The organism is Vibrio sp. ABH4_348 (assembly GCF_056159765.1).
On record NZ_JBSWVW010000001.1, the window covers coordinates 575,973 to 633,027 of the forward strand.

56 protein-coding genes and 3 tRNA genes (2 of these 59 only partly in view) are annotated in these 57,055 nt (G+C 44.6%); 20 read left to right on the forward strand and 39 right to left on the reverse strand.

Translation table 11 applies throughout. The annotated features are described in order from the left end of the window. Positions 1–458 carry the 5' end (the start) of a tetratricopeptide repeat protein gene (locus ACXAFJ_RS02660; protein WP_475321228.1) on the reverse strand. The gene continues 1,831 nt to the left of window position 1, outside the view, so only the first 458 of its 2,289 coding nucleotides appear in the window; the start codon lies at positions 456–458; its stop codon lies off the left edge, out of view. Positions 459–465: 7 nt separating this feature from the next. Further along, positions 466–1,314, reverse strand: coding sequence for an NADPH-dependent 7-cyano-7-deazaguanine reductase QueF (queF, locus tag ACXAFJ_RS02665; protein ID WP_475321229.1), 849 nt, complete (start codon positions 1,312–1,314; stop codon positions 466–468). Positions 1,315–1,452: 138 nt separating this feature from the next. On the opposite strand from queF, the gene syd reads away from it, so the two are divergent. Together syd and ACXAFJ_RS02675 are read left to right on the forward strand one after the other, a co-directional pair. After that, positions 1,453–1,998, forward strand: a complete 546-nt coding sequence (gene syd / locus ACXAFJ_RS02670) for a SecY-interacting protein (protein ID WP_475321231.1) — start codon at positions 1,453–1,455, stop codon at positions 1,996–1,998. Positions 1,999–2,000: 2 nt separating this feature from the next. Beyond that, a complete protein-coding gene (locus tag ACXAFJ_RS02675) occupies positions 2,001–2,777 on the forward strand; it encodes a Zn-ribbon-containing protein (protein ID WP_475321232.1) in 777 nt (258 codons plus the stop codon). A 74-nt stretch (positions 2,778–2,851) separates the two neighbouring features. On the opposite strand, the gene ACXAFJ_RS02680 is transcribed toward ACXAFJ_RS02675, so the two are convergent. The 3 genes from ACXAFJ_RS02680 to metN all read right to left on the reverse strand — a co-directional run bounded on the left by ACXAFJ_RS02680 (position 2,852) and on the right by metN (position 5,448). Then, the gene (locus ACXAFJ_RS02680) at positions 2,852–3,655 is read right to left on the reverse strand and encodes a MetQ/NlpA family lipoprotein (protein ID WP_475321233.1); all 804 of its coding nucleotides are present in this window, start codon (positions 3,653–3,655) and stop codon (positions 2,852–2,854) included. A 91-nt stretch (positions 3,656–3,746) separates the two neighbouring features. Continuing rightward, complete coding sequence (locus ACXAFJ_RS02685) at positions 3,747–4,424, reverse strand: methionine ABC transporter permease (RefSeq protein ID WP_475321235.1); 678 nt, start codon at positions 4,422–4,424, stop codon at positions 3,747–3,749. Beyond that, complete coding sequence (gene metN, locus ACXAFJ_RS02690) at positions 4,414–5,448, reverse strand: methionine ABC transporter ATP-binding protein MetN (RefSeq protein WP_475321236.1); 1,035 nt, start codon at positions 5,446–5,448, stop codon at positions 4,414–4,416. Before metN ends, ACXAFJ_RS02685 begins: the two co-directional genes overlap by 11 nt. A gap of 227 nt (positions 5,449–5,675) precedes the next feature. Between metN and gmhB the strand changes: the two genes are divergently transcribed. Then, positions 5,676–6,227, forward strand: a complete 552-nt coding sequence (gene gmhB, locus ACXAFJ_RS02695; protein ID WP_475321237.1) for a D-glycero-beta-D-manno-heptose 1,7-bisphosphate 7-phosphatase — start codon at positions 5,676–5,678, stop codon at positions 6,225–6,227. Between the two features lie 129 nt (positions 6,228–6,356). Here gmhB and ACXAFJ_RS02700 read toward each other — a convergent pair. The 3 genes from ACXAFJ_RS02700 to ACXAFJ_RS02710 form a co-directional block, all read right to left on the reverse strand. Continuing rightward, positions 6,357–6,441, reverse strand: a tRNA-Tyr gene (locus tag ACXAFJ_RS02700). Positions 6,442–6,518: 77 nt separating this feature from the next. After that, a tRNA-Tyr gene (locus ACXAFJ_RS02705) sits at positions 6,519–6,603 on the reverse strand. 75 nt (positions 6,604–6,678) lie between these two features. Next, positions 6,679–6,763: transfer RNA gene (locus ACXAFJ_RS02710), tRNA-Tyr, on the reverse strand. Positions 6,764–7,027: 264 nt separating this feature from the next. On the opposite strand from ACXAFJ_RS02710, the gene ACXAFJ_RS02715 reads away from it, so the two are divergent. Together ACXAFJ_RS02715 and ACXAFJ_RS02720 are read left to right on the forward strand one after the other, a co-directional pair. Then, a complete protein-coding gene (locus tag ACXAFJ_RS02715; RefSeq protein ID WP_475321239.1) occupies positions 7,028–8,107 on the forward strand; it encodes an efflux RND transporter periplasmic adaptor subunit in 1,080 nt (359 codons plus the stop codon). A 25-nt stretch (positions 8,108–8,132) separates the two neighbouring features. After that, a complete protein-coding gene (locus ACXAFJ_RS02720; protein WP_475321240.1) occupies positions 8,133–11,243 on the forward strand; it encodes a multidrug efflux RND transporter permease subunit in 3,111 nt (1,036 codons plus the stop codon). 29 nt (positions 11,244–11,272) lie between these two features. On the opposite strand, the gene ACXAFJ_RS02725 is transcribed toward ACXAFJ_RS02720, so the two are convergent. After that, positions 11,273–11,872 (reverse strand): YitT family protein, encoded by a 600-nt coding sequence (locus ACXAFJ_RS02725; RefSeq protein ID WP_475321241.1) that lies wholly within the window; start codon positions 11,870–11,872, stop codon positions 11,273–11,275. A gap of 332 nt (positions 11,873–12,204) precedes the next feature. Here ACXAFJ_RS02725 and glyA point away from each other — a divergent pair, with 332 nt between their 5' ends. Further along, a complete protein-coding gene (glyA, locus tag ACXAFJ_RS02730) occupies positions 12,205–13,455 on the forward strand; it encodes a serine hydroxymethyltransferase (protein WP_475321243.1) in 1,251 nt (416 codons plus the stop codon). 383 nt (positions 13,456–13,838) lie between these two features. Here the strand turns inward: glyA and ACXAFJ_RS02735 are convergent, their stop codons facing one another. The 13 genes from ACXAFJ_RS02735 to leuS all read right to left on the reverse strand — a co-directional run bounded on the left by ACXAFJ_RS02735 (position 13,839) and on the right by leuS (position 26,833). Next, complete coding sequence (locus ACXAFJ_RS02735) at positions 13,839–14,171, reverse strand: hypothetical protein (protein WP_475321244.1); 333 nt, start codon at positions 14,169–14,171, stop codon at positions 13,839–13,841. A gap of 167 nt (positions 14,172–14,338) precedes the next feature. Then, on the reverse strand, positions 14,339–15,304 hold the full coding sequence (gene lipA, locus ACXAFJ_RS02740; protein WP_475321245.1) for a lipoyl synthase: 966 nt from the start codon (positions 15,302–15,304) through the stop codon (positions 14,339–14,341). A gap of 3 nt (positions 15,305–15,307) precedes the next feature. Continuing rightward, positions 15,308–15,949, reverse strand: coding sequence for a lipoyl(octanoyl) transferase LipB (lipB, locus tag ACXAFJ_RS02745; protein ID WP_475321247.1), 642 nt, complete (start codon positions 15,947–15,949; stop codon positions 15,308–15,310). Positions 15,950–16,120: 171 nt separating this feature from the next. Continuing rightward, the gene (ybeD, locus tag ACXAFJ_RS02750; protein ID WP_475321248.1) at positions 16,121–16,399 is read right to left on the reverse strand and encodes a DUF493 family protein YbeD; all 279 of its coding nucleotides are present in this window, start codon (positions 16,397–16,399) and stop codon (positions 16,121–16,123) included. A 136-nt stretch (positions 16,400–16,535) separates the two neighbouring features. After that, positions 16,536–17,714, reverse strand: coding sequence for a serine hydrolase (locus tag ACXAFJ_RS02755; RefSeq protein ID WP_475321250.1), 1,179 nt, complete (start codon positions 17,712–17,714; stop codon positions 16,536–16,538). A gap of 43 nt (positions 17,715–17,757) precedes the next feature. Then, positions 17,758–18,570, reverse strand: coding sequence for a septal ring lytic transglycosylase RlpA family protein (locus tag ACXAFJ_RS02760; RefSeq protein ID WP_475321251.1), 813 nt, complete (start codon positions 18,568–18,570; stop codon positions 17,758–17,760). 1 nt (position 18,571) lies between these two features. Then, on the reverse strand, positions 18,572–19,693 hold the full coding sequence (gene rodA / locus ACXAFJ_RS02765) for a rod shape-determining protein RodA (RefSeq protein WP_475321253.1): 1,122 nt from the start codon (positions 19,691–19,693) through the stop codon (positions 18,572–18,574). Next, the gene (gene mrdA, locus ACXAFJ_RS02770) at positions 19,693–21,585 is read right to left on the reverse strand and encodes a penicillin-binding protein 2 (protein WP_475321254.1); all 1,893 of its coding nucleotides are present in this window, start codon (positions 21,583–21,585) and stop codon (positions 19,693–19,695) included. Before mrdA ends, rodA begins: the two co-directional genes overlap by 1 nt. Positions 21,586–21,587: 2 nt before the next feature. After that, positions 21,588–22,058, reverse strand: a complete 471-nt coding sequence (gene rlmH, locus ACXAFJ_RS02775) for a 23S rRNA (pseudouridine(1915)-N(3))-methyltransferase RlmH (RefSeq protein ID WP_475321256.1) — start codon at positions 22,056–22,058, stop codon at positions 21,588–21,590. A gap of 3 nt (positions 22,059–22,061) precedes the next feature. Next, positions 22,062–22,379: a ribosome silencing factor gene (gene rsfS / locus ACXAFJ_RS02780; RefSeq protein WP_475321258.1), complete on the reverse strand. Its 318-nt coding sequence runs from the start codon at positions 22,377–22,379 to the stop codon at positions 22,062–22,064. A 120-nt stretch (positions 22,380–22,499) separates the two neighbouring features. Beyond that, positions 22,500–23,519 (reverse strand): DNA polymerase III subunit delta, encoded by a 1,020-nt coding sequence (gene holA / locus ACXAFJ_RS02785; protein WP_475321260.1) that lies wholly within the window; start codon positions 23,517–23,519, stop codon positions 22,500–22,502. A gap of 12 nt (positions 23,520–23,531) precedes the next feature. Next, the gene (locus ACXAFJ_RS02790; protein ID WP_475321262.1) at positions 23,532–24,116 is read right to left on the reverse strand and encodes an LPS-assembly lipoprotein LptE; all 585 of its coding nucleotides are present in this window, start codon (positions 24,114–24,116) and stop codon (positions 23,532–23,534) included. 128 nt (positions 24,117–24,244) lie between these two features. Further along, entirely contained in the window at positions 24,245–26,833 is a 2,589-nt protein-coding gene (gene leuS, locus ACXAFJ_RS02795) for a leucine--tRNA ligase (RefSeq protein WP_475321263.1), read from the reverse strand. A 112-nt stretch (positions 26,834–26,945) separates the two neighbouring features. Here leuS and ACXAFJ_RS02800 point away from each other — a divergent pair, with 112 nt between their 5' ends. After that, positions 26,946–27,416: a zinc ribbon-containing protein gene (locus ACXAFJ_RS02800; RefSeq protein ID WP_475321264.1), complete on the forward strand. Its 471-nt coding sequence runs from the start codon at positions 26,946–26,948 to the stop codon at positions 27,414–27,416. On the opposite strand, the gene lnt is transcribed toward ACXAFJ_RS02800, so the two are convergent. From lnt to miaB, 5 genes are all read right to left on the reverse strand, one after another. Beyond that, positions 27,391–28,935: an apolipoprotein N-acyltransferase gene (gene lnt, locus ACXAFJ_RS02805; RefSeq protein WP_475321265.1), complete on the reverse strand. Its 1,545-nt coding sequence runs from the start codon at positions 28,933–28,935 to the stop codon at positions 27,391–27,393. The two genes, ACXAFJ_RS02800 and lnt, sit on opposite strands and share 26 nt — an antisense overlap. A gap of 5 nt (positions 28,936–28,940) precedes the next feature. Next, entirely contained in the window at positions 28,941–29,840 is a 900-nt protein-coding gene (corC, locus tag ACXAFJ_RS02810) for a CNNM family magnesium/cobalt transport protein CorC (protein ID WP_475321267.1), read from the reverse strand. 104 nt (positions 29,841–29,944) lie between these two features. Beyond that, positions 29,945–30,412 carry an rRNA maturation RNase YbeY gene (ybeY, locus tag ACXAFJ_RS02815; protein ID WP_475321268.1) on the reverse strand — a complete coding sequence of 156 codons (468 nt, stop codon included), beginning with the start codon at positions 30,410–30,412 and terminating at the stop codon, positions 29,945–29,947. Then, entirely contained in the window at positions 30,409–31,485 is a 1,077-nt protein-coding gene (locus ACXAFJ_RS02820) for a PhoH family protein (RefSeq protein ID WP_475321270.1), read from the reverse strand. Before ACXAFJ_RS02820 ends, ybeY begins: the two co-directional genes overlap by 4 nt. Positions 31,486–31,564: 79 nt before the next feature. Beyond that, positions 31,565–32,989: a tRNA (N6-isopentenyl adenosine(37)-C2)-methylthiotransferase MiaB gene (gene miaB, locus ACXAFJ_RS02825; RefSeq protein ID WP_475321271.1), complete on the reverse strand. Its 1,425-nt coding sequence runs from the start codon at positions 32,987–32,989 to the stop codon at positions 31,565–31,567. 299 nt (positions 32,990–33,288) lie between these two features. Here miaB and ACXAFJ_RS02830 point away from each other — a divergent pair, with 299 nt between their 5' ends. Continuing rightward, a complete protein-coding gene (locus ACXAFJ_RS02830; RefSeq protein ID WP_475321272.1) occupies positions 33,289–34,437 on the forward strand; it encodes a 2-octaprenyl-3-methyl-6-methoxy-1,4-benzoquinol hydroxylase in 1,149 nt (382 codons plus the stop codon). A gap of 87 nt (positions 34,438–34,524) precedes the next feature. On the opposite strand, the gene crr is transcribed toward ACXAFJ_RS02830, so the two are convergent. The 5 genes from crr to cysZ all read right to left on the reverse strand — a co-directional run bounded on the left by crr (position 34,525) and on the right by cysZ (position 39,439). Beyond that, complete coding sequence (crr, locus tag ACXAFJ_RS02835; protein WP_475321274.1) at positions 34,525–35,034, reverse strand: PTS glucose transporter subunit IIA; 510 nt, start codon at positions 35,032–35,034, stop codon at positions 34,525–34,527. Between the two features lie 105 nt (positions 35,035–35,139). Continuing rightward, complete coding sequence (gene ptsI / locus ACXAFJ_RS02840) at positions 35,140–36,864, reverse strand: phosphoenolpyruvate-protein phosphotransferase PtsI (RefSeq protein WP_475321275.1); 1,725 nt, start codon at positions 36,862–36,864, stop codon at positions 35,140–35,142. A 129-nt stretch (positions 36,865–36,993) separates the two neighbouring features. After that, the gene (locus tag ACXAFJ_RS02845; RefSeq protein WP_475321276.1) at positions 36,994–37,251 is read right to left on the reverse strand and encodes an HPr family phosphocarrier protein; all 258 of its coding nucleotides are present in this window, start codon (positions 37,249–37,251) and stop codon (positions 36,994–36,996) included. Positions 37,252–37,548: 297 nt separating this feature from the next. Beyond that, positions 37,549–38,517: a cysteine synthase A gene (gene cysK / locus ACXAFJ_RS02850; RefSeq protein WP_475321278.1), complete on the reverse strand. Its 969-nt coding sequence runs from the start codon at positions 38,515–38,517 to the stop codon at positions 37,549–37,551. Between the two features lie 142 nt (positions 38,518–38,659). Continuing rightward, positions 38,660–39,439 (reverse strand): sulfate transporter CysZ, encoded by a 780-nt coding sequence (cysZ, locus tag ACXAFJ_RS02855; protein WP_475321280.1) that lies wholly within the window; start codon positions 39,437–39,439, stop codon positions 38,660–38,662. 236 nt (positions 39,440–39,675) lie between these two features. Here cysZ and zipA point away from each other — a divergent pair, with 236 nt between their 5' ends. From zipA to ACXAFJ_RS02875, 4 genes are all read left to right on the forward strand, one after another. Continuing rightward, positions 39,676–40,590 carry a cell division protein ZipA gene (gene zipA / locus ACXAFJ_RS02860; protein WP_475321282.1) on the forward strand — a complete coding sequence of 305 codons (915 nt, stop codon included), beginning with the start codon at positions 39,676–39,678 and terminating at the stop codon, positions 40,588–40,590. Between the two features lie 127 nt (positions 40,591–40,717). Further along, positions 40,718–42,733: an NAD-dependent DNA ligase LigA gene (ligA, locus tag ACXAFJ_RS02865; RefSeq protein ID WP_475321283.1), complete on the forward strand. Its 2,016-nt coding sequence runs from the start codon at positions 40,718–40,720 to the stop codon at positions 42,731–42,733. Positions 42,734–43,189: 456 nt separating this feature from the next. Beyond that, positions 43,190–44,275 (forward strand): porin, encoded by a 1,086-nt coding sequence (locus ACXAFJ_RS02870; protein ID WP_475321285.1) that lies wholly within the window; start codon positions 43,190–43,192, stop codon positions 44,273–44,275. A gap of 78 nt (positions 44,276–44,353) precedes the next feature. Continuing rightward, positions 44,354–45,151 carry a YccT family protein gene (locus ACXAFJ_RS02875; RefSeq protein ID WP_475321286.1) on the forward strand — a complete coding sequence of 266 codons (798 nt, stop codon included), beginning with the start codon at positions 44,354–44,356 and terminating at the stop codon, positions 45,149–45,151. 67 nt (positions 45,152–45,218) lie between these two features. Here the strand turns inward: ACXAFJ_RS02875 and ACXAFJ_RS02880 are convergent, their stop codons facing one another. The 3 genes from ACXAFJ_RS02880 to ACXAFJ_RS02890 form a co-directional block, all read right to left on the reverse strand. Continuing rightward, the gene (locus ACXAFJ_RS02880) at positions 45,219–46,073 is read right to left on the reverse strand and encodes a co-chaperone YbbN (protein ID WP_475321287.1); all 855 of its coding nucleotides are present in this window, start codon (positions 46,071–46,073) and stop codon (positions 45,219–45,221) included. A gap of 258 nt (positions 46,074–46,331) precedes the next feature. Further along, entirely contained in the window at positions 46,332–47,159 is an 828-nt protein-coding gene (locus ACXAFJ_RS02885) for an SDR family oxidoreductase (protein WP_475321289.1), read from the reverse strand. A 46-nt stretch (positions 47,160–47,205) separates the two neighbouring features. Continuing rightward, positions 47,206–48,111, reverse strand: a complete 906-nt coding sequence (locus tag ACXAFJ_RS02890; RefSeq protein WP_475321290.1) for a TIGR01777 family oxidoreductase — start codon at positions 48,109–48,111, stop codon at positions 47,206–47,208. Between the two features lie 295 nt (positions 48,112–48,406). Between ACXAFJ_RS02890 and ACXAFJ_RS02895 the strand changes: the two genes are divergently transcribed. Genes ACXAFJ_RS02895 through yfcE form a run of 5 tightly spaced genes read left to right on the forward strand, consistent with a single transcriptional unit; the run spans position 48,407 to position 51,253 of the window. Further along, positions 48,407–49,141: a DUF1538 family protein gene (locus ACXAFJ_RS02895; RefSeq protein WP_475321291.1), complete on the forward strand. Its 735-nt coding sequence runs from the start codon at positions 48,407–48,409 to the stop codon at positions 49,139–49,141. Further along, positions 49,138–49,926 (forward strand): DUF1538 domain-containing protein, encoded by a 789-nt coding sequence (locus tag ACXAFJ_RS02900; RefSeq protein ID WP_475321293.1) that lies wholly within the window; start codon positions 49,138–49,140, stop codon positions 49,924–49,926. The genes ACXAFJ_RS02895 and ACXAFJ_RS02900 overlap by 4 nt, the downstream gene beginning before the upstream one ends. Continuing rightward, positions 49,916–50,266 (forward strand): P-II family nitrogen regulator, encoded by a 351-nt coding sequence (locus tag ACXAFJ_RS02905; protein ID WP_475321294.1) that lies wholly within the window; start codon positions 49,916–49,918, stop codon positions 50,264–50,266. Before ACXAFJ_RS02900 ends, ACXAFJ_RS02905 begins: the two co-directional genes overlap by 11 nt. Next, positions 50,263–50,658, forward strand: coding sequence for a CBS domain-containing protein (locus ACXAFJ_RS02910; RefSeq protein ID WP_475321295.1), 396 nt, complete (start codon positions 50,263–50,265; stop codon positions 50,656–50,658). Before ACXAFJ_RS02905 ends, ACXAFJ_RS02910 begins: the two co-directional genes overlap by 4 nt. 49 nt (positions 50,659–50,707) lie before the next feature. Continuing rightward, the gene (gene yfcE / locus ACXAFJ_RS02915; protein ID WP_475321297.1) at positions 50,708–51,253 is read left to right on the forward strand and encodes a phosphodiesterase; all 546 of its coding nucleotides are present in this window, start codon (positions 50,708–50,710) and stop codon (positions 51,251–51,253) included. A gap of 12 nt (positions 51,254–51,265) precedes the next feature. Here yfcE and ACXAFJ_RS02920 read toward each other — a convergent pair whose 3' ends face one another. From ACXAFJ_RS02920 to ACXAFJ_RS02935, 4 genes are read right to left on the reverse strand one after another with little or no spacing between them, the layout of a single operon-like run. Next, positions 51,266–51,544, reverse strand: a complete 279-nt coding sequence (locus tag ACXAFJ_RS02920; protein ID WP_475321299.1) for an Rdx family protein — start codon at positions 51,542–51,544, stop codon at positions 51,266–51,268. Positions 51,545–51,554: 10 nt separating this feature from the next. Beyond that, on the reverse strand, positions 51,555–52,310 hold the full coding sequence (locus ACXAFJ_RS02925; RefSeq protein WP_475321301.1) for a sulfite exporter TauE/SafE family protein: 756 nt from the start codon (positions 52,308–52,310) through the stop codon (positions 51,555–51,557). A gap of 22 nt (positions 52,311–52,332) precedes the next feature. Continuing rightward, positions 52,333–52,848 carry a regulatory protein ToxS gene (locus tag ACXAFJ_RS02930; RefSeq protein WP_475321302.1) on the reverse strand — a complete coding sequence of 172 codons (516 nt, stop codon included), beginning with the start codon at positions 52,846–52,848 and terminating at the stop codon, positions 52,333–52,335. After that, positions 52,848–53,693 carry a winged helix-turn-helix domain-containing protein gene (locus tag ACXAFJ_RS02935; protein ID WP_475321304.1) on the reverse strand — a complete coding sequence of 282 codons (846 nt, stop codon included), beginning with the start codon at positions 53,691–53,693 and terminating at the stop codon, positions 52,848–52,850. The genes ACXAFJ_RS02930 and ACXAFJ_RS02935 overlap by 1 nt, the downstream gene beginning before the upstream one ends. 253 nt (positions 53,694–53,946) lie before the next feature. Here ACXAFJ_RS02935 and htpG point away from each other — a divergent pair, with 253 nt between their 5' ends. The 3 genes from htpG to hemH form a co-directional block, all read left to right on the forward strand. Beyond that, on the forward strand, positions 53,947–55,851 hold the full coding sequence (gene htpG / locus ACXAFJ_RS02940) for a molecular chaperone HtpG (RefSeq protein ID WP_475321305.1): 1,905 nt from the start codon (positions 53,947–53,949) through the stop codon (positions 55,849–55,851). A 333-nt stretch (positions 55,852–56,184) separates the two neighbouring features. After that, on the forward strand, positions 56,185–56,829 hold the full coding sequence (gene adk, locus ACXAFJ_RS02945; protein ID WP_475321307.1) for an adenylate kinase: 645 nt from the start codon (positions 56,185–56,187) through the stop codon (positions 56,827–56,829). A 128-nt stretch (positions 56,830–56,957) separates the two neighbouring features. After that, positions 56,958–57,055: the 5' portion of a ferrochelatase gene (gene hemH, locus ACXAFJ_RS02950; protein ID WP_475321308.1), read on the forward strand. 871 nt of this gene lie beyond the right edge of the window; the window shows 98 of its 969 coding nt (coding positions 1–98); its start codon is at positions 56,958–56,960; the stop codon falls past the right edge of the window.

Consider the following 57,055-nt stretch of genomic DNA (forward strand, 5'->3'; position numbering starts at 1 on the left):
GCACTGTCGCGGTCGCGATCATTATTCCACCGCAGTTGAACGGTGAGTATTTCAGTATACAACTGAGAAAAGTGCAGCTTGTGGCGTTCGGCAAGGGCATTCGCTTCAAGCAAGGCCGCTAACGCACCGCGAAAGTTACCGAGTTCGCTTTCAGCACTGGCAATAATGTGCAATGCATTGATTGTTCCAGATGGAGTTCGAATACGACTGTCGGTATCTTCTCGTGAAATCGTCGATGGGCTTTTTTCTGTTTCTTCGGCCAGCACTCTTTGCTTTAAATAGCTCGATGCCAAGCGTTTGGCTTGTTCTGGTACCACTCCTACTAAGTTTTTGGCCTCGTTGAGTAATACCGAGCTGTGCACCTTGTCAGCGTTAGCGCTAGATACAAATAAGCTCAACGGCAGCATAACCACGATTAAAACAAAGCGCTGCCAGCGCGAAAAGCAAGGTGCACTCATAATTAACCTACTGTCTTGCCATACGGTGATTGTGTGATGGCATGGTCTCTGAAGTGGAGCGATAAGGGTTGATGTCTAACCCGCCTCGTCGAGTATATCGAGCATAGACCGAAAGTTCAGAAGGAGAGCAGTATTTCATGATGTCAGTAAAGATTCGCTCGACACATTGTTCGTGGAATTCATTGTGTTCACGAAATGAAATCAAGTAGCGCAGCAAGGCTTCTCTATCGATTTTTGCCCCACGATAGCGTATTTCAACACTACCCCAATCAGGCTGATTAGTGATCAAGCAATTGGATTTCAATAGGTGGCTGTGAAGAGCTTCTGAAACTATATCGTTGTTGTCAGACGCGTTGACGAGTAGTGCTTCGTCAAACTGATAGCTCTCGATGCGAATGTCTTGTTCATCGATACACTCGCCAGCCATAGGAACAATCGTCTGTCCTTCAAACTCGGTGACTTTTTGCAAATTAACCAAGACGGCTTCACCTGCACAAGCTGACAAATCCTTGGTCAGTACATTCACTACCTCATCGAAGGAGGCAAACTGCGTTTGATTCAAACTGTTGAGGTACAACTTAAATGATTTGGACTCAATCAGATTGGGGGAGGTTGCCGGCAGTCTTACTTCGCCGATCGCGACTTGCGGCACACCCGATTGGTTTAACCAAGACAGCTCATACAAGGTCCAGATATCACAGCCGTAGAAGGGAAGTTCATCACCTAAATTTAGGTCATTGCGGTTTAGGCTTCTTGGTACGGCTTGCAATAGTGACGCATCGTATTGGTTAGCGTAATCGGTTTTTTGGCCAAGTGTTAAGCCTTCCAGTTCCTTGGCTTTCGAATATTTAGTCATACTTTGATCGGGATATCGATTAGAATATTCCAAATTTTACGCAATCCCTGACACAGTGTCATTAGCTCTTGAAAAAGCAAACGGTTGCGAGTGGCAAGTTTGCCATTGTAGTTCACTGATAAAGAATTGGAGTGATTGATGGATTCATCCGTGGCAGAAGCCTTGTTCGAGTTTTCGAATCGTTATGTCGAGTTCTACCGTTCTCAGAAAGACTCTTTACCAAGAAATGAAGAGTTGGTGGAGTTGGTTTCCCCTTGCGTCGAAAACAAAACTCAAGACTACGTAGAGTGGCTCCCTTATCAGTTGCCATCTGCTTTGGATTTTACCAATGTAGAAACGGGGATTGAGCTAATACTTCACTCCGACATCAAAGACTTTTACGGCAGCCAAATGGCAGCAGACATGAACGCTACTTGGCAAGGTAACGAATTGACTTTGCTGCAAGTATGGAGCGATGACGACTTCACTCGTTTGCAAGAAAATGTTCTGGGGCATCTCGTTACTCAACGCCGATTAAAACTGAAACCCACCGTTTTTATTGCCGCAACCGATGCTGAACTGGATGTCATTTCAATATGTAATCTATCTGGAGAAGTAATTTTAGAGCGCTTAGGTACAGACAAACGAGACGTGTTGGCAAGCAGTGTTGCAGAGTTTCTTAAAGACTTGGAGCCAGCGATTTAACTATGTTTGTTGTTGAACTTCAGTTTGAGTGTTTTGATGATACAACCGTGACCGCGGTTGAGCGTTCTATTAACGGTTTGATGGACGCACTGCGCTATAATGGCCAAGTATTAGGGCGTGAGTTTCCGATTGTTATCGGCGATGGAACCTTTACAGTACGCGCCGTTTGTCCTGAACAAGATAGCTTACACCCCAACTACCATTCTGATTTTGTGAAAGTGTGTTTGCATCGCCTTTCAGAAGCAAAAGTACTGTCACCAAAAATTCGGGTTCTTGGCCAAGATTTAAATTCTGAAGCGTCATCACCTGACGAAACGCCTGATTGGCAAATTTTTTACACAACTTATGTGCATACCTGCTCGCCACTTCGCGATGGCGATAGCATGTTGCCGATTCCGCTATACAGAAACCCAGCGACTCTAAATGGAGATCATAAAGCGGTAATCAAATGGCAAACGGAATGGCAAGCTTGTGATGAACTTCAGATGGCGGGAGGCTGTCGCGCTGAACATGCTGCCCTACACGAGATTTGCGACGTTGATAGTGTGCTGTTTAAACGAGGCTGGGGGCTGAGAGGTCGAATTGAATACATTACTAAGATTCCAACCTATTACTATCAATATAGAGTGGGTGGTGAAAGCCTAGAATCTGAGCGTGCAAGAAAGTGCCCTAAGTGTGGTGGTGATTGGTTACTGGAAGAACCAATCCACGATATGTTTCATTTCAAATGTGATGATTGCAGGCTGTTATCCAATATCTCTTGGGATCACTTAAAGTAGTAGAGTTGATACGTAAATAGCAAAAAGCCCGCAATCGCGGGCTTTTTTGTGTTTATAGTGATAAATATTGGTGATTACCAACCTTTCACTACACCACCTTTGAAGATTTCCAAAGCAAACTGGTGAACTTCTTCTGTTTGGTATGCTTTAACAAAGTTCTGTACGTTTTCTTGGTTGATGTTGTCTTCACGAGCAACCACAAGGTTAACGTATGGAGAGTCTTTGTCTTCAACAAATACACCGTCTTTAGTTGGCGTTAGGTCGATAGAGCTCGCGTAAGTCGTGTTGATGATAGCTAGTGCTACATCGTCAAGTGCACGTGGAAGCTGAGCTGCATCAAGTTCAACAATCGTGATGTTCTTTGGGTTTTCAACGATATCGCGAACTGTTGCTAGTAGACCAACACCTTCTTTTAGCTTAAGCAGACCTTGTTGCTCAAGTAGAAGAAGAGAACGGCCTAGGTTAGTTGGATCGTTTGGTACAGCAATACGAGCATCGCTTTGAATTTCGTCTACAGACTTAACTTCTTTAGAGTAACCAGCAATTGGGTATACAAAAGTATTACCAGCGATAGTTAGCTTGTAGCCGCGGTCAGCAACTTGCTTATCTAGGTATGGCTTGTGCTGGAATGCGTTGATGTCGATAGAACCGTCATCTAGCGCTGCGTTTGGCGTTACGTAGTCAGTGAACGTCACTAGCTCTACTTCTAGACCGTATTTTTCTTTTGCAACTTTAGCAGCAACTTCAGCAACTTGAGCTTCAGCACCTGCCATTACACCAACTTTGATTTTGCTGTTGTCGACTTCGTCTTCGCCACAGCCAGTCAAAACTAGCGCTGAAGCGGCAACAGCCAATAGACTTTTAAGACCAAATTTCATGACTATCTCCTTATTGAATTGGGCTTGTCGGCAAATAAATTGCCAAAATGTTCGTTTTATAAAGCAGGATGAGATCCGGCTTGATTTAAATTTATCGATGGTCCACTCGTCGAACGATGGCATCACCAATAGTTTGAATAATTTGTACCAGAACAATCAGCATTACGACTGTGACCATCATGATCACGCTGTCATAACGGTGGAATCCGTAGCGAATCGCAACATCACCTAAGCCCCCGCCGCCTACGGTTCCGGCCATTGCAGAGTAGCTGACTAGGGTAACCATAGTAATGGTGACCGAGTTAACTATGGTTGGCAGTGCTTCTGGAATCAGTACCTTAGTAATGATCTGTACTGGCGTTGCTCCCATAGATTGAGCAGCTTCTACCAGTCCGGTTGGTACTTCTAATAGTGCGCCTTCTATCAAACGCGCAATGAATGGGATTGCACCAATAGTAAGTGGAACAATCGCAGCTGACGTACCAATAAAGCTTCCCACGAGTAGTTTAGTTACTGGGATTATCGCAACCATCAATACCAAGAAAGGTACTGAACGGCCAACGTTAACAATCGCACCTAATACAGAATTCAATTGAACGTTTTCAAGTAGCCCACCTTTTTTGGTGACATGTAGGATGACGCCTAGCGGGATACCAAACGCAAAGCCTACAACACCTGCCACCACACACATGTAAATGGTTTCCCATGTTGCACCCAGCAACAGGTCGATGTTTTGGTTAAACCAGCCTACTAGTGAATCAAAGGACATAACCTAGCACCTCTACTTTTACATTGTGATCTCGTAGATATTGAATCGCCGCTTCATCGTCTTCAGCACTACCGAATAGCTCTGCCACCATCATTCCGAACTTCACGCCACCTGCGTAATCGAGATCAGAACTCAGGATTGCAATATCGATATTAAACTTACGTGAAATTTGTGACATTAAAGGTGTGTCTACCGTCGCGCCAGTAAATTCTAATCTTACAAGCGGATAACTACCTTCAACTCGCTCTTTCTGGAGGCGAACTTGATAGTCCTCTGGAATAGAAAGATCTAATGTTGAACGGATAAAGTTGTGGGCAAGCTCTGTCTTTGGGTGTGCAAAAATTTCGCCTACTGTGCCTTGTTCAACCAACTCACCATCACCAATAATGGCAACCTTGTGACAGATACTTTTGACTACATCCATCTCGTGAGTGATCAGCAAGATAGTGATTTTAAGTTTGCGGTTAATTTCTCGCAGTAGGTCCAATATAGACTGTGTCGTAGCCGGATCCAGAGCACTCGTTGCTTCATCACACAGCAAAACCTTTGGATCAGAAGACAATGCACGGGCAATAGCCACACGTTGCTTTTGACCGCCACTTAGGTTTGCTGGATAGGTCTCGCGCTTGTCGGATAATCCAACCAGGGCTAAAAGCTCTGTAACTTTAGATTCAATGGCCGCTTTATTTACGCCTGCTAACTCTAGTGGCAGTGCAACATTATCAAATACGGTTCGCGATGAGAGCAGGTTAAAGTGCTGGAATATCATTCCAATATTACGTCGCTGCTCGCTAAGCTGCTTTTTGTTTAGTGCAGTTAGCTCGATACCATCGACGAAGACCTTGCCTGATGTTGGGCTTTCCAACATATTCACACAGCGAATTAGCGTACTCTTCCCTGCACCAGAGGAACCGATCACGCCAAAGATAGTTCCCTGATCAACCGTTAAGTTGATGTCTTTCAAGGCGTTAATTTCCTTGTCGCCTTGATAAAAAGTTTTGTTAACTTCTTTAATTTCAATCATGTATATGCCTATACCGTACTGTTGCAGGAAAGCAGCACAAAATGTTGATGTAAGTCTCAATTAGTAGCTGATGCTATTGGTTTAGCTGATTTGTGTCAATAGATATTTTTACGTCTAGACGTCTAAATGAGTTTTTAAGCCCAATCGATTCGGAATTAGATAGTGATGATTGACATAAAGCGTGCGATAATTTTTCCATTAATGCAGACAAATCGCAGAGTAATATTTTGGCTAAACCCGCAGTTTTTTTAGATAGAGATGGTGTTATCAATGTCGATCATGGCTATGTCCATGACGAACACGACTTTGAATTTATAGAAGGTGTATTTGAAGCCACTCGAAAGCTAAAGGAAATGGGTTACCTTTTGGTACTGGTGACGAATCAATCTGGTATTGCGCGCGGCATGTTTAGCGAAGACAGATTCTTATCTCTTACTCAGTGGATGGACTGGAATTTTGTTGATCATGGAGTGGAGTTTGATGGATTTTATTATTCGCCGTATCACCCAGAAAAAGGAGTGGGCAAATACAAAAAAGACTCAGATTGTCGAAAACCTAAACCGGGGATGCTCAATAGCGCCAAAGACTTCTTGAAGATTGATATGGCGAAATCCGTCATGGTTGGCGACAAAGCAGAAGACATGATGGCTGCTGAAGCGGCGGGAGTGGCAACTCGTTTGTTAGTGCGTACTGGTAAACCGATCACTGATAAGGGTGAAGCGCTTGCAACCGCTGTATTAGACAGTATTGCCGATGTCCCAGCATTTTTAGCCAAATAATGAAAAGAATTTTTGTATCAAAGGGATCGTTAAGATCCCTTTTTTGTTCCTGATTTTTGTTATTTATTCGTGAGTTAGATATTTTTGAGAGCCAAAAACGAAAAAACCAGCCGTTAGGCTGGTTAAATATGGTGGAGGGGGACGGATTCGAACCATCGAAGGCAGTGCCGGCAGATTTACAGTCTGCTCCCTTTGGCCACTCGGGAACCCCTCCAGGGTTTTTATACTTGTTCCGTGTTTTCCCAACACATGGATTCAAGTTTTGACCAAGCTTAGCTCGGTCAGAAAATATGGTGGAGGGGGACGGATTCGAACCATCGAAGGCAGTGCCGGCAGATTTACAGTCTGCTCCCTTTGGCCACTCGGGAACCCCTCCAGGGTTTTATACTTGTTTCACGTTTTCCCAACACATGATTTCAAGTTTGACTGAGCTTAGCTCAGTCAGAAAATATGGTGGAGGGGGACGGATTCGAACCATCGAAGGCAGTGCCGGCAGATTTACAGTCTGCTCCCTTTGGCCACTCGGGAACCCCTCCAGGATTTTTATACTTAATCCGATGTTTTCCCAACACATCGCTCAAGTGCGGAGCGCATCATAGCAAACTGTTTTACCCTGTAAAGCGTTTTGTGACTAATTTAAGTTGAATGCTGCCTTTTTCAACAAAGCTTGCCAAAACTTAGAATAAAAACTGCGCCAAACCTATCTGGTACTCGTATCTATCACTATGGTTAAACATTAATAACAGTAACTTGCGCCGTCATTTGTACCCGAGTTCACTACCAAATACAGAGCTTGAACCATGAATAACGACATCACAAAGAAAATACGGCTATTGGCTTTTTTAGCCTTTACGCTGCTCATTCAGTTTGATGCTATCGCACAGCGCGGGCCCAGAGCCGTTACGGTAACTACAGCCGTGGTAGAAGAGAAAGCGGAAAATCGTTCTTTATTCTTGATTGGCAATGTGAAGGCAAGAAACAGCGTTGACATCGCATCCGAAGTTGCAGGAAAAATCGAAACAGTGCATGTTGTGTCTAGCCAACAGGTTCAACAGGGCGACCTTGTTGTGACGCTTGAACATCAGCAAACCTTAGCCGAGTGGCGTGAAAAGCAAGCTGAACTCAAAAACGAGCAACGAATTTTGACGGAGTTACAGGCGCTAAATAGCCGCAATGCAGTAAGCAAAACTGAACTCGACCGCCAATCATCAAAAGTAGAAATTGCGCAAGCTAGAGCAGAAGTTGCGCAGGTTCGCCATCAGCAACGTTTTATTCGAGCGCCTTTTACTGGTCGCATCGGTTTGGTCGACTTGTCGAAAGGCCAACTGGTCTCGAGCGGACAAGTATTGCTGTCGCTGGATAACGTGGAACAGGTGTATGTCGATGTTTCGGTTCCAGAAAAACAGCTGAACCTGCTTTCCGAAAAAATGTTGGTTAACGCTGAAGTGGATGCAAGCCCTGATGTTGAGTTTTCAGGCAGCATTGCTTATCTGGATTCTCGGCTTGATAAACAAAGCTTAACCGCTATTGCTCGGCTCAAATTCGAAAACACAAACCTTCAACTTAAACCGGGAATGCTCGCTCGCGTCACCGTTCCTCTTTCAGAGGCGAAAGTGACCACCGTACCAGTTCAGTCAATCCAATATTCAGGTACCAAGCGCTTTGTATATCGGGTCGATGGAGATAAGGCAAATCAAATTGAAGTGACGCTAGGGGAGCGGTTTGATCAGCGCATTGCAATCACATCGGGATTACAACCGGGAGATGAAGTAGTGGTTGAGGGCTTAGTTAATATGCGTCCTGGGGTCACGATAAAGCGTTCAGGTGCTCGAGCTGCTGATTCAAAATCGACACCTAAATCGTCAGCAACAACCGATTAACGCATCGCGCACTAAGGGTTAGATTATGATTTTGTCTGATGTGTCAGTAAAAAGACCGGTTGCTGCAGTGGTATTGAGCTTGCTGTTGTGTGTTTTTGGTATTGTCTCCTTTTATCAATTGTCGGTAAGGGAAATGCCGGACATCGAAAATCCGGTTGTGTCGATCAGCACCCGCTATGATGGGGCGTCCGCCACGATTATCGAGAGCAAAATAACCTCAGTGCTAGAAGATCAGCTTTCCGGAATCGATGGTATCGACGAAATTACGTCAACGACTCGGACTAGCTCTTCTCGCATTACCATTACCTTTAAAGCCGGGCATGATCTCAGCACTGGGATCAGCGACGTTCGCGATGCGGTTGCGCGAGCAGCGCGTGCCTTACCCTCTGAAGCAAGTACACCTCTGATTTTCCGAAACAATGGTGAGGGTCGGCCCTCGATTTATATCAATCTGCAATCCGACAATTTGGATAGAGTTCAGCTTACTGACTATGTTGAGCGAGTGTTATTAGACAGGTTTAGTTTGATTCCCGGGGTCAGCACGGTCAATGTGTCAGGTGGACTTAAAAAAGTCATGTACGTTGAGCTAGACCCGGTATTGATGGCTGGACGCAATGTTACTACTCAAGATGTGATTAGCGCACTGCGAAGTGCAAATCTTGAAGCGCCAGCGGGTGAGATTCGCAATCAAACCACAACAATGTCTGTCAGAATCGACAAAGCTTATACCGATGCCGAAGACTTCGAAAATTTAGTGGTGCGTCAATCTCAATCAGATGTTACGGTTTTTCTGCGCGATATCGCTACTGTCCAAGTGGGCGCGCAGAATGAGACCTCCACATTTAAAAGTAATGGCGTCGTTAATGTCAGTTTGGGAATCATTACTCAATCAAACTCGAATCCTTTGGATGTTGCCGAACTGGTTCGAAACCAAGTTACGCAGCTACAAGAGTTTTTGCCTGAGGGCACCCGCTTAACTATTGACTACGATGCCACAATCTTTATTGAACGTTCTATTCAAGAGGTATACACCACGCTGTTTATCAGTGGCGCTGCGGTGGTCTTGGTGTTATTGCTGTTTCTAGGGCGGTTTCGAGCGGCACTGATTCCCGCGATAACCGTGCCCGTTTCACTTCTAGCCGCTTTTATCGCTGCCAATGCGTTTGGTTTTAGTATCAACTTAGTCACCTTGATGGCTTTAATTTTGTCCGTCGGCTTGATTGTGGATGATGCGATTGTCGTGGTCGAGAACATGTATCGCCATATTGAAAAAGGTGAATCACCACTTGCTGCTGCTTACCTTGGAACCAGAGAAGTGGGATTTGCAGTGGTTTCTACCACACTAGTGCTAGTGATGGTGTTTTTACCGCTATCACTGATTGATGGCACGATAGGTCTGCTGTTTACCGAGTTTGCCGTATTACTGTCGATGGCGGTTATCATTTCATCTTTGATTGCTTTGACCCTAACGCCTGTGCTGGGGAGCAAATTTTTAACTGCTAACCAACAACGCAACTGGGCTCAAAGAGTTATTGATTCCGGCTTTACACTGTTCGAGTCAGCTTATAGCAAGCTGTTAAGTTATGTAATGAAGCTACGCTGGCTGGCCCCGCTTTTTATTCTGGGGTGTATTGGCGGTACGATTCATTTGTTCCAGCAAACTCCAGTCCAGCTAACCCCAAGCGAAGACCGAGGTGTGTTGTTTGCGTTTGTTAGAGGCGCCGATGCCACCAGTTACGATCGCATGGTTGGCAATATGGAGATCATCGAATCTCGGTTGCTGCCGTTGGTAGAAGATGGCACTTTGCGGTCCTTTAGTATTCAAACACCGGCGTTTGGTGGCAATGCTGGAGACCAAACCGGTTTTGTCATCATGATTTTGAAAGATTGGCAGCAAAGGCAAGAAACAGCCAATCAAATTGTTGGTAAAGTTCGCCGCGCCATATCTGGTATTCCGGATGTAAGAGCATTTCCATTTGTGCCGGGTTTTAGAGGGCGATCCAACGAACCTGTGCAATTTGTACTCGCCGGAGCCGACTATCAATCTCTCAAAATCTGGGCAGAAAAACTCAAACAAGCTGCTGAAGATTCCGATTTAATGAATGGTGCCAGCATCAACTTTTCGGAAAACAGCCCCGAGTTAGTAGTCAATGTCGACCCAGAACGCGCATCACGATTAGGACTCACGGTGGAAGACATCTCGCAAACACTTGAAGTCTTGTTAGGTGGCACTGCACAAACCACCTTTGTTCAAAGAGGGCAAGAGTACGATGTATATTTGAGAGGTGACGAGCAGCAGTTTAACAGTGCTGATGATCTTGCCAAAGTGTATCTGCGCTCTCGCACTGGGGAAGCGGTCAGTTTAGCCAATGTTGTTACCACAGAAGAGCGGGGTTCTTCAATTCGGTTGTCACACTACGATAAGAAAAAAGCGATTACCTTGAGTGCCAACTTAAATGAAGGCGTGACATTAGGAGAAGCGCTGGCGTTTTTAGATCAACAAGCTCAACAACAGCTGCCGATTGATATCTCGGTCGATTATTCCGGCGAATCCAAACAGTTCAAAGAAAACCAAGCTGGAATAGGCTTAGTGTTCGCGTTAGCTTTGCTGGTTGCATACTTGGTGTTAGCCGCCCAATTTGAGAGTTTTGTTAACCCGTTTGTTGTTATGTTGACGGTCCCACTTGGGTTACTGGGAGGACTGCTAGGTATTCTGCTCTTTGAGCAGAGTATAAGTATCTACAGTCAAATTGGTATGTTAATGCTGATTGGGATGGTAACCAAAAATGGCATTCTAATTGTCGAATTTGCGAACCAACTTAGAGATAAAGGTTTTGAATTCGAGCAAGCCATTATTGAAGCTTCGAAGCGTCGTCTTCGTCCTATTGTCATGACGGCGGTCACCACAATTGTTGGTACTTTGCCACTTGTCTTATCAACCGGTGCGGGCTACGAAAGCCGAATTGCGGTCGGTACGGTCATTTTTGCGGGTATGAGTTTTGCCAGTTTGATCACTTTGCTGGTGATTCCCGCCATGTATCGAATTTTGGCCGCTAAAACGCAATCACCGGGCCACACAGCATCCAGACTTAAAGATGAACTGAATAAGCACAGTAAATCTCGGTTATCTCATTGAGGGGCAATTTAACTCACTGAGAAGTCAATTTAAGAAAAAGAAACCCCGTAGCGGTTGGGTTTGTGGTTCATTGCGAGCACCATGTTTAGCGCCGCTACACCGAGGATTGACCACAAAATGATGGATGAATCAAACAAGATCCAAGAACTCAATAAAATGGTAGCGTCGATGGCAAGCTGAGTTTTACCAACAGAAATTCCCCAGCGCTCTTGGATGTATAGACATAATACGTTGAATCCACCGAGACTTGAGTGATGACGAAACAAAATCAGCATGCCTAATCCCATTAACAGCCCACCGGCAATCGCGCAGTAGGCAGGATGAATGGTTGAGACGGCAATGAGATGGGATAGGTGGTCGGCGAATAGAGAGACCAATGCACCGGAAATGGCTGAACTCAAGGCAAAAGATTTGCCAAACCGTTTCCAGCCTAATATGTAAAACGGTAGGTTTATTGAAAAATACACCACGCCGAAGGTGAAAGGAAAAAATTGACTCAGCAATAAGGCTAGTCCTGCCGTTCCGCCAGTAAGTAGAGAGCCGACCTGTAGAAAATAGACACCTTGGGCGACCAAAAAAGTCCCGGTCAGAATAGCTATCCAGTTTTCTTTACGGCTGTGGGAGGTCATTACTCGAATTCTCTTTACTGGTGATGATCTTTTTGGGCGGGTGAATTTTAGAAAAAACCGTGTATCAGAGGTAGTCGCTAAGACAAAATTAAGGTACATCTATGTTCTAAATAATGTACGTACTGTAAATACAGAATTTTCTAGTAAATCTAGACACGGTGATTGACCAAGGAACATGAAAAAACTGCATGTTAAAAAGTGGATTTTTTACTTTATGACCAAGATCAAATTATGTAGACTACGCCACATAAATCAGTGACGAAAACGTTTGCTTTTGGTCGTTGTGCAGTTTTTCTAGCATTTTAACTACAAATTTCAAGCAGGAGATAGAGATGCTTAAGCGTGATATGAATATCGCAGATTACGATCCAGAATTGTTCAATGCGATTCAGGAAGAAACTCTACGCCAAGAAGAGCACATCGAGTTGATCGCTTCTGAAAACTACACAAGCCCACGTGTAATGGAAGCGCAAGGCTCTCAACTTACTAACAAATACGCTGAAGGTTACCCAGGTAAGCGTTACTACGGTGGTTGTGAGTACGTGGACAAAGCAGAAGCTTTGGCAATTGAGCGTGCTTGTAAGCTTTACGGCGCTGAGTATGCGAACGTTCAGCCTCACTCAGGCTCTCAAGCCAACAGCGCAGTGTACATGGCGCTACTTAACCCAGGTGACACTGTATTAGGTATGAGCTTGGCACACGGTGGTCACTTGACTCACGGTTCACCAGTTAACTTCTCTGGTAAACACTACAATGTGATTCCATACGGCATCGATGAGAGTGGTCAGATCAACTACGACGAAATGGAAGCACTAGCACTAGAGCACAAGCCAAAAATGATCATTGGTGGTTTCTCTGCTTACTCGCAAATCGTTGACTGGGCTCGCATGCGTGAAATCGCAGACAAAGTCGACGCTTACTTCTTTGTCGATATGGCGCACGTAGCTGGCTTGATTGCTGCTGGTGAGTACCCAACACCAGTTCCACATGCTCATGTTGTAACTACCACAACTCACAAAACATTAGGTGGCCCACGCGGTGGTCTTATCATCTCTAATGGCGGTGAAGAGCTTTACAAGAAACTAAATTCAGCAGTTTTCCCTGGCGGTCAAGGTGGTCCTTTGATGCACGTGATTGCAGCGAAAGCGGTAGCATTTAAAGAAGCGATGGAGCCTGAATTCAAAGCTTACCAAGCTCGCGTGGTGAAAAACGCCAAAGCTATGGTTGCTCAATTCCAAGAGCGTGGTTACAAGATCGTTTCTAACAGTACTGAAAACCACTTGTTCCTCGTTGACTTGATTGACAAAGGAATCACAGGTAAAGAAGCGGATGCGGCTTTAGGTTCTGCTAACATCACAGTTAACAAAAACTCAGTACCAAACGATCCACGCAGCCCGTTTGTGACATCTGGTATTCGTGTTGGTACACCGGCGATCACTCGTCGTGGCTTTACTGAAGAAGATGCTAAGAATCTAGCGGATTGGATGTGTGATGTATTGGATAACGTTGAAAGTGAAGACGTTATCAATGCAACTAAAGCAAAAGTTCTAGAGATTTGTAAGCGTCTACCAGTTTACGCCTAATTACGGCACCTCTATTAATAAAAAACCGTTGCTATTGGCAACGGTTTTTTGTTTTTAGTGACTAGGGCGTGTTGACCTTTCGAGCTGATTTTTGCAGCAGTTTGTGGGTTCTTTATACAAGGCAGAGGCTTTGATGTGTAGTTATTCTACTCGATAAGCCGATAACGCCGTAGAAAGGAGCCACAAACGCTGCCCGTAGGGTTCGGCTGCGCGCCCCGGGCTAAAAGCGTTTTACTCTTTGTTGAGAGGTGTTTTGCTTAGAATGACTAGGCTACAAACCTCTCGCCGCGATTAAAACGCTTTTTTCTGGGGACGCCTAGTCCGAACAAAATTTAACCTCGAAAGGTCAACACGCCCTAAGCTTACTGTAATACAAGGCTTGTTTACTCTTCTTTATTGATGCTGATGGTTTCGCCTGACTTACAACGGAACTGGTAGTAACGTGAGCTTTCGTTGAACTTGGATAGCCCCTCACCACTGCAGTAGTTGGCGTTAATTTCACGCATGACATCGAGAGTTTCTTCACTGCGTAGCGCAAACTTCGAACTGTCGGCACATACAATACGCACGCGGCCATCGTCACTGACCGAGTAGGTCTTTACTTCGGTGTTACAGAGTTCGAACGATGCATCCATATAGTTATCTTGTTGAGTAGTGCTTGAGCAACCCGCCAATAAAGCAACAGCTGCTGCGGCGGAAATAACTGACAATTTCATGGTTTCCGTTCCTTATGATTTTAAGTTGGAATGCTTCAAAGCCTATATAAAGGCCAACGCAGTTTCAAGAATCTAATTTTTTAGCTTGTGACCATTGGACAATAAAAAAGGGCCAGTGTTCTACCGGCCCTGTCAATTTGTCACACAAAGTCTACGCAATGATACAACTAGGCGACTTCGATGCCCTGCGCTTGTAGATCAGCGTGGTAAGAAGAACGCACGAAAGGACCACAAGCTGCGTGGGTAAATCCAAGCTCAAGTGCGATTTCTTTCAACTCGTCGAACTCGGCTGGTGGCACATAACGTTCAACCGGCAAGTGGTGACGACTTGGCGCCAAATATTGTCCCAGCGTTAGCATAGTCACACCGTGAGCGCGCAAATCTTTAAGCACTTCAACGATCTCTTCTTTAGTTTCGCCCAAGCCCATCATCAAGCCAGACTTAGTCGGCACATCTGGGTGCTGTTCTTTAAACTTGCGAAGCAGTTCAAGTGACCACTTGTAGTTGGCACCCGGACGAGCTTTACGATACAGACGAGGCGCCGTTTCCAAGTTGTGGTTAAACACATCTGGTGGATTATCTTTTAGTAGCTCTAGCGCCACATCCATGCGACCACGGAAGTCCGGAACCAAGGTTTCGATCTTGATATGCGGGTTCAGCTCGCGGATTTCACGGTTACAATCAGCAAAGTGCTGAGCGCCGCCATCGCGCAAATCATCGCGATCCACCGAGGTAATCACTACGTACTTGAGCTTCATATCTTTGATTGTTTGGGCGAGCTTTTTCGGCTCTTGTGGATCGACGGCTAAAGGTCGGCCGTGCGCAACATCGCAGAATGGGCAACGACGCGTACAAATTGCACCCAAGATCATAAAGGTTGCCGTTCCGTGGTTGAAACATTCCGCCAAGTTTGGACAAGAGGCTTCTTCACAAACCGAGTGTAGATTGTTCTTGCGCATCGCCGATTTGATTTCTTTAATACGATGGCTGTCTGAAGGAAGCTTGATTTTCATCCATTCAGGCTTGCGCAGGATTTCTTTCTGCTCAACTGGCATGTTCTTTACAGGAATCAGTGCCATCTTGTCGGCGTCGCGGTACTTAACGCCTCGTTCCATTTGAATCGGTTTGCTCATGAACTATGCTTCTGTGATGTATTCAATATCTGGGTATTGTAGTAATTCTGACAACTCAAGGATCAGTTGTTGTTCAATTTCTGATTGTTGAACGGTGCTATTAAAGTCAGAAACTTGCACCATTTCCATGCCAGCATAACCACACGGGTTAATTCTTAAAAAGGGCGACAAATCCATGTTGATATTCAATGCCAAACCATGAAAAGAACACCCCTTACGAATTCTAAGACCTAGTGAACAAATCTTTTTGTCATTCACATAAACGCCCGGTGCATCCGCTTTGGCGGCAGATTCAATATCAAACTTAGCCAATGTGTTTACAATCGCAGTTTCTAGGTAGGTGACTAAATCGCGCACCCCTAGCTTTTTGTTGCGTAAGTTTAACAGGCAATAAGCCACCAATTGGCCTGGCCCGTGGTAGGTCACTTGACCACCGCGGTCACTTTTTACCACAGGAATATCACCTGGGTTCAATAAGTGCTCAACTTTGCCCGCTTGCCCTTGAGTAAACACGGGATTGTGCTCGACCAACCAAATTTCATCGGTGGTGGACTCGTCACGGGTATCGGTAAACTCATGCATGGCCTGCCAGATAGGTTGATAATCCTGCCTTCCTAGCTGTTTGACAATGAGTTTATTTTGCATACGACTACCTTTAAAGCACAAGCAGGGCAGATTATAAACTGATTCGGAGTTTTGGACTACATTCCAGTAACAGTTTTTTAACCAGCTAAAATCTGCGGATTTTTATCTATTTGATAAATATAAAGAAAGCAGCAATTGCTGCTTTCAAAAATATTTTAATAATTAAATTAATTATAGAACCATGCGAACAATATCAATGTCGCCCAGCTCTTTATAAAGGGTTTCCACTTGTTCAATTGATGTCGCCGTAATGGTAACGGATACAGAGTGGTAATTGCCTTTCGCGCTTGGTTTTACTTTGGGGCTGTAATCGCCGGGCGCGTGCTTTTGAATCACCGCAAGAACTTTCTCTGGTAGCTCAGGCTTGGCATATCCCATGACCTTATAAGTAAACGAGCAAGGAAACTCAAGTAGGTCTTTTAATTTCGCATCAGAGTTAATGTTCAGCATGGTATGTATTCCAATGGTGTTGCTAATCTGACGGGAATGTTACTTTCTAAAAGCGTGGATCTCAAGTGAAACGGCAAAGCACAACAAAAACAAAAGCCGCTCAGTCGAGCGGCTTTTTGTCGGTACATTTGTGAGCTTAGAACAAGCCTTTGAACAATAGAACGATGTAATCCCAAAGACGGCTGAACAAGCTACCTTCTTCCACATCTTCGAGGGCAAGTAATGGGTATTCGGCAACATCTTCGTCTTCTAGTTGATAGAATAATTTACCGACTACGTCACCTTTGCGAATAGGTGCCTGCAGTTCTTTTTCCAGGACAAATGAAGCTTTAAGTTTCTTAGCTTGACCGCGCGGTAGGGTGACATAAGTGTCGGTATCAACACCTAAAGAAACCATGTCTTTATCTCCCATCCAGATTTTTTCTTCAACGAAGGTTTCACCAGCTTTATGCGGTGCTACGGTTTCAAAGAAACGGAAGCCGTAGCTCAATAGCTTTTTACTTTCTGCTTTACGAGCGTTCGCACTTTGTGCGCCCATGACTACAGCGACTAGGCGCATCTTACCTTCGGTAGCCGAGCTCACTAAACTGTAACCAGCTTTACTCGTGTGGCCCGTTTTGATGCCGTCCACATTCATACTCTTATCCCAAAGTAGTCCATTTCGGTTGTATTGGGTAATGTCGTTGTAAGTGAATTTTTTCTCCGAGTAGATGCGATATTCATCAGGTACGTCACGAATTAGCGCAGCACCCAATTTAGCCATGTCATAAGGAGTGGAATACGGTTTCTCTTTGCCATCATCCAAACCGTGAGAGTTAGCAAAGTGGGTATTTTCCATGCCCAGGCTATCGGCCCATGCATTCATTAAGTCAACAAACGCGTCTTCAGAGCCAGCAATGTGTTCTGCCATAGCAACACATGCATCGTTACCCGATTGGACGATAATACCGCGGTTCAAGTCCTCCACAGTGACTTTGGTGCCGACTTCGATGAACATTTTTGAAGAATCAGGAAAGTTCTTAGCCCACGCGTTTTTGCTAATGGTCACTTCGTCTTCAAGAGAGATTTTCCCTTGCTCAAGCTCCTGACCAATCACATAGCTGGTCATCATTTTGGTCAAACTAGCAGGGAACAACTGGGTGTCTTTTTCTTTTTCCGCCAAGATTTTTCCAGAGTGGAAATCCATCAGAATGTAGCCTTTGGCGGAAATTTGCGGTGGATCTGGTACAACAATTGGAGAGGCAAAAGCGGAGAAAGAAGTAGCAACTGCGACGCCAGACAATAAAGCCTTAGAAAGTAGTGGTATTTTTTTCATCATCAATTCTGATTGAGTTAATTAGTTATAGCAGCGACATGAGTTATTTAACTCGCTGCTCTTTGATAAATGCGGTTTCGTAACCAAGCTGTTTAATTTGCTCCAACACCGATTGTGTCAGTGTCTGGTCATCAAACGGACCGACTAGCGCTCGATAAAATGACGCTTCTTCAGTGACAAAGCCTTGTGTCGATAGCTTTTGTGTCAGTTGAGCGAGTAGTTCTGAGATTCGTTCTTGGTTTTTAGAAGAGGCTACCTGAATAACGAGCTGAGTTGAACCCTTGATAGGTAAAGTGTCTGCCGTTTTGTTGACTGATATCACTTCTATCTCAACATTGGCAGTGCCAGTACGGACCACATCCAGCTTGGTAGCCGCAGCATAACTTAGGTCAATAATGCGCCCTTGGTGAAATGGGCCACGGTCATTGACTCGGACTATGGTGGTTTTTCCGTTATCGAGATTCTTGACTTTCACATAGCTTGGTAAGGGTAGCGTTTTATGCGCTGCGGTCATCGAGTACATGTCATAGGTTTCGCCATTGGAGGTTTTGTGGCCATGAAACTTCTTGCCGTACCAGGAGGCGATGCCTTTTTCAGTAAAACCGACTGGGTCTTCGACTATTTCATAGCGCACCCCAAATAGCGTGTAATCTTTATTGCCACCACGACTATAAGGTTCGTACTTTGGGATAGCATCTTCAATATGTCCAAGATCGACGGGTTCTTCTGGACCTTTGTCGTGTTTCATCGAATAGCGACTTTGTGAGCTAGGCGCACTGCTACATCCAGCCAAAATCATAGACGCAGTAAGGGCTAGGCCAATCGTGAACTTGTTGTTTGAGATAAGACCGAACATATTAAGTTGCCTTAGAAAATGCTTTTCTGTGGGTATGGATAGACATCAAAATTCCAAAACCCGCCATCAAGGTGACCATGGAGGTGCCACCGTAACTGATCAGCGGTAACGGTACACCAACCACGGGCAGCAAACCACTGACCATACCGATATTTACAAACACATAAACAAAAAATGACAAAACAATGCTTCCGGCCATCATTCGTCCAAACGCTGTTTGCGCTCGAGAAGCCAAAATAAGCCCGCGACCAATAATAAACAGGTAGATACCGAAAAGCAGCAGGATGCCGAAAAAGCCCCATTCCTCCGCGACCACCGCAAAAATAAAATCGGTGTGGCGCTCGGGTAAAAACTCGAGTTGAGATTGAGTGCCTTGCAGCCAACCTTTGCCAGACAGACCTCCCGACCCAATAGCAATTTTGCTTTGTATAATGTGATAACCAGCGCCGAGTGGGTCAGATTCAGGATCAAACAGCGTGCGAACGCGAACCTTTTGATACTCCCGCATCAAGAAGAACCACATCAATGGAATAAAGGCACCTAAACCAACCAAAGCAGCACCAATAATTTTCCAACTGATTCCGGCAAGGAAAATCACAAAAATACCCGAGGCGGCGATAAGGATCGAGGTGCCTAGGTCGGGTTGCTTTGCAATCAGAATTGTTGGCAAGAAAACCATAGTTAACGTAACTATAAGTGTTTGAAAGCTCGGTGGTAGTGAGCGTTGGCCTATATATCGGGCCACCATCAATGGAACGGCTAGCTTCAATAATTCAGATGGTTGAAAGCGAATAAACCCCAAATTGAGCCAGCGCTGTGCTCCTTTAGATGCATCTCCAAATAACAAAACCGCAATCAACAATCCAATACCTGTGACAAACAGTACTGGAGCGAAGGTCTGGTACGTCCGCGGAGGAATTTGAGCCAGAAACAACATGACGACTACGGAAAAGATCATTCGCTTTATTTGACCTTCCATCATGGCCTCACTCTGGCCACTGGCGCTATACATAATAAGTAGCCCAAAACCCATCAGCGCGAAAACTGCAAGTAGAAGTGGCAAGTCCAGATGGATTTTTTCAAACCGAGAGCGGTTTTGACCAGTTGCCGGATCAAAGTCCATTACTCATTCACCTCATCTTGTTTTGGTTTTGGGCCTAATATGGCATGGTCAAAGATTTTCCGCACAATTGGGGCCGCTTGAGAGGAACCGCCACCCGCGTTTTCTAAGACAACGGTAACGACGACTTCTGGATTTTCATAAGGGGCAAATCCGGTGTAGAGCGCGTCATCGTGTAAGCGCTCATCAAGCTCATCGGCGTTGTACTCTTGATCGTCAGCCAAACCAAATACCTGCGCCGTTCCTGATTTTCCAGCGGTTTTGTAATCCATACCCCGAAAAGCGCGTCTTGAGGTCCCTTTTTTACCATGGTTAACCAGATACATACCACGAGCAGAGAGATCCCAATATCGCTTCTGCACATCGTTGATTGGTGGGAAGGTTTCGTATTCGCTTAAGGTGTGAGTATCAAAGCGTTCGCCATTTTCAATGGTGGCACGCAGTAAGTGCGGTGCCATTACTTCCCCTTGAGTGACCATTACGGAGGTTGCTTTAGCAATTTGCATTGGGGTCGAGGTCCAATACCCTTGACCGATGCCAACTGGAATGGTGTCACCCTTGTACCAAGGTGTGCGATATCGAGCCATCTTCCACTCACGAGTCGGCATATTGGCGGGGTTTTCTTCGTGGATATCTATACCAGTGTGTGAGCCGAATCCAAATCTCATCATCCATGTTGATAAGCGATCGATACCTAGGTCATAAGCGACCTGATAAAAGAAGGTGTTGACCGATTCTTCAATTGATTTGACTACGTCGACTCGTCCGTGTCCCCAACGGGTCCAGTCGCGGAATGCTCGTGATTCTGAGTTGGGAATCCGCCAGAAACCAGGATTATTTCGTGTGGTGTTTGGCGTAATTACCCCTTCTTGAAGCGCGGCGACGGCTAGCATAGGTTTGATGGTTGAACCGGGAGGGTAGATACCCATAGTAATACGGTTGACCAGAGGACGATTGCGATCTTCGAGCAGTGCCCGATAATCCTTTGTTGAAATGCCGTGTACAAACGAGTTCGGGTCATAGCTCGGGCTCGATACCATAGCTAAAACGCCGTTATCGTTCGGATCGAGTACCACGACACCGCCACGGCGACCTTCAAGCTGCTTGTGAATGTATTGCTGTAGCTCGATATCTAAATTGAGAACAATGTCTTTACCCGGAACAGGTGGAACGTGTTTTAGTGTGCGAATTACTCGGCCTCGACTATTGACCTCGACCTCTTGATACCCAGCAGTGCCGTGCAATAGGTCTTCGTAATAACGCTCAATACCGAGCTTACCGATATCTCGCGTGGCTTGGTAATTGGCCAATTTATCTTCGCGTTCAAGGCGAGCCACGTCTCGGTCATTAATGCGAGACACGTACCCAATAACATGCGTGAGCACGTCGCTGTAGGGGTAATAGCGTTTTAAACTGGCGTTGACGGATACCCCAGGAAACTCGTGTTGTCTTACTGAAAACCTGGCAACCTCTTGCTCGGTCATTTGAGTAATGAGCGGAATAGACTTAAAACGTCTATTTTGACGTTTTTCTTTTTCAAATCGCGCGACTTGATCATCGGTAATATCGAGGACATTGCGCAACCTCAGCAGTAAATCGTCAATGTCTTTTACTTTTTCAGGAATCACTTCCAGCGTAAAAACGGGGCGGTTTTCTGCGAGTAAGTTGCCATTTCGATCGTAGATTAGACCGCGATTGGGAGCTATCGGAACGACTTTAATTCGATTGTCATTACTTCGAGTTTGGTAATCTTGGAATTGATTAACTTGAATGTTGTAGAGGTTGAAAAGCAAGACGCTCATCAAGACTAGAATGCCCAAAAACGCAACCACGGCTCTTCGAGCAAAGAGCGATGACTCTTTCTGGTAATCGCGGATTTGAGTTCGCATTCTCATCGCTATTCTCGATGGTAAGGGTGATTAGTTGTCACGCTCCAAGCGCGGTACAAGCTTTCCGCCATGATCACTCTAACTAAGGGGTGTGGCAAAGTGAGAGGAGACAGTGACCAGCTTTGATCTGCTGCCGCTTTACACGCTGGTGCAAGCCCCTCTGGACCGCCAATGAGTATCGCGACATCACGGCCATCTAACTTCCAAGCGTCAAGCTGAGTGGCTAATTGATGGGTGTCCCAAGGTTTCCCCGGAATATCTAAGGTGACAATACGGCTACCTTTGTTGATGGCAGCCAACATGGCTTCACCTTCTTTTTGAAGGATTCTGGCAATATCGGCGTTTTTGCCGCGTTTTCCAGCTGGAATCTCGATCAATTCAAGCGGCATGTCTTTTGGAAATCGGCGACGGTATTCTTCAAAACCTTGTTCAACCCATTTTGGCATTTTACTGCCTACGGCAATTAGCTGTATTTTCAACGACTAGCCCCAAAGTTTTTCCAGTTGATAAAGTTCTCTTTGGGCTTCTTGCATCACGTGCAACATAGCGTCACCCATATCAACCACTACCCATTCACCTTCGGCTTCACCGTCTACCCCTAATGGGTTTAAGCCTTCGTTTTTGGCTTCTTTGGTTACGTGGTCGGCAATCGAAGCGACATGACGTTTAGAAGTTCCGGTACAAATGATCATGTAATCAGTGACACTGGACTTGCCTTTGACATCGAGTGTAATGATATCAACGGCTTTCATGTCGTCGGCTTTGTCAGCCAAGAATTCTTGAAGATTAAGGTGTTGCAATGTTAAATCCTAAAATTGTATTCGAATTGTATTCCAGTAGTTACGACACAAAGCATCGAAACCTATAGTACTGGAATTTGAATTGGACCAAGCGCCCAGATAAAAAGGGCGCGCAGTATATCACGCTTTTATCGCTACTTTACTTGCCTGACAAAGGTTAAGGCTAATCTGTTGCAGGATTGGCCAACAATTGTCTTCATATTGGGTTTTTGCCAAACGTTCTGCATTGGCAAGTAGTTTGACGATTTGTAACAAGTCCGCAATCGAGTTTCTTTGCAAAGCGGATTGGTACAGAGGTTTTTTGGATGCCCATACCCTTAGCTTGCTGTATACACTGGCTTGTTGATTAATTGGTGTCGAGGCCAACTCGATGAGAATGTTGATTTCTTTTTGTAAGGTTCGCAGCAAAATAATGGCTTCGATACCTTCAGATTCAAGTTGGCGAACAATACGTTGTGCTCGATTCGACTTGCCTGCCAACCACGCATCGACCCAGTTGAAAACAGTGAAGTGATTATGTCGAGACAATGCTTCCTCGACTCTAGGCAGAGTCAGTTCACCATCTGGGTATAGAAGTGCAAGCTTTTCTAGACTTTGGCTGAGAGCCAGCAAGTTCCCTTCATGCCATTGCGCCATTACTTGCAAGACATCAGGTTCAGGCTTCAAAGAAAGTTTATGGCAGCGCTGCTGAATGAATCTCGGCAGATGAGCTAGTTCTGGCGTTTGACAGTTCACCCAACACGCGTTTTCCGCAATGGTTTTAAACCACTTAGTGTTTTCCTGTGCTTTGGTCACTTTGGAACCAATGACGACCAACACGGTATCTTGGTTAAACAAGGGAATCAGTTCAGCCAGCGATTTACCCAAAGTCGCATTGAACCCAGATTCGGGTACTTCAATCTCGATCAATTGTTGAGCAGAGAACAGGCTTAGTGCTTGAAAGCAATCTTGAACTTGATACCAATCGAGGCTGGAATCGGCAACAAAGCGATGGACTTCATCGAAGCCAGCTTGCTGTAGCGTTTTAGCGATTAACTGTTTAGATTCATCCAGCAATAAGGGCTCGTTCCCCAACAATAAATACATTGGGTGCTTGGAACGAGATAATTGTTGCTCTAGTTTGTCGGCAAAGATACGCATCGGCGAGTCCGATTAGTTTGCGGTTTCTGGTGCGTCAACCGTTTCTGTGTGTACCAAGTAGTCTTGCTGAGAAGAGGGCTCTACAGGCTTACCACCAAAATTAACTTTGAGACGAGCCATTTGGCGCAGGATTTGCGATGCCGCGAGCTTGCGCATTTCATCTTCAATCAAATCTCTCTCCACAGATTTAGCTAGCGCAGTGAGCGGGTTATCTAGGTAGCTTCGAGTCACACTTGTCGAGAATGTGCGTTCGCCAACATCGGGAACGGTAACGCGATACGAGGAACGAAAGGTGATCTCTTTTTCAGCTGCACGTGTGTTTTGATAAAGGGATAGGGTGCGCTCACTGATGCTTTCGCTTATTAAATGCAGATTAGGTGTCGTAGAACTTGGCGATACAAGATCAATTTCATTAAGTCTAAGTTGTCCTTCAACAATTCGAGTAAACATAGAATATTTGTCGTAGCTGGTTATCGACATGGTTTCTAGTTCGTCTGGAATGGAATAATCGCCTCTTAAATGGAAGCCACAGCCTGCCAAGGTTAAAGAGATGACAAAAACGAAAAATCGAGAAATGAAGGAAAAGCGATGCATCATTAGGAAAAGGCTCTCTAAACAAGTTGGCTTACTTTAACTAAACCCATTCTAGAGTATCTGAATATAGGTTTAGTTAAAGTAAGCGGGCGGACCCGCTTACTGGGTTGTTAACAAACTAATCGTTTAGACTAGTTGGCAACAATATTGAGCAATTTACCGGGAACATAAATAACTTTGCGTACCGTTTTGCCCTCTGTGAATTTAACGACGTTTTCATCGTTAAGGCCAAGTGCTTCAACGTCTTCTTTTGACGCATCAGCAGCAACAGTGAGTTTTGCACGAAGTTTACCGTTTACCTGAACCACAATCAGTTTTTCGTCTTCAACCAGAGCTTTTTCATCAAATGTCGGCCACGCTGCGTTGTCGATGTCTGTTTGACCAAGTGCTTTCCACAATTCAAAACAGATGTGTGGAGTGATTGGGTACAGCATCACAACTACGGCTTTTAGCGCTTCGTCTAAGATGGCGCGATCTTGCTCGCTTTCTTGTGGTGCTTTAGCGAGTTTGTTCATCAACTCCATAGTTGCAGCAATGGCAGTGTTGAAGGTCTGGCGGCGGTCGATATCGTCGGTGATCTTGGCGATAGCTTTGTGTACATCTCGGCGTAGCGCTTTTTGATCGCTGTTGAAAGCAGATGTATCGATAGCACCAGCTTCACCTTTTGAAGTGTGCTCGTTCACCAGTTTCCACACGCGTTTTAGGAAACGGTTGGCACCTTCAACACCTGAATCAGACCATTCAAGGGTTTGTTCTGGTGGCGCAGTAAACATCATGAACAATCGAACCGTATCCGCACCGTATTGCTGAATCACAGTTTGTGGATCAATACCGTTGTTCTTCGATTTTGACATCTTGCTCATACCAGCAGACAGAACAGGTTGACCGTCTTCTTTGTGCCATGCTTTTGTCACTCGGCCTTTATCGTCGGTTTCCGTTGCAATATCGGTAGGTGAGAACCAGACGTCACCACCTTTTTCGTCTTTGCGGTAATAGGTATCAGCCAACACCATGCCTTGACACAACAAGCGCTCAAATGGTTCGTCAGAGTCAACCAAACCAAAGTCGCGTAGCAGTTTGTGGAAGAAGCGTGAGTACAATAGGTGCAAGATAGCGTGCTCAATACCACCAATGTATTGGTTAACTGGCAACCAGTAATTTGCAGCGCCTGGCTCTAGCATCCCTTCATCGTAGCGTGGGCTGCAGTAACGAGCATAGTACCAAGACGACTCCATAAAGGTATCAAAGGTGTCGGTTTCGTGGAAAACCGGCTCGCCATTAACTGAAGCTTTTGCCCATTCTGGATCCGCTTTGATTGGTGAAGTAACACCGTCCATCACCACGTCTTCTGGAAGGCGGACAGGCAGCATATCTTCAGGAGCGGCAAGTTCTGAGCCATCTTCCTTATTTAGCATTGGGATTGGTGAACCCCAGTAGCGCTGACGACTTACACCCCAGTCGCGTAGACGGAAGTTGACTTTGCGTTTTGCTACGCCTTGCGCTTCAAGTTTGTCGGCAATTGCATTGAAGGCATCTTTGAAGTTAAGGCCGTCAAACTCACCGGAGTTAACGAGCAGACCTTTTTCAGTGAAAGCTTCTTTCGAAAGATCGGCGGTTAGCTCACTGCCTTCTTCCGGCTGGATAACTTGCTTGATTTCTAGACCGTAAGCGCTGGCAAATTCGTAGTCACGCTGATCATGACCCGGAACGGCCATAACTGCACCAGAACCGTAATCCATTAGGACAAAGTTGGCGATCCAGATTGGTACTTCTTGACCGGTAATTGGATGTACCGCGGTAAAGCCAGTAGCGATACCTTTTTTCTCCATCGTTGCCATATCGGCTTCGGCAACTTTGGTGTTTTTGCACTCTTCGACAAATTCAGCAACAGCGGCTGAGTTTTTAGCTGCTTCCGCCGCAATTGGGTGGCCAGCTGCAACGGCAACATAAGTAACACCCATAAAGGTATCTGGTCGAGTTGTGTAAACGGTAAACACATCTCTGTTATCGGCGCGTTTGAAGTCAATCTCTAGACCTTCAGAGCGACCGATCCAGTTGCGCTGCATGGTTTTTACTTGCTCAGGCCAGTGTTCCAGTTTGTCTAGATCATCCAGAAGCTCTTGAGCGTAGTCGGTGATTTTAATAAACCACTGCGGAATCTCTTTTTGCTCGACAACCGCACCTGAACGCCAGCCGCGACCGTCGATAACCTGCTCATTTGCCAGAACCGTTTGGTCTACGGGATCCCAGTTAACCGTAGACATTTTTTTGTAAACTAAGCCTTTTTCATAAAGCTTAGTGAAGAACCACTGTTCCCATTTGTAGTATTCAGGATGGCAGGTAGCAATCTCGCGATCCCAGTCATAACCAAAACCAAGTAACTTTAGCTGATTACGCATGTAATCAATGTTTTCGTATGTCCACTTTGCAGGCGCAGTATTGTTCTTAATTGCCGCATTTTCTGCTGGCAGGCCAAACGCATCCCAGCCCATTGGCTGCATAACGTTTTTGCCTTTGAGGCGCTGAAAGCGTGAAACAACGTCACCGATCGTGTAGTTACGCACGTGACCCATGTGCAGTCGGCCACTTGGGTAGGGGAACATAGACAAGCAGTAAAACTTTTCTTTGTTTTCGTCTTCTTTCACTGAGAATGTTTTGTTGTCATCCCAGTGCTTTTGAACCTGCTGTTCAATCTCTTGCGGGTTGTATTGCTCTTGCATCGATGAAATCCGTTATCTTGGAAATTGTGAGTTCGGTTAGAACAGAAGCTGATAGATCGACATAGAATACCTAAAGCGGACACCCACAACAACACTTGTGTAAGGAGGAAAGATGTCAGAATCCAAGCCTAAATACGAGCAGTTGGTCGAGGACGTAGTTGAAGTACTGAAACACAGCCCTGAAGAGTTTAATCACGTGCTTGAACAATCAGGCCGCTATGCCAATGCTGCCAGTGATTTAACTAAGGATGAACTGGCGCTTATTTCTGCCTATGTGAAGTACGACCTTAAAACCTTTGCAAGTGAATATGAAGAAAGTAAATCGAGCCCGTTTTATTTGGCGTTGGTCGATTCCATTTGGCAAGGTTTATTGGATATTACTGATAAAACTCAGGTGGAATGGGTAGAGTTATTTGAAGACCTTGAGCATAAAGGGTTGTATCAAGCAGGGGAAATGATTGGGTTGGGTATCTTGGTCTGCGAAAAATGTGGCCACAAGACCACGTATAACCACCCAACCGTCATCAGTCCTTGCTACCAGTGCGGCAACAAAGCGTTTAGTCGCGTTCCTTTGCGGCCCTGACTTTACTTTGTCTTAACTGATGTAGACAAGCCAGTAACACAACTATTACGCTCCATAAATACACCGGCCAACTTCCCACTTTAAGAAACGGCGTTGTACCCAGCGTGCTGTTTATATTTGCCGTTAACACCGCACGTTCAAATTGAGGGAGCGCCGCAATGATTTTCCCTTTGTGATCGGTTACGGCAGTGACGCCATTATTGGTTGAACGGATGACAGGGCGGCCCGTCTCTAATGCTCGCATCCGTGCAATTTCCATATGTTGCAGTGGCCCTGAGGACGACCCAAACCAAGCATCATTCGACAACGTGAGTATAAAGTCGGTGTCTTCAGTAATATTGTCTCGCACTTGCTGGTTAAAAATAATTTCGTAACACAGGGCAGGAGCAAGGTGTCGGCCATTGGCGACAACGTTTTGTTGAACGTAATCACCGCGGCTAAAGCTGGACATAGGCAAATTAAAAATCGGAGCAAGTGGTCTCAAAATATCTTCAAAAGGGACAAATTCACCAAACGGCAATAGGTGATGTTTGTGATAGCGCTTGTTTAAGTCGTATTGATAGTCGCCGTATTCGGTTACGCCAACCGTCAGAACGCTGTTGTAAAACTGCTTGTCTTTATCCATGTTGACCACACCAGTGATCACCGCGGATTGATTCATTTTTGCCGCTGAATCGAGATTGGTGAGAAAAGAGGTCAACTCGAATTCAAAAGCCGGGATCGCAGCTTCTGGCCATATGACAATATCTTTATCCCAATGTTCTCTTGTCAGGTCGGAATACATCCGCAAAGTTGGCCAACGATTACTGGGTAGCCATTTTGTCTCTTGGGCAATATTGCCCTGAATCAGTGCGAGAGAAGTACTTTCATCTGAAGGGGTAACCCAGTCAATACCAGATAAAATCCAGCCCAACAAAATGACCGCAGGTGTGACGATAAAACAGCGAACGGATCTTAGCTTGAGAGCAGCTACCAGCGAACCCGCAATGAGTGCTACAAACAGGTTAATTAGGTCTACACCTGCAACAGGAGCAAAACCCGCGAGAGGGCTATCGATTTGACTGTAACCGGCCCAAAGCCAAGGAAACCCCGTTAGCAGCCAGCCCCGCAACCATTCAACGAGCACCCAGAGAGCAGGGGCGACAAGCAGATATTTGGTCCAACCTAATTGGGTTGTAAATTTGCGATTGATAAACGCAAATAGCGCAGGAAATAACGCCAAGTAACCTACTAACAACGCCATTAAGAACAAGCCAGCAGTAAGTGGCATACCACCAAAAGTCGCGATGCTGACGTGTACCCAACTTATACCATTGGCGAAATACCCTAGTCCCCAAAAAAAGCCGACTAGTGCAGCTCGTTTGCTACTTTGGTTGTCGATTACATAGAACAGCCCTGCAAGGCTGACTGCGGCCAGTGGCCACAAAGCGTAGGGAGCAAAAGAATAGGTGGCGAGAGCGCCAAAAAGGGCGGCTACGATGGGCCGCCCTAAAGGTCTTACAACAGATACTAGTGACATGCGTCTTAGTGATTCTCTGTAGTTGGGATACTTTCTTCGTCTGGTACCGTGACTTGAAGTTGCAATACACGACGACTATCCGCACCAGTTACCTTGAAGGTAAAGCCTTCGATATCAATTTTTTCACCGCGAGAAGGCAAGTGACCAAATGCGGTCATAACGAGTCCGCCTATGGTATCGACTTCCTCATCAAGAAAGCTTGCACTAAACAGTGAATTAAACTCATCAATCGGTGTTAAAGCTTTTACTGAGAAGGTGTGTTTACTGAGTTTACGAACATTGAGTTCGTCGTCTTCATCAAACTCATCTTCGATTTCACCCACGATTTCCTCAAGGATGTCTTCGATAGTGACTAGGCCGGACACGCCACCAAATTCATCGACAACAATAGCCATGTGGTAGCGTTCTTCGCGGAATTCTTTTAGCAAGCGATCAACGCGTTTGCTTTCAGGAACCACAACGGCTGGTCGAATCACCTCTTCAATATCAAATTCAGCACTGTCAGAGCCCAAGTATTTAAGTAGGTCCTTCGCAAGTAGAATGCCTTCAACGTGATCTTTGTCTTCGCTAATAACTGGGTACCGGGAGTGTTGGGCATCTGTGATCAACGCAACTAGGCTGTCTAACACATCAGTCCGTTCTACGGTTACCATTTGAGAGCGAGGGATCATGATATCGCGGACGCGCATATCTGAAATTTCGATGACACCTTCGAGCATATCTCTTGTGTCATGGTCAATTAGGTCGTTGATTTCAGAGTCGCGAATAACATCGACTAACTCTTGGCGGTCTTTTGGATCACCTTGAAACAATTGACCTAGGCGTTCAAAGAAGGACTTCCTACTCGGACCTTCTGATTTTTCCTGTTTACCTTCAGGAGACGAGGGAGAATGATCGTCGTTCATTTTTTCTCATATCTAAAAAGCTATCAAAGTGTGATAGCACACATACGGGTTGGCGTTGGAGCAACCAACCTGTCACCAAGAACGTCGTGTACCCAAAGAGGTAATCACTGTTCTTTTTCTGCGAGGTAAGGAGCGTTAAATCCCAACTTCAGCATAATTTGTGTTTCGAGGCCTTCCATAACCTCTGCTTCTTCATCCTCGATATGGTCATAACCTAACAGATGTAATGAACCATGTACAACCATATGTGCCCAGTGTGCTGTTAAGGTCTTACCTTGCTGCTTTGCTTCTAATTCAACAACTTGCTTACAAATAATCAAGTCGCCGAGAAGATCAATTTCTACTCCGGGAGGAGCCTCAAATGGGAAGGAGAGCACATTTGTCGGCTTATCTTTGCCTCGATAATCTCGGTTAAGCGTCTGGCTTTCTTCTTCATCAACAATGCGAACCGTGATCTCACCAGCTGCTTTTTCCGCTGAAATAGCCGCCGAGAACCAAGCGAGCAATTGTTCTTCTGTAGGCAATTGCGTGCGATCTTCGCACGCAATCTGTAGGTCGAGATAGATACTCATTTACTAGGGGCCGTTTCAGTAGCAGAAGTTTGTTCTTGTGCAGCGCGAGCTTCGCGTTCTTCTCGACGAGCTTTACGCTCTTTTTGATCTTTTGCTTCCCACTTTTCATAGGCATTGACGATTCGAGCCACAACGGGGTGACGAACTACATCGTCCGACTGGAAGAAGTTAAAACTAATTTCATCGACTTCGCTAAGTACTTCGATGGCATGGCGCAAGCCTGATTTGGCACCGCGTGGCAAATCTATCTGCGTCACGTCACCAGTAATGACAGCTCTGGAGTTAAAGCCAATACGGGTCAAGAACATTTTCATTTGTTCGACTGTGGTGTTTTGGCTTTCATCAAGGATGATAAACGCATCATTTAGCGTTCGTCCGCGCATATAGGCAAGCGGTGCTACTTCAATAACATTGCGCTCGATGAGTTTTTCAACGCGTTCAAAGCCCAACATTTCGAAAAGCGCGTCATAAAGTGGACGCAAATATGGGTCGACTTTTTGGCTCAGGTCACCGGGCAAAAAGCCCAGCTTTTCGCCGGCTTCAACCGCAGGGCGCGTCAGCAATATACGGCGTATTTCTTGGCGCTCGAGCGCATCTACTGCGGCAGCAACGGCGAGATAGGTTTTACCGGTACCTGCAGGACCAATACCAAAGCTGATGTCATGCGTCACCATGTTCATCAAGTACTGACCTTGATTTGGTGTACGCGGTTTTATGACGCCTTTTTTGGTTTTGATAAAGACTTCTTTACCGTGTTCTACTGCGGATTCACTGCTTTGTTCTAACGCGCCAGATTCCTTAATCGCGAGGTGGATTTGCTCGGGTTCAATATCAATCTGTTTACCTTTGACTGGAGCCGTTTCAACGTAAAGGGTTTTGATGATATCTAGCGCGGCAGCGGAAGTGTGGGGCTTACCGACTATAGAGAAAAAATTTCCTCGATAACTGATTTCTACGCCAAGTCGGCGTTCCAAGTGCTTGATATTGTCATCGAATGGGCCACAAAGACTGGCAAGGCGGCGATTGTCGGAAGGTTCTAGATGGATTTCTAAGGTTACAATTTTATTACTCAAATTTGCCTCTCATTTACAGCAGTCAGCAACACCCGATTGAGACCGGGTGTTTGTGCTGTCTTTGGGTCAGTGAGCTAGGCTAGGGCGTAAAAGTCGCAACACCTAGCTCATCTTCTTTACGCGTTTTTTCCATCATTTCCGCTGGAGAAACGACTACGCGTAGGTTCATATCTTGTTCGGTTCGAACCAACTCACCACGCAGTGAATTTGGATACACATCGACAATTTTCACATCAACAAATTGGCCAATCAGCTCTGCTGGGCCTTCAAAGTTAACGATGCGGTTGTTCTCTGTACGTCCACGCAGTTCCATTAGATTCTTTTTCGATGGTCCTTCAACCAGAATTCGTTGTTCTGTGTCCATCATCAAGCGCGAAAAACGCATCGCTTGACTGTTAATTTGCTGTTGTAACTCGTACAAGCGCTCTTTTTTAACAGTTTCTGGCGTGTCACAAGGGTAGTCAGCTGCAGGAGTACCCGGACGCGGCGAGTAAATGAAGCTGAAGCTCATATCAAAATCAACATCGCGAATCAGCTTCATGGTGTCTTGGAAGTCTTTATCCGACTCCCCTGGGAAACCGATAATAAAGTCAGAGCTGATTTGGATGTCTGGGCGAGCCTTGCGTAGCTTACGAATAATGGACTTGTACTCAATTGCCGTGTGAGGACGCTTCATCATAGTCAAAATGCGGTCACTACCACTTTGTACTGGGAGGTGCAGGAAGCTAACCAGTTCTGGTGTATCTTCATACACAGCGACAATATCATCAGTAAACTCTAATGGGTGGCTGGTGGTAAAGCGGATGCGATCAATACCATCGATAGACGCCACTAAACGCAGCAGTTCAGCAAAGCTGCAGATTTCGCCGTCGTGCATCGGACCGCGATACGCGTTTACGTTCTGTCCCAAAAGGTTAACTTCACGCACGCCTTGTTCAGCAAGCTGTGCAATTTCAAATAACACGTCATCTAGCGGACGGCTTACTTCTTCACCACGAGTGTAGGGTACCACGCAGAATGTACAGTATTTTGAACAGCCTTCCATGATAGAAACAAAGGCTGTTGCGCCTTCGGCTCTTGGTTCAGGCAGACGATCGAACTTTTCAATCTCAGGGAACGAGATGTCCATTACCGGTGCATCATCACTCTGTGATTGCTTAATCATTTCTGGAAGACGGTGCAGCGTTTGAGGGCCAAAGATTACGTCGACAAATGGTGCACGTTCGCGGATGTGGTCGCCTTCTTGAGTGGCAACACAGCCGCCGACGCCGATCACTACACCAGGTTTGGAGTCTTTTAACGTTTTCCATCGACCGAGCTGGTGGAACACTTTTTCTTGTGCTTTTTCACGAATCGAACACGTATTTAAGAGTAAAACGTCCGCTTCTTCAGGTTCTTCTGTAAGTTCGTAGCCATTGGCTGCGTTCAGTAGATCGGCCATTTTTGATGAATCGTATTCGTTCATCTGGCAACCCCAAGTTTTAATTAGCAGTTTTTTACTCATTTCGTTTCCGCTCAGTATTTCACATAACTTTGGCACACTGATGCGCCTGTTAAAAAATTATACACGCCATTTGATGAAGCTGAAAAGGCAGCCTGGTTCATACACCGTGATCTGAACCGCGTGATAGGGCGCGTATTGTACTGCTTTAAATACCACCTGACTAGCCTTGCTTGATTATCGTGCCAGACAAGATTGTACAAGGCTCTTGACCCCGTTTTACTTGAGGTTTTTTACAGTTTTTCTGGTCAATCTCATTGGAATGTGAAACCCTAAAGTCAGTGCAAAATTCGAGTAAACATATGTCTAAGTTTGATGTACTTATCGTCGGCGGCGGTATGGTTGGCGCTGCGTGTGCCATTGGGTTTGCCCAGCAAGGTAAACGAGTCGCGGTTGTTGAAGGACGCAAGCCTCATAGCTTCGCTGCAGATCAACCGTGGGACGTTCGTGTATCAGCCATCTCAATGGCATCGGTTAAGCTACTAGCACAATTAGGAGCTTGGAAAACGATTGAGTCGATGCGACTTTGTCCCTACAAACGTCTAGAAACTTGGGAACACCCAGGTTGTCGTACACGTTTTCATTCCGATTCTGTCGGATTAGAGCAGTTGGGTTACATAGTTGAAAATCGAGTGATTCAGCTTGGCTTGTGGCAAGAGTTTGCAAGTTACGACAATATAAGCGTTTTTTGTCCATCTTCTATTTCCGAATTTGATTGGCAAGAAACTGTGACGGTCACGCTGAATACAGGTGAGTGTATTGAAGCCAATTATGTGATTGGAGCCGATGGGGCAAATTCCCAAGTGCGTAATGAAATTGGCATTGGTTTAACCGCTTGGGATTATCGACAGCACTGTATGTTGATTACCGTTGAGACCGAGTTGCCTCAACAAGATATTACCTGGCAACAATTCACGCCATCAGGTCCAAGATCGTTTCTGCCACTTGCAGGTCAAAATGGTTCGCTCGTTTGGTATGACAACCCCACTCGAATCAAACAGCTGATGGCAATGAATGTTGAGCAACTAGAGACCGAGATAGCACTGCATTTTCCTGAAGAACTTGGAATGGTGAAAGTAAAAGATAGAGGCGCGTTTCCGCTCACCCGTCGTCATGCACAGCGTTATTTTCAAAAGCAAGCGGTGTTAGTAGGTGATGCCGCACACACGATCAATCCCTTGGCAGGTCAAGGTGTGAATTTGGGCTTTCGCGATGTGAAAGTACTGCTGGAAGAGTGCCTGGACACAATAGACGTAGAGGCATTTGGGCGCTATCAACGCAGACGCAAACCAGACAATCTTTTGATGCAGACTGGAATGGATGTATTTTACAAAGGGTTCAGTAATGAAATTGCGCCGTTAAAGCTGGCTAGAAACTTGGCTCTGAAAGTGGCTGAGAACAGTGGGCCGATAAAACAGAACGTTTTAAAGTATGCCTTGGGGTTAAACTAGAACCCCTTTCGTTAGACCCAAATATCCAAAATACAGAAACAAAAAACGCTGCACAAAGCAGCGTTTTTCAATTCGTTTTTCTCGCGTTTACTTGGTAACGCGAAGAACAGGAGTCTCACCAACAGACACTGAACCAGAAAGTTTGTTCAGTTCTTTGATTTCATCCATGTTAGAGATAACAACAGGAGTCAAAGTTGACTTCGCTTTCTCTTCTAGTAGAGCCAAATCAAACTCGATGATAGTGTCGCCAGCTTTTACACTTTGACCTTCTTCAGCGATGCGTTTGAAGCCTTCACCTTTCAGCTCGACGGTATCGATACCGAAGTGAACAAATAGCTCAACACCGTCATCTGATTCGATTGAGAACGCGTGGTTAGTTTCGAAAATCTTACCAATGGTACCGTTAACTGGTGCAACCATTTTGTCGCCAGCAGGCTTGATAGCAATACCATCACCAACGATTTTCTCAGCAAATACCACATCTGGCACGTCTTCGATGTTTACGATGTCACCAGAAAGAGGGGCGATAATTTCAATTGCACCTGCGTCTGCATTGTCATCAGATACAAGCTTCTTTAGTTTGTCAAACAGACCCATTGTGTCATGCTCCTAACGTTAAGATTTGTGCTATTCGATTAATAGTATACCAATTACCGTGATTAGACGACCCATTTTGAACGCCTAATCACTTGGTGTATCTAGCTATTTCGACTTCTCAGCAATAAATTTTTCTACCACAGCTTCAATTTCAGCAGCGGTCGGTAGTTGAAGTGCTTCTTCAGCCATGGCTTTAACTTCTGCGAAGTTAGCATTGCGAATAACACGTTTTACTTTTGGAATTGAGATGCCGCTCATTGAGAACTCATCTAGACCCATACCAAGTAGAAGTAGTGTTGCTCGCTCATCACCCGCAAGCTCACCACACATACCTGTCCACTTGCCTTCTGCGTGCGATGCATCAATTACTTGCTTGATTACAGTCAGAACCGCTGGTGAAAGTGGGTTGTATAGATGAGAGATCATCTCGTTACCACGGTCTACCGCAAGGGTATATTGCGTTAAGTCGTTAGTACCGATTGAGAAGAAAGCGACTTCTTTAGCCAGGTGGTGCGCAATCGCGGCGGCAGCTGGAGTTTCAACCATGACACCAATTTCGATTTCTTCGTCGAAGGCATGGCCTTCAGCACGCAATTCAGCTTTGTATTCTTCGATAGCTGCTTTAAGCTCGCGAATTTCTTCAACCGAAATAATCATCGGGAACATGATGCGCAGCTTACCGTGAGCCGAAGCACGTAAAATACCGCGTAACTGGTCACGCAAGATTTCACGGCGGTCAAGGCTGATACGAACTGCACGCCAGCCTAAGAATGGGTTCATTTCTTTAGGCAGGTCCATGTATGGCAGATCTTTGTCACCACCAATGTCCATAGTACGAATTATTACAGACTCGCCATTCATGGCTTCTGCAACTTCTTTATACGCTTGGTACTGTTCTTCTTCGGTTGGCAATGACGTGCGGTCCATAAATAGGAACTCAGTACGGTACAGGCCAACGCCTTCACCACCATTGCGAAGAACGCCGTCACAGTCTTTTACTGTTCCGATGTTGCCGCACACTTCTACGCGATGACCATCTAAGGTTTCTGCATGAAGGTCTTTCAGCTTTTTCAGTTCTTCTTTTTCAGCCAAGAACTCAGCCTTAACTGATTTCGCTTGGTCTAGTTCAGCTTCTGATGGGTTGATAACAATCTTGTTATTGATTGCATCAAGAACCAACATGTCGCCGTTCTTCACCTGTTTGGTGATATCGTTTGTACCAACGATTGCCGGCAGCTCAAGTGAACGCGCCATGATAGAAGTGTGAGAGGTACGACCGCCGATATCACAAGCAAAGCCAAGTACGTAATCCAGATTGATTTGCGCCGTTTCAGATGGCGTCAAATCGTAGGCAACCAAGATAACTTCGTCTTCAATGTCTGACAAAGAAACAATATTGATCCCTAATGCATTTTTAACAAAGCGCGTGCCGATATCACGGATATCTGTTGCACGTTCTTTTAAGTATTCGTCGTCTAAAGACTCAAGCGCCGTGGCTTGCTCTTCAATAACCGTGTGGATGGCGTTGTCAGCAGACAGCTTGTCGCCTTTAATTAGCGCAAGAATTTCTTCTTCAAGCTCTTCGTCTTCAAGAAGCATGATATGACCTTCGAAGATCGCTTCTTTTTCTTCACCGAAAGTTTCCAGCGCTTTTTTCTTGATAGTTTCAAGTTGAGCAGAAGATTTGCTACGAGCGTCGTAGAAGCGTTGAACTTCTGACTCAATTTGCTCTTCTGAGATGGTGTTGGTGTTAAGAACGATTTCGTCTTCTTGAAGGAGTAGTGCTTTACCAATAGCAATACCAGGAGATGCCTGAATGCCTGAAATCATAGCCTTACCTTAAAAATGGTCTAAAAAGGGTGGAACGATATGACCGTACAACTTTAGGTGATCAAAGGTCATATTTAAATAAAGCCACTTTGTTTATTCAAAATGGCTTTATCATCACAATCGCTAGTATTAGTGTAGCTGATCCATTAGAGCGACTAGGTGGTCAACTGCTTGCTGAGCTTGTGGGCCTTCAGCTGAAATAGTTACTACCGTACCTTTAACTAGACCTAGAGTTTGTAGTTTGAAAAGGCTTTTTGCGCTTGCGCTTTTGCCGTTAGAAGTCACTGTGATGTCCGCATCAAAGCCTTTTGCTTCTTTAACGAACTGTGCAGCTGGGCGAGTGTGTAGGCCGTTTTCTGCTGTGATTTCTACTTTCTTCTCGTACATGTTAATACCCCGAATAATTTATATAGTTTTGATAGTTCACCACAAATTTAGCTTAACTTTTAATCAATCATTGTGCTACTGCAAAACGTTGTTTTCGTGTTAGAGCCGCTATCGTGTAATGATTTTTGGTCTTTTGACGTTTGGTTGTTTGATGCCAACAGACCAGAATCTTCGAACTGCTTCTTTATTTTGAAGCGAAAAATAAAACAGTCGTGATATTACCAAAGGTGAGGCAGGGATCAACAAAAAAGCCCCATAAAGGGGCTTTTTTCAGTGAAAAATTGATTTAACCACGTATTACTGTTGGTTCTCTTTTTCAGTAAAGATGCCTGCAAACAAGGCTGAGCTTAGGTAGCGCTCACCAGAGCTTGGTAGAACAGTTACAATGGTCTTACCAGCGAATTCTGGTAGTTCGGCCAAACGATTGGCTGCAATAACTGCTGCACCTGAAGAGATACCTGCAAGGATGCCTTCTTCTTCCATTAGGCGACGAGCCATAGCGATCGCTTCATCAGACGTTACTGCTTCAACGCGGTCGATAATTTCTAGGTCTAAGTTCTCTGGAATGAAGCCAGCACCAATACCTTGGATTTTGTGAGGAGCTGGTTTGATTTCTTCACCCGCTAGTGCTTGAGCAATAACTGGCGACTCAGCTGGCTCAACTGCAACAGAAGTAATCGCTTTGCCTTTTTCGCCTTTGATGAAACGGCTAGTACCTGTGATAGTACCACCAGTACCAACACCCGCTACGAATACATCAATTTCGCCGTCAGTTGCTTCCCAAAGCTCTGGTCCAGTTGTTTTCTCGTGGATCTGAGGATTTGCAGGGTTGTTGAATTGTTGTAGAAGCAAGTATTTTTCTGGGTTGCTTGCAACAATTTCTTCAGCTTTAGCAATTGCGCCTTTCATGCCTTTTGCCGCTTCAGTTAGCTCAAGGTTTGCACCTAGTGCTTTAAGAAGCTTACGACGCTCAAGACTCATTGACTCAGGCATGGTTAGCGTAAGCTTGTAGCCGCGAGCTGCAGCAACGAACGCTAGAGCAACACCCGTGTTACCACTTGTAGGTTCTACTAGTTCAACGCCTTCTTTCAAAGTGCCAGCTTTTTCTGCTTCCCAAATCATGTTAGCACCGATACGGCACTTAACACTGAAGCTTGGGTTACGAGCTTCTACTTTTGCTAGAACTTTACCGCCACTGACTTTATTTAGGCGAACAAGAGGAGTATTACCAATGGTAAGCGAGTTATCTTCGTAAATTTTGCTCATGATTTATGATCCTTCATTACACAACGCCCAAATAAAGTGTGGTTTTGTTTGGGCCAATTATTATTGACTACTATTAGCATCTAGCATATTTGAGCGTGGTAAAGCTTAGAAGGATTAAAAAGTTATATCTTATTAATTGATATTAGTGTTGCTGATGACTTTTGAATTCTGCAACCCACATCGCTGTTGCGCCACAAACAGCAACTGGCATAACGAATAAGTTGATAATGGGGATTGAGGTTAAAAAAGTCACCACAGTACCGAAGCCATAAGCCTTAGATTGCTTTGATTTCAAATTCTGCCTCATATCATCAAAGGCGATCTTATGGTTATCAAACGGGTAGTCGCAATATTGGACGGCAATCATCCATGCGGTAAACACAAACCAAAGTAGTGGCCCCAAGGTTTGTCCTAGTGCAGGTATCAGTAAAATTATAAACAAACCAATCGCTTTTGGAACTATGTAGACAAGTTTGCGCCATTCTCTTTTTAATACTCTAGGTATATCTTTAATAACTGAGGTAAGGGACGTTTGTTCGACATTGTGCCCCGACAAATGTTGCTCAACTTTTTCCGCGAGCAACCCATTCAGCGGTGCCGCAATAAAGTTCGCAATGGTACTGAAGAAATAAGAACATGTGGCAATCGCAGTAAGCGCAAGGAAGGGCCAGAGCAAGTAATGCAACCACTCAAGAAAGTTAGGAAGTCCTCCTAACCATGAGTTTAGCCATTCATTTAAGTTGTATAAAAGGTAAAACAGCGCGCCACCAACTAAAAGAATGTTGGTGATCAGAGGTAAGATGACGAATTTTCTAATTCCCGGAGTGAAGGCAATAGTGACACCTGAAGCAAAATAGCCAAATCCGGAACGCACTCTGGCTTCTTTTGGTGTTGTTATCGTATTGATAGGTTGAGTAGCCATTCTAGATTTATTCCGTTGATTACTTTGTCTGTATGTTAAACATTTAAAAAGACAAAGACATGAATGAGAAAGGTCCAATAATAACGAGAGAGGCTGCAGGGAGCACACATTTTCTCGATTTTTAAGGAACTTCTAACATTAAGTTGTTCTAAAAGAGGGAGCAGTTTTGTTAAAGTGCTTAAATAACTAAGGTAAACACAACTGCCTGAATAAGAATATCCGTCTGAGAGTTAAGAATGCAGGAATTGCGATTTGTACTAATAGTTGTCGGTGCGCTTGCCATAGCAGCGCTGCTATTTCATGGTCTTTGGACCAGTAAAAAAGACGCTAAAGCAAAATTTGGTCACAAACCGATAGGTAAAATAGACGAGGAGCAAAATGATACCGCTACCGAGCGTGCTTTTGCTCCTGAAGATGATTTTGAAATTATTCGCAAGCCATCCAGTCGCAGTTTTGACAACGATGAGTCGCTCAAAGCTGACCCTTTGTTAGGCGATACAGAATCACTAGAAATAGATTCGCCAGTAATCGAATCCCCAAAAGCTCAACCTGAAATTCGCAATTCGAATGATTTAGACGATGACTTAGATATTCCATCCTTTAATGCGGTGGATACTGATGTTGAATCGCCAGAGTTAGAGACGGTGACAACAGCAAGCCTAGTTGAATCAGAGCAAATTGTTGAATCAGATCAAGTCATTGAAAAAGAGGCGGATAACCAAGATGATGACATGCAAGTCATCGTGCTTAACGTTCACTGTAATGGAAAAGAACCCTTTGTTGGAACTGACCTCTTTGAAAGTATGAGTCAAAATGGACTCAAGTACGGTGATATGGATATCTTCCATCGTCATTCTGACCTGTCAGGTAATGGTAAAGTCATCTTTAGTGTTGCTAACATGATGCAACCGGGAACTCTGAAACATGATGATCCTGCGACGTTCACCACCAAAGGGATTTCGTTCTTTATGACGTTGCCTGGCTTTGGTGACCCCGAGCAAAACTTCAAACTTATGTTGAAAACGGCGCAGCAAATTGCCGATGACATGGGGGGGAACGTGTTAGATGACAGACGTAACCTAATGACTCCAAACCGACTTGATGCTTACCGGGAGCAAATTCAGCTCTACAAAGCTGAGCAAATCGCTTAAGAGCTAAGATATCTAAACACTGTTAAAAGAGCTCCAGTTGGAGCTCTTTTTGATCCGGATAACTTTTCGCAAAATCGTTATCTTCATGGCAACATATCCCTTCAAATTAGCACTGGAACCCCAAAATATGTCCTTAGAACGTATAGAAGAACTGCGCGAAGCTTTGCGTCATCACAGTCATTTGTATTATGTACTTGATACTCCACAAATACCCGACGTGGAATACGACAGAATGTTTCAAGAGCTTGAGAAGCTTGAGGCCGAACATCCAGAGTTAGTCACATCAGAGTCACCTACACAGCGAGTCGGAGGTCAAGCACTCGCCGCCTTTGAACAAGTTTCTCACCAGTTACCCATGTTGTCTTTATCCAATGCCTTTAATGAAGATGACTTGGATGCATTTTATAAACGTTTGTCGGACAGATTGGATGTTTCAACCTTAACCGGATTCAGTTGTGAACCTAAACTAGATGGCCTTGCAGTAAGTTTGCGTTATGAAGACGGGGTTTTGGTGCAAGCGGCAACTCGTGGCGACGGTACAACGGGCGAAAACATTACTGAAAACGTTCGGACCATTAAGGCGGTTCCACTAAAACTTCGCGGACAAGAATATCCAAGAGTTTTGGAAGTTCGTGGTGAAGTGTTTATTTCCAAACAGGGTTTTGAAGTTCTAAATGAATCGGCTAAGAAAAAAGCTCAGAAAGCTTTCGCAAATCCAAGAAACGCTGCTGCGGGTAGCTTGAGACAACTGGATCCAAGAATAACGGCTACTCGCCCTCTGACTATGTATTGCTATGGCGTTGGTTACGTTGAGCAAGGAACGCTCGCCGAATCCCACTATCAAAGACTTGAACGACTAAAAGAGTGGGGCTTGCCGGTTTGTCCGGAAAGTAAATGGGTCGAGAATTTTTCTGAGGTTCAAGAGTTCCAACGTTCAATTTTGGCCAAAAGAGACTCGCTACCGTATGAGATCGATGGTGCCGTGATTAAAATCGACAATATTGCTTTGCAAGATGAGCTTGGCTTTGTTGCACGAGCACCAAGATGGGCGATTGCGTTCAAGTTTCCGGCTCAAGAAGAGGTTACCATCCTTAATGATGTTGAATTTCAAGTTGGACGAACAGGCGCAATTACACCTGTGGCTAAGTTAGAACCAGTTTTTGTCGGTGGGGTGACGGTTTCTAATGCCACCCTTCATAACCAAGATGAAATTGAGCGCCTACAAGTCAAAATTGGCGACACTGTTGTGATTCGGCGCGCCGGAGATGTGATCCCACAAATCGCGAGTGTGGTTACAGCGAGGCGCCCAGATGATGCAAAAGATATAGTGTTTCCTAGCCAATGTCCGGTTTGCCAGTCAGTAATTGAGCGAGTAGAAGGAGAGGCGGTCGCAAGGTGCACCGCAGGTTTAGTTTGCCAAGCGCAAAGGAAAGAAGCATTAAAGCACTTTGTCTCGCGTAAGGCGCTTGATGTCGATGGCTTAGGAGACAAAGTCATCGAGCAATTAGTTGATAAGGAGATGGTGGAAACACCAGCTGATCTCTTCAAACTTACTGCCGGGCAACTCACGGTACTTGAGCGAATGGGCCCCAAGTCGGCGCAGAATATTGTCAATGCATTGAACAAATCGAAACTGACAACTCTAGCGCGCTTCATTTATTCATTGGGGATTCGAGAAGTCGGCGAGGCAACCGCGGCAAACCTAGCTCAGCATTTTATGACGCTAGATAAAATTAAATCGGCCAGTATCGAACAATTGATTGAAGTTAATGATGTTGGCAACATAGTTGCAGCTCACGTTGAGAGTTTTTTTGTACAAGAGCGTAACCAAGTGGTGATCGACGAGCTAATAGCCAAAGGTATTAAATGGCCAGATATAGAATCATCAGACCAATCTCAAGGTGCCCGTCCTTTAGATGGTAAAACGGTGGTTTTAACCGGAACACTGTCTCAGCTGAAGCGAAACGATGCCAAAACCGCTCTCCAAGCACTAGGTGCCAAGGTGGCCGGTTCCGTGTCTAAAAATACAGATATCCTTTTTGCTGGTGAAAATGCTGGTTCCAAGCTGGCTAAAGCAGAAGCACTGGGTGTAGAGGTACAGGACGAACAGCAACTAGTCGTGTTACTTGACCAATATTCATAACAAGGACTTTTTTAACAAACCGAGTTTGTTATAAATGCTCGTTACTCTTCAATTTAAAAGTCGTAATTGATAAATGCTCAAATAAAACAGAGGATTATCAATTACGGCTTACTTCACAATTTTTTAACCTTCTTCAACGGCATTTGGCCATTTATCGAACGTCAACTTTGATAAGTTGCTGAAAAACATAGTGCTTGGCAAAGTTCCCTAAAGTTCAAAATAAATTTGGAATGTAAATCACATTTCGTGTGAAAGTATGTGCTTCATCATATTTTTCTAGAAAAAAAAAAAGATTACGTTGATGTTTCGTCAATGGCGAGTAGTCTTTAACACCGTAAGTACGCATCGCGTCGCTTACCTAGGTACTAGATACCTCGACAGGAAATTTTCTCTCCCTATGGCGGCCAACTTTAGGGAGAAGCAAAAAAGCTATATCCATTTTAGGAGTTTTAAAACATGTTTAAACGTACACTTCTAGGTGCTGCGATTGCTTCTGTAGCTTTCGCTGGTACTTCTAACGCTGCTATCGATCTAGCTGGCGAAAAAGTTCAACTTTTCGGTCTAGCTTGGGGTGGTGTTAACTACAAAGACGTTACAACTACGTCTGAAACAACTGCTGGCGTTGGTGCGCAAAGCTCTGATGTTGAAACACTAGCGGGTGACCAAGGAGGTCGTCTAGGTTTCAAAGGTACGGTCGAATTTGATCAAGTAGAACCTGACTTTATCTATGAAATCGCATCTAACTTCGCAACTGAAGGCAATGAGCAGCGTGATACTTGGATTGGCTTTACATTTGACGAAGTTGGTAAAGTTCGTTTCGGTCGTGTATTGGCAGCTGGTTTTGAAGTTGTAGATGATGTGGCTGGTGGTAACTCAGGTTCTGGTAATGCTGGTGCAGATCTAAAACACGTAGAAGCAAACGATGCTGACCTTGCAAATGATGTAGGCATTGTAAACTTTGACCGTGTAAGTAATGCTATTCGTTTTGACTCTGTTGACTACAACGGCTTCTCGTTCGCAGCATCTTACCACAACGGTAATTCAGACACTGAGCAAAGCACTTTAGGTTTTTACGGTAAGTTTGCAAATGATACATTTGCACTTCGTGCAGGTCATCTAACACAAGACGGCTACACAGTAGACGGTGTTCGTCGTTTTGATAATTCTCAAACGGATTTTTCTGCAAGTCTATACCTTGGTTCACTAACAATCGAAGGTGCTGTTACATCAGCTGATTTAGACGGTGCAGATGGCCAGGCTGACGATTCTCAGCGTGGTGCTCTAGTTCACGCTCGTTACAACTTCGACAACGGTTGGTACGTCCGTGCTGGCTACGGTAAGCGTGGTGTATCTGATACTGTAGAGACTCTTGGTCTAGATGATTCTGATGTTTCAATGGGCTTCCGTGTAGGTACAAACTACAATGGTGTTGATCTGTTCTGGGATGTTAAGCACAACGAAGAACGTTCTTTGATCAACAACCAGACTATTACAGTTGTTGAAACTCAATCTGTTGGCTTCAACGTTGAGTACGCATTCTAATCAAGTTTTCTTGATATAGTTTGATTTAACGGGCATTCTTCGGAATGCTCGTTTTGTTTTATATCAACTGGATGTTTCATGAAGAATTTAATTTTAGTTTTTATCTTAGCTCTTACCGCACTTAGTTCAGCAAATGCTATTGCTCAGGCTGATATTAAGTTTTCTACAAATATAAGCCCAATGGTTGTAAATGATGATGTAATAGGGACATTTGGCGGTTTTTTTGGCCCGGATTCTTATGATTTAAAACACTCTGGCTTGAACCAAGTAGTTTTTCAGTATTGGGTTAACTACCGCGAAGGCGGTATTTTACAAAAATACAATTCCCCAAGTTTTGTGGTAACATTTGATGTAAAAGATGGTGAGTTTTATACATTGGAGCCATATAGACAGCTAAAAAATATTGATAAGCGAAAAAGCTTTGTAGCTAACCCTACCATTCATTTACTGGACAGTTCAGGTAATAAGGTAGATGCGAAAATTGAATATATTGGTGTTCCGTCCCACGTTGGACAAGACCTATTGAGGGAGCTTAAGCGCTATAATCGCGTCAACAATATTCAAGTACGCTCGGATTCATTGATTGCAGAAAAAGATTCTATTGTTGAGTCGGTGGTAAAAGAGCTTTCACAGGCAGGCCAACTTCCACAAACTTCTCCTGCTTCAAGTAAAGCTTTAGACATGGCTCAATACTGGTTTGAAAAAGCCTCAGCTAGTGAAAAAGAGCAGATAGTTGAATGGGCATTTGCCAACCGTAAAGTGGTAAATGTGACTGAGCTTTCAGGTAGCAAGCCTCTGGAAATGATGAGCTACTGGTTTAAAGAAGCATCTCCGGAAGAGCGTAAAGCTATTGCTGGCTGGTTAGCAGCTCAATAAATAGGTTTATGTAATAGATTTAAAAAGGCAGCCTGTTGGCTGCCGTTGTCGTTTTAAGATGATAGAATTAGTAAAGCTTAGAATACAGTTTTCGGCGGTATTGCCCGGTTAATGGGTTTGATTGGCCAAGCGCGGTTAAAATTTCCATAAAGGCAGCTTTTACCTCACCATCAAAAACGTGTAAATCGCTATCTAGCGGTTGCCAGAGCTTTTCTAAGGCCTCCTCATCACGACCGACTTGATGGTAGTTTTTAGCCAGTTCTATAAGTACTGATAAATCATCTGGGTTTTCTTGATGCTTGACTTCAAGAGCTTGGAGTTCTGGGCTGTTCGCGGCTTCTTTTAGCAATTCAAGTTGTGACATCAAGGTTTTGTAGTGACCATCTTGATATTCGAGCGGAATATTGCTGAGTAAAGTTTCCGCTATATCAGCCTGTTGAGAGCTTAAATAGCAGCTAGCGAGTGCCAGTTTGACTTCAGGCTTGCTTTGCCCTTCCTCAGACAGAGTTTTGAGAACTGTCAGTGCCTGATCAAAGTTCTGTTCGCCCAACAATTGAGTCGCTTGATTAAAACTCAGTTCATCTTGTGAAGGCAGGTGCTTTGCCAACATTTGTTTTATTGCAGCAAGCTCTTGAGGGCCACCTAAACCGTCTACAGGTTGGCCGTTAACAAATAATGCAATGGTAGGCAGAGCTTGTACCCCAAACTGCCCGGCAATCATTTGTTGTTCTTCACAGTTGAGCAAGGCTAGTGTAAATGCCCCATTATATTGATTGGCTAGGCTTTGCAGTGATTCAATAACTTGCGTACTCTCCGGAATAGAGGGTGCCCAGAAGTGAATCAGCACAGGCTGCTGCATTGAGCTTTCTAAGACTTCGCGGAAGTTTTGTTCGACCAGTTCGACAATATGAGGAGATTGCATGCTAACGCCCTAAAAATGAGTTCTAACTGCTCGGTCTGGCAGTTTATGGAAACAGTAAATCAATAATGGGGTTAGCGGTAAACGAAAACAAGCCCTAGTAATGAGCAAGGGCTTGTTAGAAGATAAGAAATAAGCTTATAGCAGCGCAAATACCAATGATATTGAGTTGATAAAGTGACAAGGTGGTTCATCCAAGTTATCCGACCCTAAAACTATACCTTTGGATTGTTACTCATTTATTACATTTCTTTGCATGAATTATGCGGCCGAATACAAAATTTTGTCGAGTAGCCTCGTCGGTAATAAACGCTTTAGCACAGCAAAAACCTTGGTTGGCGTGGTAATTCGATAGCGAGCTTTAGGGTGAGTTGCTTCTAATGAGTGCAAAACGGGTTGCAAACAACTACTCGGTGGCAGAACAAAGTGGTTGTTGGATTTGTCAGATTCAAGCCGTTGTAGCTGAGCTTGGTAGGATTTACTGTGATAACTATGTTCACTATCAATCCATTTAATGAATGAGTGATGAGCATTCTCTCTGAACTGGGTTTCAATTGGCCCGGGCTCAATTAATGTGATTTTGATATTGGTGTCTCTGAGTTCAAGCCTCATTGTGTCGGTCCAACCTTCAATCGCAAACTTAGAGGCGTTGTACGCCCCGCGATATTTCATTGCAGCAAAACCGAGGACAGAACTATTCTGAATAATACGTCCTTGCCCATTTTTTCTCATATGCGAAATAGCAAGTTGAGAGAGTTCATGCCAGCCAAAAAAGTTGGTTTGAAATTGCTGCTTAAGTGCTTCAATAGGTAAATCTTCCAATGCCCCTGCTTGTCCATAGGCACCATTATTAAACAATGCGTCTAACTTACCATTGGCAAGTGCTAGAGCCTGCTTGAAACCTTGTTGTATTAAGCTAGAGTCATCAAGATCTAATCGAACGCAATTCAGACCTTCATTCTGCAGTCGTTCTACGTCTTGTTGTTTACGGCAAGACGCTATCACTTGATAACCTCGTCTTTTGAGTTCGTGAGAAATATAATAACCAATACCAGTCGAGCAACCGGTAATAAGAATCGACTTAGACATGAAATACTCTGATAAAAAGAAATACGGGTTAAGCAATAGTAAATTATTAATGACGCAAAAGATCTTTCAGCGCCGGCTCGATTCTTGAGTAACTAAATTTGAATCCAAGCTCAGTGAGTTTTTTGGGCTTCGCTCGAATACTGTCAATCAGAAGCTGAGCACTTTCTCCCATCATCATCTCCATCATAAACTGAGGAACAAACATCCAATGTGGTTTGCCAAGTGTCGCAGCAATGGATTGATTCAGCTGCTTGTTTGAAACGGGATGTGGCGCGGTAATATTAAATGCACCGTTAGCGTGTGGTGTGGTGAGTAAGAAAAAGATAGCTTTAACTGCATCCAAAATGTGAATCCACGGAATGTACTGCTCTCCCGAGCCAACGGGACCTCCGACACCAAATTTGTGTGGGAAGACCATTTTAGGTAAAGCCCCCCCTGAACCTAATACGACACCTGTTCTGAGAAGACAGACACGGGTGTCGTTGCTTCTTGCCCGCAGTGCGATTTCCTCCCATTTAGCGCAAACTTTATGGGAAAAATCTTCGGTCGTGGCTTTGAGACTTTCATCAAATGGATGTTGCTGCTGGTCACCGTAGTAACCCACCGCAGAACCACTAATAAAAGTATGTGGTGGAGTGGTACTGGCATGAATCAGAGAGACCAGTTGTTCGGTTATATCCCATCGGCTGTGACAGATCTTTTGCTTTTGAGTTTTGCTCCAACGCTTATCGGCAATGGGCTCACCTGCAAGATTAATCACGGCATCGAACTCATTTAGATCCTTGAGTTTCTTGAGGTCTTGCAAATAGCGAATATTACCAAGGTCAGCGTGTTGAACTTTGTTTTTTGCGGATGTGATATCACGAGTCACTAAGGTGATTTTTTCAGTGGACAGCAGCTTGAGTAGTTCTTGGCCGATAAATCCGGTACCACCGGTTATGAGAATATTCATTAAGTGATCGTTACCTTTTATCTTAGTTTATTCACTAAATTAACACGTTACATTCATCAACATGTTCTGATGCAATAGAAACATAGTCCGCCTAGATAAGCTTAGATCAATGAGCGAGTAATTAATTGGCTTATTCGGTTTTGTACATCCACCAAGATCACAGTTTTTATCAGAAAAAGGAAGTGATTTCAGAATGTTGAAAAAAATCACACTGACCCAAGAATGAAAGTGCCATGCTCAGGTATTAACCACCCATAACTAAAAGAAAAGGTGTCAGTGAGTATGAGGCGAGTTGATGCGAGGATTTAAAGCGTTGATAACAGCATTACTTGGTAGTGTTAGAGATTTACTTCCTATTGTTGCTGTCATCGCTTTTTTCCAACTTGTGGTTTTGAACGAACCCTTGCCAAACATCGGTTCCATATTGACTGGGTTGTTACTGGTTGTAATGGGACTAACTCTGTTTATATTCGGTTTGGAGCTTGGCTTGTTCCCCATTGGTGAAAGTATGGCACAAGCGTTTGCTCAAAAGGGCAGCGTATTATGGTTACTTATATTTTCGTTTTGTCTGGGCTTTGGTACGACCATAGCAGAACCTGCATTAACTGCCGTCGCCTCTGAAGCTGCAAGAGTGGCGGCCGATGGTGGCATGATAGCAAGTGAACCAGCTGAGCTGGATGCTTATGCGTTAGGCCTTCGATTTACTGTCGCCGTGTCAGTTGGGTTTGCCATTGTGATTGGTGTTCTAAGGATTCTCAAAGGATGGCCAATACAGTATTTGATTATTGGCGGCTACATTTGCGTAGTGGTTCTTACTGGGTTCGCGCCGGATAGCATTATTGGGGTTGCGTATGACTCGGGCGGTGTAACCACTTCAACCATTACCGTGCCACTAGTTACAGCTCTAGGTGTTGGCCTGGCTTCTTCAATCAAAGGTCGAAACCCTATGATAGATGGATTCGGGTTAATCGCTTTTGCCTCTTTACTGCCAATGATGTTTGTCATGGTCTATGGGATGGTGGTGGCATGATTGGTTGGCAAGCTTTTTTTGACACGCTTTTGAGCACGATTACCGATGTAATACCGATTGCCTCGATTATTTTTGGATTCCAGTTTGCTGTGCTAAAGCGACCAATCACCAACCCGCTAAAAGTCATTCTGGGGTTTAGTTATGTCATTGTTGGTTTGAGTCTGTTTTTAATGGGGTTAGAGCTGGCTTTGTTTCCCCTGGGAGACACTATGGCCAAGCAACTTACCGAACCCAGTTTTCTTAGAACCCTTCAATCAAATGTCGGTCCACTTACCGCCGGTGATTACTATTGGGTCTATATTTTTGCGTTCCTTATCGGGTTTAGTACCACGATTGCTGAGCCATCTCTAATTGCCGTGGCGATAAAAGCGAGCCAAGTTTCTGGTGGGGTGATTAAAGTCAATGGGTTGAGAGTTGCTGTTGCGTTGGGTGTTGCGGCGGGTATTTCGTTGGGGAGCTACCGCATTGTGGTTGGTGACCCCATCCACTATTACATCATTGCTGGATATGTCGTAGTGGTGATTCAAACGTTTTTTGCACCAAAAACGATCGTTCCGTTGGCCTACGATTCTGGTGGTGTCACAACCTCAACAGTAACGGTCCCCCTAGTGGCAGCATTGGGATTGGGGTTAGCTTCCACGGTTCCGGGTAGAAGCCCGATGATAGATGGTTTTGGGCTGATCGCCTTTGCCAGTTTATTCCCCATGATTTCGGTCATGGGTTATGCCCAGCTTACCGCGTGGCTCAATAAGAATATCAATCAGGAGAATGATGATGCGCTTTAAACTACTTCTGGCATTTGTGGAAGAAAGCAAAACAGATACGGTGCTTGATGCGGCCAGAAAAGCAGGTGCAACCGGCGCGACCGTGATTAATCACGCTCGAGGGCAAGGCTTGAATCAAAAACGCACATTTTTTGGCTTAACCCTCGAAGTACAAAAAGACGTTGTTCTATTTGTTGTTGAAGAACACTTGGCGCGTAAGGTTCTGGAAACCATCAGTCAAGTGGGAGAATTCGATCAAGAATCAGGGCAGGGGATCGCGGTGCAAATAGACGTTGAAGATGCAGTCGGTGTTGCGCATCAAGTTCAGAGCTTATCAAAATTGGTTGAGGATGAAATATGAGTGAGCAAGTCACTATTCGAGTGCGGGATGTCATGTCTAGCACTTATGTCGAAGTTGACGGTTTAAACACTGTCCAAGAAGGTATAGCGCTAGCCAAAGAACATCAGGTTAAGGCCTTGGTGGTCAAGAAGCGCCATCAAGATGATGAGTATGGTTTAGTGTTGATGAACGATATTGCTAAAAAAGTCTTAGCAAAAAACCGTTCTCCCGAACGCACCAATATCTACGAAATTATGACTAAGCCAGCCTTGTCCGTAGACCCCGATATGCAAGTTAAGTATTGCGCTCGATTGTTTGAGCATTTTGGCATTAGTCGCGCGCCAGTTATCGAAAACGGAAAAATTATTGGAATGGTCAGCTACAACAACATCGTGATCAATGGAATGGCGTAACAATCCTGGTACGGTAACTCATGTGTTCATGCAAAATTAAGGAAACTGGATGAAGCTATTAATTGCCTCTGATCTTCACGGCTGCGCTCGCTCGACAGAAGTGATAGTTGAAACCTATCTAAAAGGTGATTTTGACACGCTAATTTTATTAGGCGATTTGCTAAACCACGGACCTAGAAATCCTGTGCCGTCAGGTTACGATCCTAAACATGCTGCAGAGATTCTCAATGAAGTGGCATCCGACATCATCGCGGTAAAAGGTAACTGTGATAGTGAAGTTGACCAGATGCTATTGGATTTCCCAATGAGCAGTAAACAAAGTTGGGTGTTACTGCCAAACAAACGCCGATTACTGCTGTCTCACGGACATATAGATAATCCTGCAAACCACCCTCCGTTGCGTGAAAACGATTGTTTGGTATTTGGTCATACCCATTTGCCTGTTGCGGAGCAGAAAAACGGTTGTTTCTATTTCAACCCTGGCTCACCGACTTTTCCACGAGAAGGGCATTCACCCAGTTATGGAATTATTGATTCAGAAAACTTACAGGTTATGTCACTGGGCGGTGAGGTAATTCAACAAATCAATTGGTAAGTGGGCTACGGTCTACTTACTATCTGAATGTCCCAGATCCATATCTGGGGCAATAATGTTTCTCACTTTTTGCTTGAGTATTTTTGCTTCAGGGAAGCCTTGGTCGCGTTTACGCTCCCAGATCGACTCTCCATTACAAAATATTTCGAACCGACCGCCTGTATCTGGGTATAACGAAACTTGTTCGATTTCTTCACTAAAAGTATGCAATAGTTCTTGGCTTAGCCAAGTTGAACGGAGCATCCAATTACACTGACGGCAATAGTGAATTTCTATTTTTGCTTTAATCATTGTTATATACCTAAATCAGTAATTTGATTCCAACAGCAAAGGTTAGTACTTCAAAAAGAGTTTTTGTCACTCGGTTGGAAAATCGTTGAGAAAGCCAAGCTCCCATTGCTCCACCCAAAAATGAACCGATTAGAAGAGTAGGGAGCCATATCCAGTGGATTGGGGCACCACCATAGGCTACAGCAATACCACCCGTTCCATTCCAAAATATACCAACACAAACCAAGGTATAAGCGACTGCCTTTTTATAACTGAACCCAAAGCAGCGCACTAAAAATACGGTGACCAAAAGACCGGAACCTGCAGTGATAGATCCGTTAATGGCACCTATAACAAACAACGTAAAAGCGGCGAACACCCAGCGTCCCCAAGTGTCTGCTTTCTCAACTTCACATTGTCCAAGATCTTTTTTAAAGAAGGAGTAGCAACCAAGCAGCAATATGGTCCAGCCTAGTATCGAGCGCGCAATTGCGTCAGGAACTTGTAAGATGATGTGCGCACCTAACATGACCCCGACAAGGCCAAATAAGGTGACAAATAGCCCGAACTTAAAACTGAGAGTCCCCGTTTTTAAATGAGAGTAAGCAGCGCCAAACCCCAAAGCGACACTCGCAAGTTTATGGGTAGCAAGAGCCTGAGCAAAGGGAAGCCCTAGGAATAACAAAAGCGGAAACTGTAATAATCCAGCACCACCGCCCGACATCGCCGCTAACGCATTCGATAGGGTTGAGCCAATGAGCAATAGAATCGTTTCAAACCATGACATTATTGGCTTCCCTTACCTGACCCTAATAGGCGAAAAATAATTTGGATCGGTTGCCCAGATCAGTCCAAAGCAGTGTGTGACCATCCAGAATATCGATTTTTTGGCTTTGCTTAGCGTGAACTTTGTAAAACTCTTTCACTAAGGTGATTTCTTCCTCAGATAAATACAGTGTTTCCGCTGGCATTAAGTCACGAAATTCGGTGGGAGATATCAACATATAATTGTCTGCTAGTTCCCATTTCCCGGTTTCTGAAAACCGAATAGGCCTTTCATCAAAGCCGCCTGCAGTTCTGAGAAAGATTCGACTGTCTCGAATATAAGTGCCGTTGGAAAGAAATTTGGTATTCGCGAGTACGTTAACTCTTCGAACAATACCCATTTGCGCGAGTGTGTCATTCTCAGGCAATACGGAAACAATGTTTGAGTGCCATTCATGAGACAAGATCAAATGGTCAACTCGTACTACATAACTCCAATAGAGATAAAAACTGACAAAGGCTGAAAGTGCCATTGTCGCGATGGACATTTTTTTAACCATCACAAGCACCCTCCATTTCCTGTATCAGAGTGGCGATTGAGTCGAATCGTATTGTGTTTGATCGTGTGATCATGAGAGTGGACGAAGTTAATCGACAATATCGACTCTACCGTTCCCGTTACGATAATGCGATCGATGGATTGTTTATTATCCTGGTTTTCAAAATAAAGGTTCACACAGGCTTCTATTTCGTTAGCCCAAGATGATAGCTCTGGATTGTGGCGTGGAATTTCTACATCAATACCTTGCACGGTCAGCATGCTTGAAAACGTTGAGTGTGTAGGAACGAATTTGGACCACAACCAGATAGGAATCAAAATACTGAAAAACCCCAAATACCATTTAACATTGCGTAGTCGAGTGGATGGCAGTCCTTTGGAGTGAGTACCAGGTGACGTATCTACTGTCGATAACTCTGCGCGAGCAGTTTCAACGATATTTGCTGGGCTTTCATCGGTGCTTTTGGGGCGCTGCATTGCATTGATGTCGGTTGAACGCTCCAGTGCACAAATCAACTGATACCCGCGCTTTGGCACCGTTTTTATTAGTGCGGGTCTACGCGTAGAATCTTTTAAAAGCTTGCGCAGTGTCGAAATGGCTTGAGTCAAGCTGCTGTCATCAACTTCAATACCTTGCTGTCGCCATGCGCAGTCGAGCAACTGTTCACGAGAAACGACTTCGCTATGGAAATCACATAACAAGGACAAAATGCGGCTTTCGTTACTGCCAACCCGAGTGACTTCATTGTTTTCAGAAGTATCTGTCAACATTGAGGTATTCGGGTCAAAAATAAAACGTTCAGCAATAAAGAATTTCGTGCCTGCCGGCGTTGTTGTAAAAACCATGTCAAAAATAACGTGCTGTCTAGCTATCAAAACACCTTGCTATATATCTTCAAAATTGACATCAATTAATCAAAGATATCGAACAGGGTTCTCAAACGGGTGCATAGCATAGTCAATATCTGATCAAAAAACACCGCTTTTATTGTAGTGACACTTGATTTCCGATTTTTCACCCATATCTATCTGACAAGCATGACGTAACTAAACGTCGTTTTTCTGAACATTGCTTAACTTACATTGCTTGGAGCAAACAATGAGCGAAGTAGCGACTAAAAACAAAGAAACTCGTGGCTTTCAGTCAGAAGTAAAACAATTACTACACTTGATGATTCACTCTCTTTACTCAAACAAAGAGATTTTCTTACGTGAACTGATTTCAAACGCATCAGATGCATCTGACAAATTACGCTTTGAGGCGTTATCTAATTCAGAGCTTTACCAAGGTGATGCTGACCTTGGCGTAAAACTGTACTTTGACGAAGATGCCAATACCTTAACTATCTCAGATAACGGTATCGGTATGACTCGTGATGAGGTGGTTGAAAACCTAGGTACCATCGCTAAGTCTGGTACGGCGGACTTCTTCTCTAAACTATCAGAAGACCAGAGCAAAGATGCCCAACTGATTGGTCAATTTGGTGTTGGTTTTTACTCAGCGTTTATCGTGGCTGATGCTGTCACCGTTCGAACGCGTAAAGCTGGTGCGACTTCAAGTGATGCCGTTCAATGGCACTCAAACGGTGAAGGTGAGTACACACTAGAAGACATCGAAAAAGAGTCTCGTGGTACTGATATCGTGCTGCACATGCGCGAAGATGGCAAAGAGTTCCTAAGTGAATGGCGTCTGCGTGAGGTAATTGGCAAATATTCTGATCACATTAGTATCCCTGTTTCTATTCAAACCGCAGAGCGCGATGAAGAAGGCAAAGAAACTGGTGAGAAAAAGTGGGAGCAAATTAACAAAGCTCAAGCGCTTTGGACCCGCAGCAAATCTGACATCACAGATGAAGAATACAAAGAATTCTACAAGTACGTCTCTAATGACTTTGCAGACCCTGCTGTATGGAGCCATAACCGCGTAGAAGGGAAAAACGATTACACCAGTTTGTTGTACATCCCGTCAAAAGCACCTTGGGATATGTTCAACCGCGATCATAAAAGTGGCCTAAAACTTTATGTTCAACGTGTATTCATCATGGATGACGCTGAACAGTTCATGCCATCTTACCTACGATTTGTTCGTGGCTTAATAGATTCCAACGATTTGCCGTTGAACGTGTCTCGTGAAATTCTGCAAGACAACAAGGTGACTCAGTCGCTACGGGGTGCATGTACTAAGCGTGTACTTACTATGCTTGAAAAACTTGCCAAGAAAGATGAAGAGAAGTATCAAGCATTTTGGAAAGAATTCGGTCTGGTGTTAAAAGAAGGCCCAGCTGAAGATATGTCCAACAAAGAAAAAGTAGCAGGTTTGCTGCGATTCGCTTCAACAGAAGTAGATTCAGCCGATCAAACTGTTTCATTGGCGTCATACGTTGAGCGAATGAAAGAAGGTCAAGACAAGATTTACTACCTAACGGCGGATAGTTATGCCGCTGCGAAGAACAGCCCTCATTTGGAGCAGTTCAAAGCGAAAGGTCTGGAAGTTGTCTTGATGTATGATCGAATAGATGAATGGTTGATGAACTACCTGACTGAGTTTGATGGTAAGCAGTTCCAATCAATCACTAAGTCTGGTCTTGATCTGGGTAAGTTTGAAGACGAAGCGGAAAAAGAGAAGCAGAAAGAAACCGAAGAAGAGTTTAAGTCTGTTGTCGAGCGCACCAAAACTTATTTGGGTGACCGAGTAAAAGAAGTTCGCACGACTTTCAAACTTGCTAATACTCCAGCCGTTGTCGTGACTGACGATTTTGAAATGGGTACCCAAATGGCAAAACTTCTTGAAGCTGCAGGCCAAGCTGCTCCAGAAGTAAAATACATCTTGGAAATTAACCCAAATCACGAACTCGTTAAGAGCATGGCTGACGAGCCAGATGAAGAAGCATTTGGCCGTTGGGCAGAAGTTTTGCTTGGCCAGGCTATGCTTTCAGAGCGTGGTTCAATGGAAGACCCGTCTCAATTCTTAGGTGCGATTAATCAGCTTTTGACTAAAGGCTAACAGCACACGTTAAGTTACAAAGCTCGCTTCGGCGAGCTTTGTCGTTCTACCACTAATTAAATCAGCCAATACCTGTTACTCCGTTTGATATCCAGATAACGGGTTGATTAAAAACCAAACACTTTCGACATTCTTTAGTCTTATACACGTCTAATAGCGCGAAGTTTGTGGTAGGATCGGCGCTTGCCGAAATTCAAATGAATGAGGCGAGATACGGTGGCAGGACGCTAGCCAGTATTATTTATCGATATTCACCTTATACCGAAACTTATCGATTCTCATTAACCACGGTGAGCTTCGGTATAAAACTTAGATACAAAAAGAGGATATAACATGCGCATCATTCTTCTAGGTGCTCCAGGTGCTGGTAAAGGCACACAGGCCCAATTCATTCAGGAGAAATATGGCATTCCACAAATTTCAACTGGTGACATGCTACGTGCAGCAATCAAGGCAGGTACTGAGCTTGGCAAACAAGCAAAAGCAGTAATTGATGCCGGTCAGCTTGTTTCAGATGACATCATCTTAGGTTTGATAAAAGAGCGTATCGCAGAGTCTGATTGCGAAAAAGGTTTCCTACTTGATGGTTTCCCACGCACCATTCCTCAGGCAGATGGCCTAAAAGAAATGGGTGTTGAAGTGGATTATGTTATTGAGTTTGACGTAGCAGATGACGTTATTGTAGAACGCATGGCGGGACGTCGTGCTCATTTAGCTTCAGGTCGTACTTACCACGTTGTGTTTAACCCACCTCAAGTAGAAGGTAAAGACGACGTAACAGGTGAAGATCTTGTTGTACGTGACGATGATAAAGAAGAAACAGTTCGCGCTCGTCTAGGTGTATACCACGATCAAACTGCTCCACTGATTGAGTACTACGGTAAAGAAGCGCAAGCGGGTAACACTAAGTACTTGAAATTTGACGGTACTAAGCAAGTTTCAGAAGTAAGTGCAGACATCGAAAAAGCACTAAGCTAATCAGCACTTGTTGCATAGCTTTGATATAGTAAGGCGACCAAAAGGTCGCCTTTTCTTTTGGTCTTTTTTCAAGGTGTTACGTAATATTACCTGTAACTACTATCGCTCAACGACCTTACGACAGAACTATGACAAAAAAGCTAGGTATTTTACTCGTTAACTTAGGGACTCCAGATGAACCAACAGCCGCTGGAGTGAAACGTTTTTTGGCTGAATTTCTTCACGA

Bases quoted from the DNA above. Each gene is read 5' to 3' on its own strand.
- ACXAFJ_RS02725 (WP_475321241.1), bottom strand. From the start codon at position 11,872: ATGACCTCCCACAGCCGTAAAGAAAACTGGATAGCTATTCTGACCGGG.
- ACXAFJ_RS02920 (WP_475321299.1), bottom strand. From the start codon at position 51,544: ATGATTAAAGCAAAAATAGAAATTCACTATTGCCGTCAGTGTAATTGG.
- ACXAFJ_RS02910 (WP_475321295.1), top strand. From the start codon at position 50,263: ATGAGTGAGCAAGTCACTATTCGAGTGCGGGATGTCATGTCTAGCACT.
- ACXAFJ_RS02905 (WP_475321294.1), top strand. From the start codon at position 49,916: ATGCGCTTTAAACTACTTCTGGCATTTGTGGAAGAAAGCAAAACAGAT.
- ACXAFJ_RS02680 (WP_475321233.1), bottom strand. From the start codon at position 3,655: ATGAAATTTGGTCTTAAAAGTCTATTGGCTGTTGCCGCTTCAGCGCTA.
- ACXAFJ_RS02790 (WP_475321262.1), bottom strand. From the start codon at position 24,116: ATGATGCATCGCTTTTCCTTCATTTCTCGATTTTTCGTTTTTGTCATC.
- ACXAFJ_RS02735 (WP_475321244.1), bottom strand. From the start codon at position 14,171: ATGAAATTGTCAGTTATTTCCGCCGCAGCAGCTGTTGCTTTATTGGCG.
- ACXAFJ_RS02880 (WP_475321287.1), bottom strand. From the start codon at position 46,073: ATGCAATCTCCTCATATTGTCGAACTGGTCGAACAAAACTTCCGCGAA.
- queF (WP_475321229.1), bottom strand. From the start codon at position 1,314: ATGACTAAATATTCGAAAGCCAAGGAACTGGAAGGCTTAACACTTGGC.
- holA (WP_475321260.1), bottom strand. From the start codon at position 23,519: ATGCGTATCTTTGCCGACAAACTAGAGCAACAATTATCTCGTTCCAAG.
- metN (WP_475321236.1), bottom strand. From the start codon at position 5,448: ATGATTGAAATTAAAGAAGTTAACAAAACTTTTTATCAAGGCGACAAG.
- ACXAFJ_RS02715 (WP_475321239.1), top strand. From the start codon at position 7,028: ATGAATAACGACATCACAAAGAAAATACGGCTATTGGCTTTTTTAGCC.
- htpG (WP_475321305.1), top strand. From the start codon at position 53,947: ATGAGCGAAGTAGCGACTAAAAACAAAGAAACTCGTGGCTTTCAGTCA.
- ACXAFJ_RS02685 (WP_475321235.1), bottom strand. From the start codon at position 4,424: ATGTCCTTTGATTCACTAGTAGGCTGGTTTAACCAAAACATCGACCTG.
- zipA (WP_475321282.1), top strand. From the start codon at position 39,676: ATGCAGGAATTGCGATTTGTACTAATAGTTGTCGGTGCGCTTGCCATA.
- rodA (WP_475321253.1), bottom strand. From the start codon at position 19,693: ATGGACTTTGATCCGGCAACTGGTCAAAACCGCTCTCGGTTTGAAAAA.
- leuS (WP_475321263.1), bottom strand. From the start codon at position 26,833: ATGCAAGAGCAATACAACCCGCAAGAGATTGAACAGCAGGTTCAAAAG.
- syd (WP_475321231.1), top strand. From the start codon at position 1,453: ATGGATTCATCCGTGGCAGAAGCCTTGTTCGAGTTTTCGAATCGTTAT.
- ACXAFJ_RS02890 (WP_475321290.1), bottom strand. From the start codon at position 48,111: ATGAATATTCTCATAACCGGTGGTACCGGATTTATCGGCCAAGAACTA.
- lipB (WP_475321247.1), bottom strand. From the start codon at position 15,949: ATGCAAAATAAACTCATTGTCAAACAGCTAGGAAGGCAGGATTATCAA.
- ptsI (WP_475321275.1), bottom strand. From the start codon at position 36,864: ATGATTTCAGGCATTCAGGCATCTCCTGGTATTGCTATTGGTAAAGCA.
- lipA (WP_475321245.1), bottom strand. From the start codon at position 15,304: ATGAGCAAACCGATTCAAATGGAACGAGGCGTTAAGTACCGCGACGCC.
- adk (WP_475321307.1), top strand. From the start codon at position 56,185: ATGCGCATCATTCTTCTAGGTGCTCCAGGTGCTGGTAAAGGCACACAG.
- ACXAFJ_RS02870 (WP_475321285.1), top strand. From the start codon at position 43,190: ATGTTTAAACGTACACTTCTAGGTGCTGCGATTGCTTCTGTAGCTTTC.
- ACXAFJ_RS02930 (WP_475321302.1), bottom strand. From the start codon at position 52,848: ATGGTTAAAAAAATGTCCATCGCGACAATGGCACTTTCAGCCTTTGTC.
- ACXAFJ_RS02875 (WP_475321286.1), top strand. From the start codon at position 44,354: ATGAAGAATTTAATTTTAGTTTTTATCTTAGCTCTTACCGCACTTAGT.
- ACXAFJ_RS02895 (WP_475321291.1), top strand. From the start codon at position 48,407: ATGCGAGGATTTAAAGCGTTGATAACAGCATTACTTGGTAGTGTTAGA.
- yfcE (WP_475321297.1), top strand. From the start codon at position 50,708: ATGAAGCTATTAATTGCCTCTGATCTTCACGGCTGCGCTCGCTCGACA.
- ACXAFJ_RS02925 (WP_475321301.1), bottom strand. From the start codon at position 52,310: ATGTCATGGTTTGAAACGATTCTATTGCTCATTGGCTCAACCCTATCG.
- mrdA (WP_475321254.1), bottom strand. From the start codon at position 21,585: ATGAGAATGCGAACTCAAATCCGCGATTACCAGAAAGAGTCATCGCTC.
- glyA (WP_475321243.1), top strand. From the start codon at position 12,205: ATGCTTAAGCGTGATATGAATATCGCAGATTACGATCCAGAATTGTTC.
- ACXAFJ_RS02900 (WP_475321293.1), top strand. From the start codon at position 49,138: ATGATTGGTTGGCAAGCTTTTTTTGACACGCTTTTGAGCACGATTACC.
- ybeY (WP_475321268.1), bottom strand. From the start codon at position 30,412: ATGAGTATCTATCTCGACCTACAGATTGCGTGCGAAGATCGCACGCAA.
- ybeD (WP_475321248.1), bottom strand. From the start codon at position 16,399: ATGCTGAACATTAACTCTGATGCGAAATTAAAAGACCTACTTGAGTTT.
- lnt (WP_475321265.1), bottom strand. From the start codon at position 28,935: ATGTCACTAGTATCTGTTGTAAGACCTTTAGGGCGGCCCATCGTAGCC.
- ACXAFJ_RS02845 (WP_475321276.1), bottom strand. From the start codon at position 37,251: ATGTACGAGAAGAAAGTAGAAATCACAGCAGAAAACGGCCTACACACT.
- ACXAFJ_RS02720 (WP_475321240.1), top strand. From the start codon at position 8,133: ATGATTTTGTCTGATGTGTCAGTAAAAAGACCGGTTGCTGCAGTGGTA.
- ACXAFJ_RS02885 (WP_475321289.1), bottom strand. From the start codon at position 47,159: ATGTCTAAGTCGATTCTTATTACCGGTTGCTCGACTGGTATTGGTTAT.
- ACXAFJ_RS02675 (WP_475321232.1), top strand. From the start codon at position 2,001: ATGTTTGTTGTTGAACTTCAGTTTGAGTGTTTTGATGATACAACCGTG.
- corC (WP_475321267.1), bottom strand. From the start codon at position 29,840: ATGAACGACGATCATTCTCCCTCGTCTCCTGAAGGTAAACAGGAAAAA.
- cysZ (WP_475321280.1), bottom strand. From the start codon at position 39,439: ATGGCTACTCAACCTATCAATACGATAACAACACCAAAAGAAGCCAGA.
- ACXAFJ_RS02935 (WP_475321304.1), bottom strand. From the start codon at position 53,693: ATGGTTTTTACAACAACGCCGGCAGGCACGAAATTCTTTATTGCTGAA.
- ACXAFJ_RS02755 (WP_475321250.1), bottom strand. From the start codon at position 17,714: ATGAAAAAAATACCACTACTTTCTAAGGCTTTATTGTCTGGCGTCGCA.
- cysK (WP_475321278.1), bottom strand. From the start codon at position 38,517: ATGAGCAAAATTTACGAAGATAACTCGCTTACCATTGGTAATACTCCT.
- ACXAFJ_RS02800 (WP_475321264.1), top strand. From the start codon at position 26,946: ATGTCAGAATCCAAGCCTAAATACGAGCAGTTGGTCGAGGACGTAGTT.
- crr (WP_475321274.1), bottom strand. From the start codon at position 35,034: ATGGGTCTGTTTGACAAACTAAAGAAGCTTGTATCTGATGACAATGCA.
- miaB (WP_475321271.1), bottom strand. From the start codon at position 32,989: ATGAGTAAAAAACTGCTAATTAAAACTTGGGGTTGCCAGATGAACGAA.
- ACXAFJ_RS02830 (WP_475321272.1), top strand. From the start codon at position 33,289: ATGTCTAAGTTTGATGTACTTATCGTCGGCGGCGGTATGGTTGGCGCT.
- ACXAFJ_RS02760 (WP_475321251.1), bottom strand. From the start codon at position 18,570: ATGTTCGGTCTTATCTCAAACAACAAGTTCACGATTGGCCTAGCCCTT.
- ligA (WP_475321283.1), top strand. From the start codon at position 40,718: ATGTCCTTAGAACGTATAGAAGAACTGCGCGAAGCTTTGCGTCATCAC.